Consider the following 57,671-nt stretch of genomic DNA (forward strand, 5'->3'; position numbering starts at 1 on the left):
GCCCGCCGATCTCGCCGCGCCGCACATCACGACGCTCACACATTGCAAGCAGCGTGTCGCGCAACTCGCCGATTCGTTGGCAACGGCCAAGCGCCCGCTGCTGTGGCTGGGCGGCGGCACGCGTCACGCGACGAAGGCGGTTGAGCGTCTGGTGAAGCTGGGCTTCGGCGTCGTGACTAGCGTGCAAGGCCGCGGCGTGCTGCCGGAAGATCATCCGGCGACGCTCGGCGCGTTCAACGTGCACACGGCGGTCGAGAGCTTCTACAAGACGTGCGACGCGCTGGTGGTGGTCGGTTCGCGTCTGCGTGGCAATGAAACGCTGAAGTACAAGCTCGCGTTGCCGCAACCGCTGTATCGCATCGACGCCGACGCGCTCGCCGACAACCGCGGCTATCGCAACGAGATGTTCATTCACGGCGATGCATCTTCGGTACTTGAAGAACTCGCGACGCTGCTCGAAGGCCGCATCAAGGTCGATCCGACGTTCGCACAGGATCTCGCTGCCGCACGCGAAAGCGCCGTCGCCGATGTGGGCAAGGGCCTCGGCCCGTACAAGCGTCTCGTCGACGCATTGCAAGCCGCAGTGGGCCGCGACTACAACTGGGTGCGCGACGTGACGATTTCGAACAGCACGTGGGGCAACCGCATGCTGAAGATTTTCTCGCCGCGTGCAGGTGTTCATGCGCTCGGCGGCGGCATAGGCCAGGGCATGCAGATGGGCATCGGCGCGGCGCTTGCGGGTAGCGCTGCGAAGACCGTTTGCCTCGTCGGCGACGGCGGTTTGATGGTCAACGTCGGCGAACTCGCAACGGCTGTGCAGGAAAATGCCAACGTGATGATCGTGCTGATGAACGACCAATGCTACGGCGTGATCCGCAATATTCAGGACGCGCAATACGGCGGCCGCCGCTGCTACGTCGATCTGCATCAGCCGGATTTCGCGCAGTTCTGCGAGAGCCTCAAGCTCACGCACTACCGCATCAAATCGCTCGATCAGGCCGATGCGATCATTCGCGAAGGCATGGCGAAAACCGGCCCGGTGCTGGTCGAAGTGGACATGCTGTCGGTCGGCTCGTTCGCCACCGCGTTTGCCGGCCCGCCGGTCAAGGAACAGGAGCCCGAACATGCGTGATGCGGGCTACGCGGGGCATCACGCACCCGTCGACGTCGCGATGATCGGCTTCGGCGCGATCGGCCAGGCAGTGTATCGCTCGGTCGCCGCCGATCCGACGGTGCGCGTGTCGCACGTGATCGTGCCGGAGCGTCACATGGCTTCGGTGCGTGAAGTAGTGGGCGACTCGGTGGATGTCGTGGCCTCCGTGTCCGCGTTGAGCAGCCAGCCGCATTTCGCGCTGGAATGCGCGGGACATAGCGCGCTGGTCGATCACGTGGTGCCGTTGCTGAAGGCCGGCACGGACTGCGCGGTCGCATCGATCGGTGCGCTGTCCGACATGTTGCTGCTCGACGCACTGTCCGCAGCGGCCGATGAAGGCGACGCCACGTTGACGCTGCTCTCCGGCGCGATTGGCGGCGTGGATGCGCTGGCCGCGGCCAAGCTCGGCGGTCTCGACGAAGTGCTGTACACCGGCCGCAAGCCGCCCACGGGCTGGCTCGGCACGCCGGCGGAACAGCTCTGCGATCTGCACGCGTTGAACGATGAGAAGGTGATCTTCGAAGGCAGCGCGCGCGAAGCGGCGCGGCTCTATCCGAAGAACGCCAACGTGGCCGCGACGATCGCGCTGGCCGGCCTCGGTCTGGACCACACCACGGTTCGACTGATCGCCGATCCGAACGTGACGCGCAACGTGCATCGCATCGTGGCGCGCGGCGCTTTCGGCGAGATGTCGCTGGAAATGTGCGGCAAGCCGTTGCCGGATAACCCCAAGACGTCCGCGCTGACCGCGTATAGCGCGATGCGTGCGCTACGCAATCGCGCGGCGCGCTGCGTGATTTAAGCCATCAGTTGATTAGCTGAAGCAAACTGGAATGACCGACATGACTCACTTCGATACCAGCCTCGTGCCCACCGGCGATATTTTCATCGGCGGCGAATGGCGGCAAGGGCGTGGCAACCCGTACACAAGCCTGTATCCGGCGGATCAGTCGGTCAACATGGAAATCTCGACGGCCAATGCCGACGACGCACGCGACGCCGTGGAAGCCGCGGATATCGCATGGCGCTGTGCGGACTGGTCGGGTTTGAAGCCGCATCAACGGGCGCTGATTCTGTACCGAATCGCCGATCTGATCATGGCGCGTCACGAAGCGCTCGCGCAATTGCAGCGCCGCGACAACGGCAAGCCGATTGGTGAAACGCGCGTGCTGGTGGCGAGCGCCGCGAACACGTTCCGTTATTTTGCTGCATGCCTCGAAACACTCGACGAAGAAGTCACGCCCTCGCGCGGCGATTATCTGACGATGAGCATTTACGAACCGATCGGTGTGATCGCCGCGATTACGCCGTGGAATTCGCCGATTGCTTCCGACGCACAAAAACTTGCTCCGGCACTCGCGGGTGGCAACGCGGTCGTGTTGAAGCCGGCTGAGGTGACGCCTTTGGTCTCGTTGGCATTGGCGCGCATCTGCGAAGAGGCTGGTGTGCCGAAGGGCGTTCTAAGCGTCGTGCCTGGCAAAGGCTCGGTGATCGGCGACGTGCTGGTGCGTCATCCGCTGGTGAAGAAGGTTTCGTTTACGGGGGGCACCGAAGTGGGCCGCGGCATCGCGCGCATCGCGGCGGACAAGCTGATGCCGGTGTCTCTGGAACTCGGCGGCAAGTCGCCGACCATCGTGTTCGACGACGCTGATATCGATCACGCGGTCAACGGTGTGCTCTACGGTATTTTCAGTTCGTCGGGCGAAGCGTGCATCGCAGGTTCGCGTCTGTTCGTACAGCGCTCGATTTACGACGCGTTCATGAAGCGTCTCGCCGAAGGTGCGCGCAAGTTGCGCGTGGGCGATCCGACGCGTTCCGAAACGCAAATGGGTCCGCTGATTACGGCGGCGCATCGCGAAACCGTCGAGCGTTATGTTGCGCTGGGTCTGGAGGAAGGCGGCCGCCTGCTATGCGGCGGCGAGCGCCCGGTCGGCGATGGCCGCGAAGCAGGCACGTACTTCCAGCCGACGATTCTCGAAGGCCTCACGAACAACGCCCGCATCTGCCAGGAAGAAATCTTCGGCCCGGTGCTGGTGGCCATGCCGTTCGACGACGAAGCCTCGCTGCTCAAAGAAGCGAACGACAGCGTGTTCGGCCTCGCCGCCGGCATCTGGACGCGCGACTACAAGCGCGCGTACCGGATTGCCCGCGCACTCGAAGCCGGCACCATCTGGATCAACACCTACAAGCTGTTCTCTATCTCGACGCCGTTCAGCGGCTGGAAAGAGAGCGGCATGGGACGCGAGAAGGGCCGGCTCGGCATCCGCGAATACATGCAACAGAAGAGCCTCTACTGGGGCTTGAACGACGCGCCGCTGGCGTGGGCTGACGCGCCCCGGGCGAACTAATACGCAAGATACGCAAGAGGCACGTTATGACGATTCTCGGCATTGAACAGATTATTTACGGCGTGACGGATCTGGCCACCTGTCGGCAGTTTTTCGCGGACTGGGGCTTGAAGGAAGTCGCGCACGACGAAACCCAGGCGCGCTTCGAAACGCTGAACGGCTGCACGATCCTCGCTGTGAATGCGAATGATCCCTCGCTGCCGCCCGCGTTCGAAGAAGGCCCGACGCTGCGCGAAGTGACGTGGGGCGTGGCCACGAAAGCCGAACTCGACGCACTGCGCGGCCGCTTTGCCGGTCAGCCGGGTCATTTCGAAACCGAGGACGCCGTCGGCTGCATCGACCCGAACGGCATGGCGATTCGCGTCGAAGTGACTCGCAAGTGCGCGCTCGACATTCACGGCTCGCCGTCGAACGTGTGGGGCCAGACGCTGCGCGTCGATCAGCCTTCGCCGATTTACGAGCGTGCGGAACCGGTCGAAGTGGGCCACGTGGTGTTCTTCACGAACAAACTCGCCGAGCAGGAAAAGTTCTATCAGGACCTGCTCGGCTTCGAAATGTCGGACCGTTATCCGGGCCGTGGCGCTTTCATGCGCTGCGCACCGCACGGCGGCCATCACGACATTTTCCTGCTGGCCTTGCCCAACGGTAAGCGCGGCCTGAATCACGTCGCGTTCACCGTGCGCGACATCCACGAAGTGTTCGGCGGCGGCATGCATATCAGCCGCTGCGGCTGGGATACACAACTCGGGCCGGGGCGTCATCCGGTGTCGTCGGCTTACTTCTGGTACTTCCAGAATCCGGCGGGCGGCCTGATCGAGTACTACGCCGACGAAGACCAGCTCACGCCGGAATGGCAGCCGCGCGATTTCGAACCGGGTCCGACCGTGTTCGCCGAATGGGCGATCGACGGCGGTATCGACGGCAATACACGGCGCCAGAAAAACGCGAAGGCGCCGGAAGGCAAGTTCATGACGGAGCAGAAAAAATGACGGACGCTGCTGCTGCAAAGGCGCAAGCCGCTCACGCCGGACTCGAAGCGCCGCGCACGATCGTCGTGATCGGCGGCGGCCAGGCGGCCGGCTGGGTTGTGAAGACCTTGCGCAAGGAAGGCTTCGACGGCCGCCTCGTGATGATCGCCGACGAAGTGCATCTGCCGTACGAACGTCCGCCGCTTTCGAAAGCGGTGCTGGCAGGCGAAGCGGATATCGACACCGTGCGACTCGTGAAGCCCGACGACTTCGATGCGCTGAACGTCGAAGCATGGCAGCCGGATTGCGCGACGTCGATCGATCGCGAACAGCGCATCGTGCGCACGCAGTCGGGCCGCGAAGTGCAGTATGACCGACTGGTGATCGCCACCGGTGGCGCGGCGCGCAAGCTGCCGGAGTCGCTCGTGAAGACCTCGCACATTGCCTACCTGCGTACGCTCGACGAAGCCGTCGCTCTGGGTGAACGGCTGCGCGCCAGCAAGCGCGTGCTGGTGGTGGGCGGCGGCTGGATCGGTCTCGAAGTCGCGGCGACCGCGCGCAAGCTCGGCGTGGATGCAACGGTAGTGGAAGGCGCCCCGCGTTTGTGCGCGCGTTCGCTGCCGCCGATGGTGTCCGGCTTCCTGCTCGACCTGCATCGTGCGAACGGCGTGGACGTCCGCTTGAACGCGTCGCTCGTGTCACTCGCGGATCATCCGAACGACGCCAATCGCATTCGCGCTACGTTCGCGGACGGCTCGACGCTCGACGCCGATTTCGCGGTGGCCGGCATCGGTCTCACGCCGCACACGGCGTTGGCTGAAGCCGCGGGCGTGAAGGTGGAAGACGGCATCGTGGTCGATCATTTCGGCGCCACCGACGACCCGCGCATCTTCGCGTGCGGCGACGTCGCCAATCATCCGAGCGCGTGGCTCAAGCGCCGCGTGCGGCTCGAATCGTGGGCCAATGCACAGAACCAGGCGATTGCCGCCGCGAAAGCGTTGTTCGGCACCTTCGAACCGTATGCGGACATTCCGTGGTTCTGGTCCGATCAGTACGACGTCAATCTGCAGATTCTCGGCGACATTCCAGGCGATGCACAACTGGCCGTGCGCGGCGATTTGCCCGGCAAACGCGCCACGCTGTTCCATCTGGAAGACGGCGCGATTCGCGGCGTGATCGCCATCAATACGCCGCGCGAACTGAAACTGTCGCGCAAATGGATGAACCAAGGCCGGACCATCGACCTTGCCACCCTGACCGACGCCTCAACAGCACTTGCCTAACCACATCTACGGACGGCACTACGGCATGAGAACCATCGACAACACCATGGGGGACCGCAGCAGCGCCGGTGTCTCAGGCCCTGTGACCCGGGGCTCGATCATCGCGCGTCTGGAGCGATTGCCCAAAAATTCGATGCAGGTGCGCGCGCGCATACTGATCGGTCTCGCGACGTTCTTCGACGGCTTCGACGTGATCGCCATCGCGGCCACGTTGCCGATCCTGATCGCGAAGTGGCATCTGACGCCGTGGGAAATCGGCTTTCTGATCGGCTCCGGTTCGGTCGGCCAGTTGATCGGCGCGTTCGTTTTCCCGTGGTATGCGGAGCGCAAAGGGCGCGTGAAGGCGATCGCGCTAAGTTCGGGGATCATCGGCATCACCAGCATTGCGTGCGGTTTTGCTCCTACGTTCGCGGCTTTTGTCGTATTGCGTGTGATTCAAGGGCTTGGACTGGGTGGCGAATTGCCGGTGGCCGCGACTTACATCAACGAGATCAGCCGTGCGCATGGCCGTGGCCGTTTCGTGCTCTTGTATGAAATCGTTTTCCCGGTCGGCCTGCTTGCGTCGAATGCGTTGGGCGCGTGGATCGTGCCGCGTTTCGGCTGGCAAGCCATGTACTTTATCGGCGGTATGCCGTTGATTCTGTTCTTCGTGCTGCGCAAACTCGTGCCGGAATCGCCGCGCTGGCTTGCTGAACGTGAACAGATGGCTGACGCGGATGCTGCGGTGCATGTGTTCGAACGTGCGGTCAAAGGTCCGCTTCCGCCGGTCACGCACTCGGCTGAATTTGAAGCGATGGCCAATCGTCATCCGAAGCGCCGCATGGGCGACCTGTTTGGTCCCGCGTACCTGAAGCGCACGCTGGCCGTGGCCATGTTGTGGATCACCTGCGGCTTCATTCAATACGGTCTCTCGACCTGGCTGCCGACGATTTACCGCACGATTTATCACGCACCGCTGCAACTCGCGTTGAATCTTGCGGTGGCCGCTTCGGTGCTCGGCGTGGTGGGTTCGCTGACTTGCGCGTTGCTGGTCGACAAGGTGGGGCGTAAGCCGATCATCAACCTCTCGTTCGTGGCGTGTGCGATTTCGCTGCTGCTGGCGGGCGTGTTCCACGATTCGTCGGTGTATGTCGTGGCGACGTGCTGCGCGTTCTCGCTGGGCTTTCTGGCGTGCGGTTTCATCACGGCTTATGTGTACACGCCGGAACTGTATCCGACGAGTATCCGCGCAATGGGCTGCGGCGTCGGCGGCGCGTGGCTGAAGGTCGCGGCGATTTTCGCGCCGGCTATCGTATCGAAGACGATGATCGGCGGGAATTTGCAGGTTGCGTTTTATATTCTCGCGGCTGTGCCGTTTCTTGCGGCGGTGGCGGTGCACTTTCTTGGGATCGAGACCAAGGGGAAGGTGCTGGAGCAGCTGGAGGCCTGAGGTTTTTTTCAGCCGGGTTTTGGTGGGCGGTTGATGTTGTAGTACCGCAATTAGCTGGGAGACGAGGGGCGCACTGGGTGGTGTGCCCCTTCGTTTTTGGGGGTGTGACTTACCGCGTCGCCTGTCGCGTTTCCCGCCGCCGCTTGATCCCGTCAATAACCCAGATACTCATCAACCCCGCACTCACACAGGCGATGATATCCGGCTTATAAATCGCCAGCGCCATCCACACGAGGTTCGCATACCCGCGGAAAAACGCCGGTATCGCGTTGCGCAAGTCGTTCCAGCGCGTCGTCGCCAGCACGCCGCCCGCTGCCGACATCACCGCAAACAACGCCCACGCGAACTGCGTCGCGCGCACTTCGCGCTGCAACAGCAACACGATCAACGCCACGAATCCGGCGAACCACAAAGGCACGCAAGCCCAAAACAACTGCGGCCGACTCGCGATCCATCCGCGCCATTCCGCCTGCGCAAACGAAAAGAAGAACGCGAACAGCACACCGTGCGCATAAGGCATGAGCCACGCATGCGAATCCGTGCCGATCCAGTGGCCCGCAAAACCCAACGCCGTCGCGCTGAATGCGGCCAGTATCGCGAGCTCCTTGATGGGCGGCCAGCCGTGAATCAACGCGGCCCAGATCGTACAGACGCCTAGTGTGGCCATCGCGATCGATGTCGAACGGCCGCTGCCGTCCTCGCACAGTGCAAAGGTGGTCGCGCCAAGCCACACCGGAATCCAGCCATAACGCAGCCAGTCGATCGAGCGCAACGCCCGCAGCCGCTGTTGCTGCGGCTCGGACAGCAGCACGGTCGTGGCGGCGACCGTCATCAAGGCGAGCATCAGCGTCGACAGAAAAATGCCCAACTGAGCGGGCGACCACTGATCGAACCATCTGTTGCTGTTGGGGTTCAGCGACGCGTCGGCGAACAGCAAGCCGCACCACGCGTTCAATGCGAGCGCCGGACCAAACAGACGGCCCGCACCGACGCGGAATTTGAGGCAACGTCCCCAGAAATCGACTTTCTCGGCATCGAGCCGCAGCCGTACGACATTCGGATGGTAGCGGCCAAGAGCAGTCAACAACTGCTCCATCTCGGCACGCACGCCGGCACGAAGCAATGCACGCGCGCCGGCCGTCATTTGCGGCAGCGGACCTTCGAGCAATGCCATCGCGTTGGTGAAGCGCAGACGCAGCGCGTCGTAGTCTTCATCGGCGAACACGCGGTTCAAGGCGAGCGTGGCGATGGCCGCGTTGCGACGCCGCAGATGCGCGGAGTTGTCCCGCCAGCCGAGGACCGCGCTCAGGTTCATGCGCAGCGTAGCGGGCGTGTCCTCGTTCAGACAATGACACAGTGCCTGCCATTCGAGTTCGTCGCGCGTCGCAATGTTGACGACGGCGGCGAACAAGTCCTGCAGCGAACGGCGCGACTCGAGGTCGTCCGCTTGCGCGATGAAGTCGTGCCAGAGCTGGACGGCGGTTTCAAAGGCGTCGGGTTCGCGCGCAGCGGCCTCGACTTCAGAAGTGTCGATCGGCACGCGGGACGTAACCGGGCTGGTTGCAGGCTCCGACGTGGTTGCAATCAAAATCGCGGGTTCAGCGCCAGAGTGGTTCGCTGGCGGCTGCGCGGCTGCTACCTTCGCGACCGCGCCGCTCGCCATCTGCAACGCGGATTCATACGCGTACCGCAGACGCTGAAATGCCTCGGCATCTTCATCCGGACGTTGTTGTTTCAACAGCCGTGCATAAGCGCGACGCACCGCACGCTCGTCGGCAGTCGACTCGATGCCGAGCACATCCCAAGGCCATTGATTGTTGGAGATGGTATTCATGGCCGGTCAGAAGGTCAGTAAGTCACATGCACGTCGAAACGATCCAGCAGCGCGCTCAGTTCGCCGCGCGCCTGCGCGATTTCATCGGTATTCTGGCGCTCGATCAGTGCCTGGAAGCGGGCGATATGCGCCGCCAGATATTGCCGATGGTCGCCGAGCGTTTCTTCATAGACACGGTCGGCGCGCGTCAACAGCGTCCGGTTCTCGAGTTGATCGCGTGGGTGAATCTTCAACGCGCTCAACGCCGCGAGACGCTGGCGGATTTCTTCGGGCGTCATCACGCCGGGGTTTTCTTCGATCACCATCGCGCGCTTTACGCCGCCCGGAAACGCTGTGGCTTCGACTTCCAGCACACCGTTGATGTCGTAGGTGAAACGCACATCCGCGCCGGCTTCGCCCGCTGCCTTGAGCGGCACGTCGAGCGTGAATTCTCCGAGCGCGACGTTATCCGTGGTCAAACGCGCTTCGCCCTGAAACACCTTGATGCTCAACATCTGCTGACGGTCGCGCACCGTGAAAATGCGCTGCATGCGGCTGACCGGAACGATCGTGTTGCGCTCGATGATCGGCAGAAAATGACCGGGCACGAACTGAGCGGGGCCGACCTGCATGGCCGTGTCGATGCCGAGGCTATAGGGCGCGACATCGGTCAACACCATTTCGTCGAGTCCGGCATCGCGTCCGACGAGGCCGGCCTGTACCGCCGCGCCGAGTGCGACCACTTCGTCCGGATTCAGATGTCCGGCGGGCAGGCGGCCGAACATCTTCGAGACCAGCTTGCGGACCATCGGCATGCGCGACGCACCGCCTACCAGGATGATCTCGTCGAGCGCGGCGACGGCGATCTTCGAATCGCGCAATGCGCGTTCCACAGGTTTGCGCAGCCTTTGCAGCAAATGCTCGCAGGTGCGCTCCGCGGCTGCCGCGTCGAGTTCGAGCGCGTGCTGGTTGTCGCCGATCGTGAGTTCGAGGGTGACGCTGTCGACGCCGTTCTGCGTGAGCTGACGTTTCGCGCGCTCAGCCTGCTGATGCAACCGTTGCGCGGCAACCGGCGTGAGCGATTGGAGCTTGAGACCGTTGCGCTGGCAGAACAACTCGACCAATGCGTCGGTGAAGTCTTCACCGCCCAGAAAATTATCGCCGGTGCTGGCGCGCACTTCCATTACGCCTTCGAAGAAGTCGAGCACGGAGATGTCGAAAGTGCCGCCGCCCAGATCGAAGATCAGAAACTTGCGCTCGCTATCGCGTTGATGCACGCCATACGCAAGCGAGGCCGCGGTCGGTTCGTTGACGAGGCGCAGTACATTCAGCCCGGCGAGTTCGCCGGCGATGCGTGTGGCTTTGCGTTGCGCGTCGCTGAAATAGGCGGGTACGGCGATCACGGCGTCGCTCACCGTCGCGCCGAGAAAGGCTTCTGCATCGGCCTTCAACGACTTGAGCACCAGCGAGGACAACTCTTCGGGACGCAGCGTTTGCTCGCCGAGCGACACGGTGCGACTCGTGCCCATGTAGCGTTTGAAATTGGCGGCGGTGCGCTCGGGATGCGTATGCAAGCGGTCGTGAGCGGGTCGGCCGACGAGGATCGAGCCATCGCCGTCGATGGAAACGCACGAGGGCGTGAGCGTTTCGTCTAACGCGTTCGGGATGAGCACGGCGCGGTCGTCGCGCCAGATTGCCGCGAGACTATGCGTGGTTCCAAGATCGATGCCGATGATCGAAGGCATGTACAGTTTCCGATTCGTTTGCGCCCCTCCATGAGGAGATCGCCAAAGGTTTCGCCGATGAACCGCGTGGAGCCGGGTGTAGCTCCGTCCAATGGCGATAACGGCAGACCGCACGCAAACTTGAGCGGCACGGGTCTGGAAGGTGGCGAGAATCGGACTGGACAACGCGCGGCGCAGGGTGGCCGCGTGATCGGTCGAACATAAACAGGCGACGCGCCGCGTGGGGCGCGCGGCACGGCGAGACGAACTGGCAGCGTGCTATGCGAGCTTGCCGCGCGCCATCACAACGCTTTGCGATACACCACGAAGCCTGAGCGGTCCGCGACCTTGTCGTAGAGCTTCATGGCCGTCTGATTCGTTTCGTGCGTCTGCCAGTAAACGCGCTGCGAGCCATCGGCTTTGGCGCGCTCATATACCGCTTCGATCAACGCGCGGCCGACGCCTTTGCCGCGCTCGCTGTCGAGCGTGTACAGGTCTTGCAGATAGCAGATCGGTCCTTTCATCGTCGTGTGACGGTGATACAGGAAATGCACGAGGCCGAGCAACTGGCCGTGGCGTTCGGCGACCATCGCATGCATCGGCTCGTAGCTATCGAAGAAACGTTCCCACGTGATTTGCGTAATCTCTCGCGGCAACGCGGTTTCGCCCGAGCGGCCGTAGAACGCGTTGTAGGCGTCCCAGAGCGGCAGCCATGCGTCGAAGTCGCCGGGGACGACGGGGCGGATCTGAATCGGATCGGACATGCGCGGTTCCTTTTGAGTGAAAACTGCCAATCCGTCAGCATAAGAAATTCGACGCGCCATTGTTAGCTCCACAACACGGGCGAATTTTGGAGCCACCAACCGCGTTCGAGGAGACGTTCAGACCGTCTCGGCTCTGAGCCAGCGTGTGAGCGTGGCGTCGTCGTTTGTCTCCAGCGTCTCCGCGATTCGCCGTCCCACCGCTGCGCCGAATTTGTAGCCGTGTCCGGAGCAAGCCGACACCACCAGCGTGTTGCCGATGCGCTTCGAAAAGAAGCGTTTATCCGCGGTGAATGTGTACGCGCAAGTTTTTACTTCGGATACCGTATATTCTTCGATCCGGCTGAACGGGGGTGAAAACAGCCGCCGCAAACGATCGCCTTCACCGGGCGCCGCGACGCGATTCGCCTCGGGGTCCGGCGAGTGCGCTTTGTTGATGCCGGCGCCAAACTTCAGACCAATGCCGTCGAGCGGCGGCAGCACATAGCCATCGCTCGCGCCGCCGATATCGACGATCGCGGGCGCCTTCGACCACGCCTCTTCCAGATCCACAGGCGGCTCCAGATAGGCGACGGTGTTGCGATACGTCATCAGGTTCTCGGCAAGCGCGGGAAACAGTTGCGCTGTCCATGCACCCGCGGTGACCACGAGCCGGTCGGCGCGCACCATCTCGTCGTTTTCGATGCGCACGGAAGCGGTCTTCGGATCGACCGCGTGCACCTTGGTGTGCATGCGAATGTCGGCGCCGCGCATCTTGAGCCACGCCTTCATATCGCGTGCAATGCGTTCGCTGAAAAGTGCGCCGCCGTCGTGATCGAGGTAAGCGTAACGAAACGTGGCTGGATCGAGAAACGGGTAGCGCGCCGCTGCGTCGGGCGGTTCGAGCCGTTCGTAGTCGAAGCCCATCCGGTCGAGGCCGGCGCGGAACTGTTCGGCGCCATCGCCTGCGAATTGCGAAATGCCGAGCACGCCGCAATTTGCATAATGGGACACGCCGAGATCGTTCCATAGGAGGTCCCAGCTATCGAGCGCCTCTTCGATGTTTCGCGCATAACCATCAGCATCCCCGTATGCGCGACGAATCATGCGATGCCTGTCGCCCGATGCGGCAAGTGGATTTGGAATCGAGCCCTGCTCGATTAGTGTGATGTCATGTCCCTGTTTCGAGAGCGACCACGCCGTGCTCAAACCGGCGATGCCCGCGCCTACGATTGTTACCCGCATGCCAACTCCCCCGAGTCGATGTTCTGGGCCAGAGTCTATCAGCGGGAAAAAAATCAGTGCGCGTTACGTGAATTTTCGCGCGAGTCGGTCGAAGCGAATAGGTGATTCAACAGGCGGTGGTCTCCGCGCGTCGCCGTGTCAGTGTTTGCGATTCGAATGGTCGCGAAGCTGGTTGCGTACTTTTTTTGCGGCGAAGAGCGGTACGTAATCGAACACACGCGCATCTTGCCGATAGCTGGCCAGGCTGTCTGCGTACATCTTCGAGACCGTTTCCGCGGGCGTGTCGGTTTCCTCGGCGATGCTTTTCACTAATTCGTCTACGTTAGGCTCGGGCTGCGACATAGATCTCTCCAAAGATGCAGGCAGGTTGGACGGGTGACACGCGGACAACAGGAGTTTCATTACAGGATGCGATGCGCGCCGATGCCAATTGAATCGGCCTATCGTCTGATTTTTTTTCACAGAGATTTTTGTCTTGCGATGCGGCAAGTGCCCGTGCATCGCGGCCCAGCGAAAAATCAATGCGTGTGCCGGTGATGGATGTCCGGGAAATGCGCATGCGCGTGCGTCATGGGTGCATGGCGGTGCGGATGAGTGTGCGGTTCGTCGCCGTCCCACTCGAAATCATGCTCGTGCTGGTGATGCGCGTCGTGCCGGTGACGATGCGAGTGCTCGAGCGGATCGTGCGTGTGCGGATGTTCATGACGTTCGCGAATGTGCAGCCACACGCCCAGCGTCATCAGCACGGCGGCGACCCAGAAGAGCGGCGGCGGCAGTTCCGGCCATAGCAGCCATGACAGGGTCACGCCGAATAGCGGCGCAACCGAGAAATAAGCGCCGGTTCGCGCGGTGCCGAGATTGCGCAGCGCGACCACGAACAGCACCAGACTCACGCCGTAGCCGGCAAAGCCCGTGAGCATGGCGAGCGCCACGGTCGAGAGCTTCGGCCATGCGGCGCCGAGGGTGAGCGCGAGCGCGACGTTGACCGAACCGGCCACGAGCCCTTTTACGCAGGCGATGAACATCGCGTCGTGCGTCGACACCTTGCGCGTGAGATTGTTGTCCACGGCCCAGCACGCGCAGGCGCCGGCCAGCAGCAGGGTGCCCGGCGGCAATCCCGCCGCGCCCGGGTGCCACGACAGCGCCACGCCGCCCGCGACGATCGCGGCCATGCCGAGGAACACCTGCACGTCGACGTTCTCGCGAAACACGATCCACGCGATCAATGCGGTGAATACGCCTTCCAGATTCAGCAGCAGCGAACCGGTGGCGGCCGGCGTCGTTTGCAAGCCGAGCATCAATAAGGCTGGTCCTGCGACGCCGCCGGCCGCGATCGCGCCGGCCAGCCAAGGGATTTCGCGGAACGGGAAACGGCTGTGGCCGGCCGGCTGCACGCCGCCGCCTTTCAGCCGGCGCGCAAGTATCACCGCGGCAAGGCCGCAGCCGCTGCCGAGGTAGAACAGGCCGGCAAGCAGGAATGGCGACAGCGAGCCGAGCAGTGCTTTGGCGAGCGGTGTCGTCGCGCCGAACAGGGCGGCGGCAAGCAAGGCGGTGAATGGGGCGTTGAAGCGGATCGACATGAGGGAATTCGCGTGGGAGCGGGCTTTGCGGACACGATAACGCTAACCGGATCGCGCCGCCTGTAAGCCTCGCGTAAAGCGTTGCTGAACAGCAGGTCGGCAAGTTGAGCTACGAAAGCGTCCAGTTTAGGCGAATGTGGTCGCTCTGGAAGGCCAGAGCCGCGCAACGGTCGCGCGTGCGAGAGGTGGTGGTCGAGCGCGCTTTGCGGGGTGGCTGCGTTTCCTGCGCGAATCGGCCGTGTCGATTCACAGGCGCCGCGCGCATCCAGACAGCCCTGTCGAACGTAATACGTTTATTGCCGCCATACGTTCGAGGCTTCCGCCATGCGCCGAGTTGTCTATGCCATTGCCACTGCCGCCGCAACTGCCGTTGCGTCGGTGCTGCTGTTATCGCTCGCGGCTTGCTCCAACGATCCGCCTAATCCCAACCCGCGTGCGAGCGAACCGCTCTCCACCGTGCCCGTCGACTTGCCGCGCTATATGGGCCGCTGGTACGTCATCGCGAACATTCCGTATTTCGCCGAGCGCGACATGGTGGCGAGCCGCGCCGAATGGACACTGCGCCAGGACGGCAAGATCGACGATTCGTACTACGGCCGCAAGAAGCGCTTCGACGCCGAGGAAAAGCACTACCAGTTTCTCGACACGCCCGTGCCCGGCAAAGACGGCGGCGAGTGGAGCGTGCAGTTGTTCTGGCCCATTCACGTGACGCAGCTGACGCTTTACGTCGACCCGGACTATCGCTACACGATCCTCGGGTATCCGGGCAAAAACCTCGGCTGGATTTTTTCGCGTGAGCCGGACATGAGCGACGACACGTATCGGGCCTTGCTGGCGCGGCTCGATGCGATGGGCTACGACATCTCGCGTTTCAGGCGTGTGCCGCAGCGGCCCGACCAGTTGGGCAAGCCGGGCTTTGCCTCGCCGGGCGACAAGGACTAGCGGGCGCGCCGCGCGCATCCGATACCACCGTCGCAGCGTATAACCCGCATCGCCATTGAACGAGGAAACCATGCCGCCGCTTGCCACCGCCGTGATTGCCCTGATCGGACTCGTCGCGATTTTCAGCGCGGTCTGGGCGTGGCAGTTAAAGAGCGAAAACGCCGGCATGGTCGATCCCGTCTGGGCGTATTCGCTCGGCCTCGTCGCGGTGCTCTACGCGGTGCTCGGCACCGGCGACCCCGGCTCGCGCGCGTTGACGGCGCTCGGCGGTTTGATCTGGGGCGTGCGGCTCGGCACGCATCTGTGGAAACGCAACGCCGGCAAGCCCGAAGACGCGCGCTATCACCGCTTCCGCGAAGAGTGGGGCGATAAGGCGGCCAGCAAAATGTTCTGGTTTTTCCAGTTGCAAGTCGTGATTTCGATGCTGCTGTCTCTCGCGTTTCTCGTGCCTTCGTACCGCGGCACGGCGCCGGCTATTGGATGGGTGGTGCTGGCCGTCGTGGTGTGGATCGTCTCCGTGGCCGGTGAAGCCGTGGCCGACCGCCAGTTGCAAAGCTTCAAGGCCGACCCGGCCAATCGCGACGAAGTGTGCCGCGTCGGCTTGTGGCGTTACTCGCGGCATCCGAATTACTTCTTCGAATGCGTGCATTGGGTCGCTTATATCGCGTTGTCGATCGGCACGCCGTGGGCCTGGTTTACGCTGCTGCCGCCGGTCCTGATGGCGTTTCTGTTGCTGAAGCTCTCCGGCATTCCGCTGCTCGAAGAAAGCATGGCAAAACGGCGCCCTGGTTACGCCGATTACATGCGTACCACCAGCGCGCTGATTCCATGGCCGCCGCGGCATTGAACAAGCGACCGCCGCGCACGCGCACATTCAAAAGTCCAGAATAACGACAGGGAGTCAGCCTCATGAGCGTATCCACTACCGACCACACCCTACCGCCGTCGCCTGCCGAGCCCAGTGATGGCTGGCTCATTCAAGGCTGCGAACGCGGCTGGCTGCCGGACAGCGTGATCCGCTTCGGCATGCGTCAATTGATGCGTCAGCGTCTGCGCGACGAAGCGGCCGGCAACGGCGAGTTGCGCGCCCAACGGCTCAACCGTCTGCTCGACGATCTGCGCGCGAGCCCCATCGCCATTGAAACGCAAGCCGCCAACACGCAGCATTACGAGGTGCCGGCGTCGTTCTTCCACGCGCATCTCGGGCCGCATCTGAAGTACTCGTGCTGCCTGTATCCGACCGGTGAGGAGACGCTCGCGCAAGCCGAAGCGGCCATGCTCGAACGCTATGCCGAGCGCGCGGAACTCGCCGACGGTCAGCGGATTCTCGACCTCGGCTGCGGCTGGGGTTCGCTTTCGTTGTGGCTGGCGGCGCGCTATCCGAATGCGCGGATCGTCGCGCTATCGAACTCGCATGGGCAGCGCGCGTTTATCGAAGCGCGCGCGGCTCAGGCTGGCTTGCACAACCTCTCCGTGGTGACGGGCAACATCGTCGATTTTGAATTCGATGGCGCGCAGCTTGGCCCTGGCTTCGATCGCGTAGTGTCGATCGAGATGTTCGAGCATATGAAGAACTACGGCCTGCTGCTCGCAAAAATCGCACGCTGGATGCGCGACGACGCGAAGCTGTTCGTGCATATCTTCGCGCATCGCACGCTTGCGTATCACTTCCAGGTGGAGGACGGTAGCGACTGGATGTCGAAGTACTTTTTTACCGGCGGCACGATGCCGTCGGAGGCGCTGCTGCTTAATTTCCAGGACGATCTGCGCGTAGAGCGGCAATGGTGGGTGAGCGGCACGCATTACGAGCGCACGGCGAATCATTGGCTCGCCGCGCTCGACGCGGCGCGTGACCGGGTGATGCCAATGCTCACCGACACCTACGGCGCGCGCGATGCGGCAGTGTGGCTGCAACGGTGGCGCATGTTCTATATGGCCGTGGCCGAGCTGTTCGGCTACGCGCATGGGAACGAATGGGGCGTCGGGCATTATCGGTTCGTCAAGCGCTAGACGGCGGCCTGCCGGTTCCCTGATGCGCGAGCCGCGAAGCGATGTGGACCGGCCAGCCGCTTTTCACGGTGTTTTCACGCTTGTCCCGCTGTGGTGCGGCCGTCTCCCGGCTGCCGCGCGACGATTTATCGCGTCGGCAGGAAACTGAGCAGTCATCCTCGCATCAAATCTTGGACGCATCCCGAGGTATGCCGCAGCAACGACAATGGCGTTCCGCCCGTCGTTTGCCTATGGCCGCAATTGCCCGCCTGGCATCGCCACTGAGTTGATGCGCATGCAACCAACGGCCGGCTCGACGAATGGCTCAAGTCGCCCGCACTGATCTCGCGGAGCGGCTCATGAGCCGGCGCACGTCCAAGGTGCAGCGCCCTCGCTCAACCCGCGTGCACGAAATAATCTGAAACATAGTTTTAAGCGCCCGGCGGAATAAAGCGTCACACTGGGGCGTTTGCCTATACTGCGGCGCATCTGGGTGTGCTACTGCATCGCCGGATTTTCAAACAGCTTTCGCAGCCATGCCGCTGCGGACGGAATAAACATGAACACGCACGCCGACCCTTTGACCGATTCGACCGGCACGTCCGTGCCATCGCGCTACACCCGCACGGCCATGGTCCTGCACTGGCTCATCGCGCTGCTGATGATCGGCAACGTCGTGCTCGGCCTGAGCGCGGATTCGTTGCCGGACGACTGGGTGCGCCCGGTGGTCGACACCCACAAGTCGATCGGCATCACGGTGCTCGGTCTCGCGCTCATGCGCATCTTGTGGCGCGTGTCGCACAAGCCGCCGCCGTTGCCGCGCGAGTTTCCGTCGTGGGAAAAGGTCGCCGCGCACGTCGCGCATTTTCTGCTCTATCTGCTGATGATTGCGCTGCCGCTGTCCGGCTGGCTGCACGATTCCGCATGGAAAGACGCGGCCACGCACCCCATGCACCTGTTCAATCTGTTTCCGTGGCCGCGTATCAGCTATGTGATGAACCTCGATCCGGCGCTCAAGGAGACTTTGCACGACCGCTTCGGCGCCTTGCATACGTGGCTCGGCTACGCGCTCTATGCGCTGCTGGCAATGCATATAGGCGGCGCGTTGAAGCATCAGTGGATCGATCGCAAGTCGGTTCTGAAGCGCATGGTGCCGTGAGCGCCGCTTTCACCAATCAACCGCAACATCGACAAACCCGGCAGTCATTTTGAAGAAAACCCTGGAACAGGCTCTCGCTCTCGCTTCGCCGCGCATCGTGCCGCGTCGAACGACGCCGTTGAGCACGCTGATTCACCTGAGTGTGGTCGTATTGTGGCTGCTGCTGTTCGCGCGCGCCTTCTTTCTGCAGGGCGCGCTGGCGTGGTCGACGGGTATCGCGTACGTGGTGTACGACACGTTGCTGCTGGCGTTCGTCACGTGGAAAACACTGCCGTTGATGCGGCGTGCGCCGCCGCTCGAGCCGGACTTCGAGCGGCGCAGCTTGCCGAGCATGGGCGTGATCGTCGCGTCGCATAACGAAGCGACGGTGCTGCCGGTGACGATCGCCGCGCTGCTGCGGCAAACGCATGGGCCGGCGCAAATCGTCATTGCCGACGACGGTTCCACCGACGCGACGCGCGAACTGCTCACCGAACGCTTCGGCCTCACCCCGGCCGCCGACGGCGTGTTGAGCGCGCCAAGTACGCTGTATCCGAACCTCTTCTGGCTGCGTGTGCCGCACGGCGGCAAGGCCCGCGCGCTGAATGCGGCGATCACCGTGATGACCACGGAAACCGTCATGACCGTCGACGCCGACACCCTGCTCGACGACGACGCCACCTACGCCATGCGCGCCGCTTTCGCGAGCGAGCCGAAGCTGGTTGCCGCGGCCGGCATTCTGGTGCCGGTGTGCGGCAAGTCGGTGTCGGGCCGCGTGTTCGAGTGGTTCCAGACTTACGAGTACATGCGCAACTTCATCGCCCGTTTCGCGTGGATGCGTGCGGACAGTCTGCTGCTGATCTCCGGCGCCTTCGCGTCGTTCAAGCGCGACGCGCTGGTCGACGTGGGCGGCTTCGACCCGCAGTGTCTCGTCGAAGACTACGAGCTGATTCACCGGCTGCGCCGCTATTCCGTCGACCACGACCTCGGCTGGGACGTACGCGTGGTCGGCGAGGCGCATGCCCGCACCGACGCGCCCGACAACCTCGCCAGCTTTCTGCGTCAGCGCCGCCGCTGGTTCGCGGGCTTCCTGCAGACGCAGTACTGGAACCGCGACATGACCGGCAATCCGCGCTACGGCACGCTCGGCATGCTGATGCTGCCGGTCAAGGCGATCGACACCATGCAGCCGATTTACGGCCTCACCGCGTTCGCGCTGCTGCTCGCCTTTGTGTTCGGCGGACATGGCGCGATCGTCATATCGATCTTCAGTGTGATCGGGATCAAAACGGCGATCGACCTCGCGTTCTATCTTTGGAGCATCCATCTATACCGGCGCTGGACCGGCGAGCGCACGGGCTCCAGTCTGTGGATGGCGATGCTCGCGGCGGTCGCCGAGCCGTTCACGTTTCAGCTGGTGCGGCACGTGGGCGCCGCGCTCGGCTGGCTGCATTTCCTGCGCGGCGGCCGCTCGTGGGGCGTGCAGCGCCGCTCGGGACTGGTGGCGCACGACGAGAGCTGACGCGGCGGCGCATCGCCGCAAGCAGGCATGGGCCGGGCAGGCGCCGAAGTAGGTGGTTGCACGGTCCCCAAACCCATACAGCGTTGGGTTCTAGTAGACTGGCGACGATACCGCCCGCAATTTGCAGGGCGCAACCTTCTATCCGCCCGTGCACGGAGACCCACCTATGCATGCTGTTCCCCCGCTAGAACAAGACACCGTCGATGTAACCGTCGATGCGTCGCCTGCCCAGGCCGCATCGCAGAAACCGGCTCACGCGCCGGGCCAGGCCGCCAACGACGCACCGGTGCGCGATCTGCGCCGCGTCGGTATTCACCCTGACTACTGGTATCCGCTGGCGTGGTCGCACGAGGTGAAGCGGGGCAAGACGCATGGTGTGACGTTCGCGGGCGACCCGATCGTGCTGGCGCGCACGGAATCCGGCAAGGTGTTCGCGCTGGAGGACCGCTGCGCGCATCGTCAGGTGCCGTTGCATCAGGGCGTGGTGGATGGCGAATCGATCCGCTGCGGCTATCACGGCTGGACCTACGACTGCTCGGGCAAGTGCATCGACGTGCCGTACCTGGGCCGCGAGCGTCTGCCGAACGGCGTGCGCTCGTATCCGTGCCGCGAGATCGAAGGCCTGATTTTCGTTTTCCCCGGCGACGCCGCGTTGGCCGAACAACGGCCGCTGCCCGACCTCGCGTCGGTCTCGGACCCGAAGTACAAGACGCGCCGCTTCGGCCGCGCGGTGAATTGCCATTACTCGTTCATGCACGAGAACCTGATGGACATGAACCATCAGTTTCTGCATCGCAAGCAGATGGGCCAGATGCGGGCGCGTTCGCTCGGCCGGCGGCGCGGCGAGGGCTGGGTCGAAGTCGATTACACGTTTGCGCGCATGGCCGGCCAGCAGCCGATCGGCGAAGCGATCGTGTTCGGCCAGAGCCGTAAAACCGGCGGCGACAACGACAAAGACGTGATGACGATCCGCACCGAGTATCCGTATCAGACGCTGCAGATCCGCACGTCCGAGAACACGCTGGTGATGAATCTGTGGATCATTTACGTGCCGCTCGATCGCGAGCAGCGCACCAACCGCACGTTCGGGCTGCTGTCGATTCGCAAACCGGGCATTCCCGGCGTGTTGAATCTCGCATGGCCGCTGCTGGTGTGGTTCACCGAGCGCATTTTCAAGGAAGACCGCGAGATCGTCGAAGCCGAACAGCGCGCCCACGATTCGCAAGGCGCGGACTGGAATCACGAGGTGTTCCCGGTCATCAACGATCTGCGCGCGTTGCTGCGCGAGAACGGCGCGCCGGACCAGGTGGTGGGCGCCGGCACGGGCGACACGGCGGTGGTCCGCTTCTGGGATTCGCGCCACGGCAGTCCGTTGGCAAAGAGCTGATCTTTCCCTTTCGAGGGGAATTAATCCATCTCCGGACGGTAGGGAATCCAAGAGGATCGAGCAGCGATAATGGCAGCTAATGCACGGCGGTTTGCGCTATTCGACATGCGCCGGCCGCGGACCCGTGTACCATTTCGCTTTTTCCGATCTTCAAGAATAGCCCGTGACTACGCAACAAATCCCTACCGCTCCCCGTAAATCCCTCACGCTGCTGCAATTGCTGGGCCTCATCGGCGCCGCCGGCCTGATCGCCGCGATCGTGCTGAACCAGTTCGTCTGATCTCCGCGCGAAGCCTCTGCGCGACGCTTCCGTCCCATGCCGGCACGCCCCCAGGGAGATTCCTTGCGGGGCGCGTTGCCGGCTTCATCGATATTCTGATTTGCCATGTACAAGAAGGGCGTAGCCGTAGAAATCCAGTTTTCCTCTGAGCGGCTCAACGACGGCGCGGGCGATCCCTACTGGATCGATCTGACGCAGGCCGAAGCGCAGCGATTGCTGGAGAGCCTGCAGGCGCGTCTTGCACAGACCGATGTGGGCACAGCCGCGCCTTTGGTGGTGAGCCTCGATGAATCACCTGCGTCGCACGCGGCCGATGCTTCGAACGCGGCCGTCGAGCTTGCCGCGTCTGCGGACGACTTCAAGCAGTGGGTTTGCGTGATCTGCGGCTGGGTCTACGACGAAGCCGCAGGTTTGCCGGAAGAGGGCATCGCGCCGGGCACGCGCTGGGCGGACGTGCCGGCCGACTGGCGCTGCCCGCTTTGCGACGTGGGCAAGGAAGATTTCGCGCTGGTCGAGTTCTAGGCCCGACCAACGCTCAACGAACCGCGTGAAGAGTCCGGCGGCTCAACCCGCTCCTTCCGGAAAATCCGCGCCCACGGTGGTGGCTTCCCACGCATCGAAATCGCTGCGCATGAAGTCCAGCTTCTTACGCGCCAGTTCAAGCGCCATTTTGCCGAGCAGCAAGCGCAGCGGCGGTGTATCCGACAGCGCGGCGTCGATAATGGCCTGCGCGGCGCGCACCGGGTCGCCCGCCTGCTTGCCGCTGCGCGCCTCGGTCTGCTTGCGGCGCTCGCCGGCCGTCGCCGCGTAGTCGTCGATTACCGTGGCCGATTGCTTGATAGACGGACCCGCCCAGTTCGTGCGGAACGGTCCTGGTTCGACGATCAGCACGTCGATGCCGAGCGGTTTCACCTCCGTCGCCAGCGATTCGGATAGACCCTCCACCGCGTATTTGGTGGCGTGGTAATAGCCGGTGGCCGCGAAACTCGTGATGCCGCCGATCGACGACACGTTGACGATCAAACCGCTATGCTGCTCGCGCATGATCGGCAGGACCGCCTTCGTGATGTCGATCAGGCCGAACACGTTGGTTTCGAACATGGCGCGGACTTCGTCGTCCTCGCCTTCCTCGATCGCCGCCAGATAGCCATAACCCGCGTTGTTGACGAGCGCGTCGATGCGGCCGAAACGCTGCTTCGCTTGCGTGACTACGTCGTCGATCTGCTTGCGGTTCGTTACGTCGAGCGGCAGAACCAGTGCGCGATCGCCGTGCGCTTCGGCGATATCCTTCACCTTCGACGGATCGCGTGCGGTGACCACCGCGCGCCAGCCGCGCTCCAGCACCAGCTTTGCCAATTCGCGGCCAAAGCCGGTGGAACATCCTGTGATCAGCCAGACGGGATTGTCTCGATTCATCATTTGGGAAACTCCTGTTGATGGTCTACGACATGTGAAATCTCATGCGGCGCGAAGGCGCTGTGCGCCACTCGCGTTCGCAATCGGTGTGCTGCTGTGCTTAGCTTGAAGCGTGCCCGGACTTTTCGGTGGTGGATATCGGCAATGGCTGGCGCGCGTTGATTCGCGAACAAAAGCCGTCACTGCTGCTTGCGTCCGGTGTGGGATTTCAATTGTAGCCGCAGCGCGGCGGCTTCGCTTTGCAGCGCTCCGACGAACTCGCCAGCCAGCGGGTGACCCGGACGATGCTCCGGCTGAATCACACTCACACGAAACGGCAACGACACGGCGAGCGGCCGGATATGCAGATGGCGTCCCACGAAATCGAGGGCTGTCAGCGGATTGACGATCGCGAGGCCGAGCCCTTGCCGAACGAAGCTGCACACCGACACCGCGGTAGGCGTCTCGACGATCTGGCGGCGCGCGATTCCCGCTTGCGCGAAGGTCTCGTCGATCTGAATCCGGTATGGATCGTTCGACGACAGGCTGATGAACGACTGATTGGCGAAATCCTTCAAGGCGATTACGCGCTTGCCGAGCAACGGATGGCCGTCGGGCAGCACGCACACTTCATCCACTTCGAGCAACGGCGTCAGACGCGTGCCCGCCGGCGGCGCGCCGTGTTCAGTGAGGCCGAGGTCGTAGCGCTGCGCGGTCAGCCATTCCTCGAGAAACGGCGACTCCTGCGTCGCGATCGACAGACTCGCGCCCGGTTGCGCATCGTGAAAGCGCTTCGCCGCGCCAGGCAGGATCGAATGTGAAAACGCGGGCAACGCGATGACGGAAAGTTGCCCGCCCTGAAATTCGCGCAAGCTCGCGGCGGTGGAGGCCACACGTTCGAGTCCGACATACGCGCGCTTGATCTCGTCGAACAAGGTGAGCGCGGACAGCGTGGGACGCAGCCGGCCATTCGTGCGCTCGAACAGGGCAAAGCCGATGCTCTGCTCCATGCGCGCCAGTTCGCGGCTGACCGTGGGCTGCGAAGTGAATAGCAGCTCGGCCGCTTTGGTGACGCTGCCCGCGGTCATCAGCGCGCGGAAGACTTCGATATGCCGATGTGTGAGCGCCATGTTTTTTGGTATATCAGAAGTGAATGGGCTTGCGAAGAATTGGTATTTTACTGAATGGCGCGTTTTCAGCATCATGTCGCTCATACCAATGCATCGACATGAAGAGAGACGCAAACCGTGACGCCATTCAATCCGCACCAACTCGTCGAACTCGCTCGCGAACACGGCACACCGCTGTGGGTCTACGACGCCGACGTAATTCGCAGGCGCATTGCCCAATTGAGCAGCTTCGACGTGATCCGCTATGCGCAGAAGGCCTCTTCGAATCTGCATATCCTCAAACTGATGCGCGAGGAAGGGGCGATGGTCGACGCGGTCTCTTTGGGCGAAATCAAACGCAGTCTCGCGGCGGGCTTCACGCCGGACGGCGATCCCGAAGGCGTCGTGTTTACCGCCGATCTGATCGACCACGCGACGCTCGCCACCGTGATCGAGCATCGCATCACGGTCAACGCGGGTTCGCTCGATATGCTCGAACGGATAGGACAGCATGCACCCGAAGGTCATCGTGTGTGGCTGCGGATCAATCCGGGTTTTGGCCACGGGCACAGCAGCAAGACCAACACGGGTGGCGAGCATAGCAAGCACGGCATCTGGCTCGACGATGTGCCGCGAGCGGTCGAGTTGGTCCGGCGTTATCGCCTCAAGCTGGTCGGGTTGCACATGCATATCGGTTCGGGTGTCGACTATGGACATCTGTCGCGCGTCTGCGAGGCTATGGTCGAAGCCGTGAAGGGCCTGGGTCACGATATCGAAGCGATTTCCGCTGGCGGTGGCTTGTCGGTGCCGTATCGCGAAGGCGAGCCCGATATCGACGTCGCGCATTACTTCCGGCTCTGGGACGCGGCGCGCCGGCAGATCGAAACACATGTCGGGCATCGCGTGAGGCTGGAAATCGAACCGGGGCGTTTTCTGGTCGCGCAATCGGGCGTGCTCGTCGCGGAAGTTCACGCGTTGAATCGACGCCCCGCGCAGCGGTTTGCTTTGGTCGATGCCGGATTCAACGACCTCGTACGGCCCTCTTTTTACGGCAGTCATCATGAGATGACGGTGTTGAAGCGCGGCGGCGCGCCGAGCGAAGCGCCGGTCGATTCGTTCGCGGTGGCCGGGCCGCTCTGCGAAGCCGGCGATGTCTTCACACAAGCCGAAGGCGGCGTCATTACGAACCGTTCAATACACACGCCCGAAGTGGGCGACTTCATCGTGTTTCACGATGCAGGTGCGTACGGCGCGTCGATGTCCTCGAACTACAACAGCCGGCCTCTGGCGCCCGAGGTGTTGCTCGATCATGGCGAGCCGCGACTGATCCGCCGGCGCCAAACCATCGACGAATTGCTCGCGCTCGAAGAAACGGTGGCCTGATTTCAGCGCCGCAGCGCCGCAGCAGCGTCGCTTCAACGCGCCCGCACTGTGCGCGTGTACGAAGCGATCATTGTCGCGAGTTCCTGCGCGGCGGGCGTGAGCGGAATGGCGGCGCGCTGCAGCAGGCAAACGTTCTGTTCGACCGCGCGCTCGCGCACCGGAATAGCGGTGAGCGTGCTCGCAAATGGCCCGCGCTTCGCCACGATCGACGCTTCGAGCGAGAGGCAATCCGTCGCGCTCACCAGATGCAGCGTTTCGTACAGGCCTTCCACCGTCGCGACGATTTTCGGCGTCGGCAAGCCGTGGCTTTCGAACAGATGATTCAGGCGGCTGGTTTGCGGATCGTCCGTGAGATTCGGCGAGCGCGTGGCGACCCACGTGCAATCGACCAGTTCGGCGAGCGAGGTCGCGCTGGCTTTCGGATGCCCCTGACGGCAGACGATCACCGGATCGGACGGATACAGCGGCATTACCGAGAGATCGGCCGTATCCGTGTGCTTCGACACCAAGGCAACCGCGAAATCCAGCGTGCCTTCGCGAATCCATGAAATCATCATGCGCGAGGTGCCGGTGCGCAGATGCACGGCGACCCGCTCGAAGCGCGTGCGAAATTCCATCAGCACCGGTGCAAAGGCATCGATCAACGGTTCGGTCGTCATGCCGAAGGTGACCTCGCCGACGTAGTCGCCGCGTAGTTGCTGCACTTCCTGCTCGGCGCGTTCGCATTCGCCGATGATCGCGCCCGCGCGCTGCAACAACCGCTGGCCAAGGGCAGTCAGCGCAATGCCGCGATTCGTGCGGGTGAACAGGGTCGCGCCGAGCATCGATTCGAGATTCTGCAACTGCTGCGTGATGCCGCTCTGCGCGATGCCGAGCGCCCGCGAAGCCGCGCGAATGCTGCCATGCTCGGCCACTGCGGTGAACGCGCGAAGTTGGGAGATCGTCAGCGCCATGAGGAATCGCCAGTGCGGTGATCGGTAAAAGTGATCATGATAGTCCGAATGGGACTTCTTTGAGGCACGGACGCGGCATAGGATAGCTCCGTCGTTATCCGCCCACCCACATTCCGTCCTCCCATGAAAATTCCGCTGACGATCTTGAGCACCGCGTTGAGCACCGCGTTGAGCGCCGCGCTGGCTTTCAGCAGTGGCGCGTTCGCCGTTGAGCCCACTACGCTGCGCCTCGGTATCGACCCGAGCTATCCGCCGATGGACGCCAAGGCGCCCGACGGCAGCTTCAAAGGTTTCGACGTCGATCTCGGCAACGAAATCTGCAAGCGCATCCACGCGCGCTGCCAGTGGGTCGAACTCGAATTCTCGGGAATGATTCCGGCGCTGCAGGCGCGCAAGATCGACGCGATCCTTTCGTCGATGGCGATCACGGAGAAACGCGAGCAGCAGATTCTGTTTTCGTCGAAACTCTTCCAGTTCAAATCGCGGCTGATCGCGCGGCAAGGTTCGGCGCTCGCGGGCGGCACGAATGCATTGGCCGGCAAGCAGATCGGCGTGCAGTCGGGCACGCAGTTCGAGGGCTATGCGCTGAAGAACTGGGCGCCGCTCGGCGCGCATGTGGTGGCGTACAAGAGTCAGGACGAAGTGTTCGCCGACTTGCAGAACGGGCGTCTGGACGGCGCATTGCTCGGCTCGGTGGAAGCGGACATCGGTTTCCTGCGCACGCCGGCTGGGAAGGGTTTTGCGTTCGTCGGCGAACCGCTTTCGATGGGCGATCGCGGCGTGGGCATCGGCTTGCGCAAGGATGAGACCGCGGTGCAGGCCTCCATTAACGCGGCCATCGCCTCGATGCTCAAGGACGGCACGTACGCGCAGATCGCGAAGAAGTACTTCGACTTCGATCCGTACGGCAATTGATTTTCCGACTTCTCTCTACAGACACCCGCTCATGAACAGGCAATCGATTCCGCTTCTCTCGCCGGCTATCGGCACGCACCGCGAACTGGTGTCGTTTCATTTCGGCCCGGCGAATAGCGGGCAGAAGATTTATATCCAGTCGTCGCTGCATGCCGATGAAACCCCGGCGATGTTGACGACCGTTTTGCTTAAGCGTCGTTTGCTCGAACTGGAAAAGCAAGGCGCGCTGAACGCGGAAATCGTGCTGGTGCCGGTGGCGAATCCGGTCGGGCTCGGGCAATACGTGCTCGGCCAGTTTCTCGGCCGTTTCGATCTGGGCAGCGGGAAGAATTTCAATCGTCACTTCCTGCAGTTCTCGAAGCTGGTCGCGCGCGCGAAAGAAACGTTGGGTTCAGATGCAACCGAAAACGTGCGGCTGGTGCGGCAATTGATTGCCGAGGAACTGGCCGATCAGAAACCGTTGACCGAGTTCGAATCGCTACAATTGGCGTTGCTGAAGCTCTCGTTCGATGCGGACGTGATTATCGATCTGCACTGTTCGCTCGAAGCGGCCATGCATCTCTACACCAGCGAGGCCGCTTGGCCGGAGTTCGAACCGTTGTCGCGCTATCTCGGCGCGCAGGCGTCGCTGCTTGCCACCAATTCGGGCGGCGAATCGTTCGATGAAACGCATAGCCTGTTGTGGTGGAAATTGCAGCAGGAATTGCCCGCCGACAAGCCGGTGCCGAACGGTGCGATTGCGGTGACCGTGGAATGCCGTGGACAACGCGACGTGTCCTATGAAGTGGCTCAGGAAGATGCGGACGCGCTTATCGATTATCTTGTGTGGCGCAAGGCGATCAGGCTCGATGCCAGGCCGTTGCCGGAGCTACTGTCGCCTGCGACGCCGCTCGCCGGCAGCGAACAATTTTATGCACCTGTAAGCGGGATTCTGATTCATCGCGCGAAGATCGGCGATACGATTCGCGTTGGACAAGCGCTGTTCGATATCGTCGATCCGCTCACCGACGAGACGACTACGATCGCCAGCAAAACCGAAGGCGTGTTTTATATGCGGCGCGCGATTCGCTTCGTAACGGCCGGCGCGCCGCTCGGACGTGTGACGGGCACGCGGCCTTTCAGAACCGGGGTTTTGCTGGGGGCTTGACGTTTCTTATGCAGGCCGCGCCTTACTGCTTTCTTCCCACCAGATACGTCACACCGTTCGGACCATAGCGCTCCGAATGCGGCTTGTTCGCCGGCAAATGGAAGACGTCGCCGACGCGATACGCGCGTTCTTCGTCGTCCACGCGGATGCTCAGTTCGCCGTCCAGAATCAGAGCCCTGGCTTCGAATGGATGTTCGTGAACGTCCATCTCGACGTTCGCCTCGCGCGTGACAACCACGGCGTCGGGGAAGCCTTCTTTCGCCAGGCTTTCGGTGAATGCGTTACGGTCCATGATGTTTCCATCGGTAGGAGGTGGGGAAGAATGACTGTAACGCTATCCGCTATTTCGTGCAGGACGTCCCACGCGGCCACGTAGCTGCGCTGGGCTTCGATCGAGCATGCCTTGCATTGACCGAAGCCCATTCACCTTCAGGCGCCCTTAATTCACCACCAACACCGGCGCCACCGCCGCCGGATCGCTAATGCTGGGCCGCCCATTCTCGACGTGACCCGCAAGACGGCGCGAGAAGCTTGCATCGTCATTGCTCGTCACCGTCAAGTCGTACCAGTGATGGCTCGATGACAGCACCCACGCTTCTTCGATATGCGCGCCGGCCGGCACCAGCACCGGACGCGGGCGCGCACCGTACGCGTTGTCCGTCACGAGCAGACGCGCAATGCCGCTGCCCTTGTTACTGAACTTCAGGAACACGTTGCCGTTCGCGGCGTCGTATTGCACCTTCACTTCCGGCTCGGACGTTTTGTTCTTGCCGTGGCCGGCGGCGATCTGCGCGTTCTGCGCTGTCGCCTGCTGCGTGTTGCCGGCGAACTTGCGCACGAAACCGTTCGGCCCGAATACTTCGAAGCTGTACACGCCGTTGGTCACCGTGAGATCGAAAGTCTCGTTGATCGACTTGCCCGCTTCGACGGTGTAACGCCACGGACCATCCGTGCGATTCGTCGCGTACATGTAGAAATGCGCGCCCTGGTCGCCGGTGTTGCCGATCGCGATCTCGAACGTATTTTTCTTCTCGTTGGCCTGGCCGTTCACATGCAACTCATACGGCAGCGCACGCGCGAAACGAATGCCGCTTTCCTGCGGATCGATGGCGCCCGGCGTCGCGGGGACGGTCGGCTTCGGCTGCGTCGCGCACTGGTTGTCGGCGATGCTCTTGTAGTTGCTCGTGTCCGGCAGCGGCGGCACTTTCGAGTCCGGCGTGCGGAAGTCGAAGGCCGTGGTCAGGTCGCCGCACACCGCGCGGCGCCATGCCGTGATGTTCGGCTCGTACACGCCAAAGCGCGCTTCGATGAAGCGAATCACCGACGTGTGATCGAACACCTGCGAGCATACAAAGCCGCCCTTGCTCCACGGCGACACGATCGTCATCGGCACGCGCGGTCCGAGGCCGTACGGCAGGCCGTCGGCGGTGTAGCTGCCGCCGCGCGCCGGATTCACCACGTTGTGAATTTCGCCTTCGGTGCTGACCGTCGACTTGCCTTGCGCGCCGGTCGTCGCCGGTTGCGGCGGCACGAGGTGATCGAAGAAGCCGTCGTTCTCGTCGTACATGATGAACAGCACAGTTTTGCTCCACACCTCAGGATTCGACGTCAACGCGTCGAGAATCTGCGAGGTGTACTCCGCGCCGTATGCGGGCGTATAGCTCGGGTGCTCCGAGTACGCCGCCGGCGGGCACAGCCACGACACTTGCGGCAGCTTGTTGGCCAGCACGTCGGCCTTCAGGTCGTCGATGGTGCGCACCGTTTGCGCGCGCTCATACAGCGGCGAACCCGGCTGCGCATTGATGAAGTTCGTGAAGTTCTGCAGGATGTTGGTGCCGTAGTTGCCGTTCAACGGATCGGCGCCGGTCAGCCCCTGCTGGTACACCTGCCATGAAATGCCCGCGGCTTGCAGACGCTCCGGGTACGTGGTCCACGAGAGCAACTGATAATTCGGCGGGCCGTCGCCGTCGACGAAATCGTTGTTGTCCAGCAGCGGACCGCCAAGCGTGCCGCTCGGGTCGACCATGCCGGTCATCAGATACGAACGGTTCGGGTGCGTCGGTCCCGGCAGCGAGCAGAAGTACGCGTCGCAGATGGTGAACGCATCGGCCAGCGCGTAGTGGAACGGAATGTCGCTGCGCAGGTGATAGCCCATCGTCATGTCGGTCTTGTTCGCGGGCCACTGGTCGTAGCGGCCGCCGTCGATCGCGGCATGAGTCTTGTACCAGGAGTGATCCAGATCGCCGACGCATTGCGCGCTGGTGGTCGCCGTATTCAGATGGAACGGCAGGACCGGCTGGGTCGGATCTTCCTTCGACGGTTGATACCACACCGGCTTGCCGTTCGGCAGCGGAATCGGGAAGCGGTCGTTGTAGCCACGCACACCGCGCATGTGGCCGAAGTAGTGGTCGAACGAGCGGTTCTCCTGCATGAACACGACGATGTGCTCGACATCGCGAATCGTGCCGGTGCGTGAAAACGCGGGAACGGCGAGCGCATTGCGAATCGACTCGGGCAGCGCGGTCAGCGCGGCAGCAGCGCCGGCGGATGAAGCCACGGTCTGCAGGAAACGGCGACGGCTATTTGATGTCATCGAATATCACCTTCTGCGGGGGGAAAGAATAGCGCGCCACGCGCGCCGGTGGAATTGGCTTAGTTGCTGCTGGCGCTGTCGCCGGGTGCGTAATGCATGACAGGCGCGACTTGCTGGCTGTCCGCGGCGAGACTGGCCTGCATGTTTTGCGTGATCGGATCGGAGGCCGCTGCGGGGTCTGCTGCGAGCGGCGAAGATGCGTTGAGCATTGGCATCGCTGGAGAGCTAGCCGTATTGGGTGCGGCGTCGTTGTTCGCAACGGCCGGCGTTGAAGAGGCCGCCGACGGCGCTGAATCATCCGCACCGCAACCGCTCAAGGCTAAAGTTGCAAGTGCAACCAAAGCGGCACTCGCGAGGCGTTTGTTTCTTCTCATGTCTGCATCCAGTTTCGTGAAAGCGGGTGCAGTCTCCAACCCTTTCAAGAAATAATTGTGAAACGTTTGCGAGTGGTAAAACTTGCGTCGATAAGTCGGTTTTTCGAAAGGAAGCGGAAAGTGATAAGTAGGAGAATGGTCACCGCGGCGCCTTATGCCTGACACTCAGGCGCACTGAAAAGATGAATGGCTTTGCCTAACCGGTGAGTTCATGACACACATCGAACGACCTTTCGACATCACGCGTCTCGAAGACGAATGGCTGGAAGCGGACGGCTTTGGCGGATTCGCGTCAGGCACCGTGGGCACGCTGCGCACGCGCCGCTATCACGCGCTGCTGCTCACCGCGACGCGCGCGCCGGGCGGGCGCGTGGTGCTGGTCAACGGCGTGGAGGCGTGGCTCGAAGCGAACGGCGCGCGTTATCCGTTGAGCATGCAGCGATACATGCCGGACGTTGTCTATCCGGACCTGACCACGAGTCTTGTCTCGTTCGATACGAAGCCGTGGCCAACATGGCGCGTTCAGATCGGTGCTAGTGCCGTGTTGACTGCTGACGTGTTCGTCAGCAAAGCCACTCGCGAAACGGTTTTGCGTTGGCGCCCGGAGGAGGGTGCGGGAGCCGATTCCGAAACGAACGCGCTCACGTTGAAAGTCAGGCCGCTGCTGTCGGGCCGCGATTACCACGCGCTGCACCATGAGAACGCCGCGTTCAACTTCAACGCGCAGACCAGCGACGACCAGGCCAGCGTAAAGTGGCAACCGTACGGCGACCTGCCGGTGATCCACGCCGCCACCAACGGCGTCTACACGCACGCGCCCGACTGGTATCGCAACTTCTGCTACGTCCGCGAGCGGGAACGCGGCCTCGACTTCAGCGAGGATCTCGCGACGCCCGGCGTGTTCAGCTTCAATCTCGTCGATGGTGAAGCGGTGATGATTCTCAGCGCGTCGGACGCTAAGAGCGGGACGCAACCGGCGACCGCAAAAGCGGCCGCAATCCGCGCAACGGAACTTGCGCGCGTTGAACAAGCACGCCGCGACGCGCTCGGCTCGCGGTTGCAGCGCTCCGCCGACGCCTACGTAGTCACACGCAACGAAGGCCGCACGATCCTCGCGGGCTTTCCGTGGTTCACCGACTGGGGCCGCGACACCTTCATCGCGATGCGCGGTTTGCTGATCGCCTCGGGCCGCCTCGACGACGCCGAAGCGATCCTGCTCGAATGGTCGGGTACGTTGTCGGAAGGCATGTTGCCGAATCGCTTTCCCGACTATGGCGATACACCGGAATACAACTCCGTCGACGCATCGTTGTGGTTCATCGTCGCCGTGCACGATTATCTGGCCACGTGTCATGCGAGCGCTGCAACGCAGCAGCGCCTGCAACAGGCGTGCGAAGCCATCCTCAGGGGCTACACGAACGGCACGCGCTTCAACATCCGGGCGTCGGCCGACGATGGTCTGCTGAGCGCCGGCATACCCGGCGTGCAACTCACGTGGATGGATGCGAAAGTCGGCGACTGGGTGGTCACGCCGCGCATCGGCAAGCCGGTCGAGGTGCAGGCACTTTGGATCAACGCATTGCGCATTGCAGCAACGTGGGATCCGCAATGGCAACCGGCCGCCGAGCGAGCGTTGCAAGCGTTTCATGAACGCTTCGTCGATCCGTCCACGCAAGCGCTGTTCGACAACGTGGACGTCGACCACGTTAAAGGCGCGGTAGATCGCGCGATCCGGCCCAATCAGATCTTCGCCGTAGGCGGCTTGCCGTTTCCACTGCTTGAAGGCGCGGCGGCGCGCGCGGTGCTCGATCAGGTCGAAGCGCAATTGCTCACGCCGCTGGGACTGAGGACGCTTGCGCCGTCCGATCCCGCCTACCGCGGACATTACGGCGGGTCTCCACTCGAGCGCGATGGCGCCTATCATCAAGGAACGGTGTGGCCGTGGCTGCTCGGCCCGTTCGTCGAAGCGTGGCTGCGAGTCAACGGCGGCGCGGCGGATGCCCGCATGCAGGCGAAAACGCGTTTTCTCGATCCGCTCTACGCGCATCTCGACCACGCCGGTCTCGACCATCTTTCTGAAATCGCCGACGGCGATGCGCCGCACGCACCCGCCGGCACGCCGTTTCAGGCGTGGTCGCTCGGTGAGTTGCTGCGCATTGAACACCTGCTTGCGGGGTTGGCGACCGCCGGTGCCTAAACCGCGCTACGATGTGTGTCCCACCGCCAAGCCGAATGCAAGGATGTAGTCATGCCACCGCTGCGCGCTGCCAATCTGCTCGCCACCATTGAAGGTTCACGGCTGCATTCGGCCGATTGTGCGCATTGGCAGCGCTGGGGACCGTATCTCAGCGAGCGGCAATGGGGCACGGTGCGCGAGGATTACAGCCCGGACGGCACGGCTTGGGACTATTTTCCGCACGACCATGCGCGCAGCCGTGCGTATCGTTGGGGTGAGGACGGCATTGCCGGTTTCGGCGACGACAAGCTCAACTGGTGCGTCTCGCTCGCGCTGTGGAATCGCAAAGATGCAATCCTGAAGGAGCGCCTGTTCGGCGTCACGAATGCGCAGGGCAATCATGGCGAGGACGTGAAGGAACTGTACTTCTACGTCGACGGCACGCCGACGCATTCGTACATGCGCATGCTCTACAAGTATCCGCACGCCGCCTATCCATACGACGACCTCGTTCAGGAAAACGCGCGCCGTGGCGGCGACATGCCGGAGTACGAAATTCTCGACACGGGCGTGTTCGACGATTTGCGCTATTTCGACGTGCAGGTGGAATACGCCAAACACGCGCCGGACGACATCCTCATGCGCGTGACCATCGAGAATCGCGCGGATCAGGCGGCCTCGCTCGACGTGCTGCCGCAAATCTGGGCGCGCAATTCGTGGTCGTGGAAGGAGACTAAGGACAAGCCCTCGCTCGCCTCCGGCACGGACCATAACGGCGGGGCGCAGGTGGTCGGGCATCAGCATGGGCATGAGCCGATTGTCGTGACGGCCTGGTCGAAAGACGCGCCGCAGGTGACGTGGCTCTTCTGCGAGAACGACACCAACGTCAAGCGCCTCTTCAACATGGACGGCGCGGGTCCGTTCAAAGACGGCTTCAACGATTACCTCGTGCATGGCGATGAACAGGCGATCCGCCGCGACACCGGCACCAAGGCCGGCGCGCATGCCGCGATCGAGCTCGAACCGTACGGACGCGCCGTGGTGTACATGCGCTGGCGTCCGCAGTCGAGTCCCGACGACGTGCAACTCGATGCCGATGCGATCTTCGCACGCCGCATCGCCGAGGCCGACGAATTCTATGGCGCGCTGCAACACGAGATCACCGACCCCGACGCGCGCCTCGTGCAGCGTCAGGCGCTCGCCGGCATGCTGTGGTCGAAGCAGTACTACCAGTACGACGTGCAGCGCTGGCTCGAAGGCGATCCGCTTCAGCCGACGCCGCCCGCCAGCCGCAAACAAGGCCGCAATAAGGACTGGCGGCACCTATGCAACGCGGACATCGTGTCAATGCCCGATAAGTGGGAATACCCGTGGTACGCGTCGTGGGATCTGGCGTTTCACGCGGCGGCCTTCGCGCTGATCGACCCGGCGTTCGCGAAACGGCAACTGCTGTTGCTGGTGAAAGACCGCTATCAGCATCCGAACGGTCAGATTCCCGCCTATGAATGGGCGCTCGGCGACGCCAATCCGCCCGTGCATGCGTGGGCCGCGTGGCGCGTGTATGAAATCGACCGCGCGCTCACCGGCAAGGCGGATCGCGATTTTCTGGAACTGGTCTTCCATAAGCTACTGCTGAATTTCTCGTGGTGGGTGAACCGCAAGGACGCCGACGGCCACAATATTTTTCAGGGCGGCTTTCTCGGGCTGGATAACGTCGGGATCTTCGACCGCTCATCGCCGTTGCCAACCGGCGGTCACATTGATCAGTCCGACGGTACGGCATGGATGGCCGCGTATGCGCTCGACCTGATGCGTATCGCGCTGGAACTCGCGTACGCCAATCATGTGTTCGTCGACATCGGCGTGAAGTTCTTCGAGCACTTCCTGTATATCGCCGAGGCCGTGAGTTGCGACGACGGCTGCGAAACGGGGCTCTGGGACAGCGAGGACGAGTTCTTCTACGACAAGCTGCACCTGCCGGACGGCAGCAGCATTCCCATGCGGCTGCGCTCGATCGTGGGTCTGATTCCGCTATTCGCGGTGCACGTGCTCGAAGAGCGTTTGCACGGCGGCTTGCCGGGTTTGCGCGAACGCCTGATCTGGTTCCTCGAACATCGCCCCGATCTGGCGAGGTTGGTCTCGCGCTGGAACGAGCCGGGCAAGGGCAATGCACTGCTGCTCTCGCTATTGCGCGGACATCGCATGAAAGCGTTGTTGCGCCGCGCGCTCGACGAAAGTGAATTCCTGTCCGATCATGGCGTGCGGGCGCTGTCGCAATACCATCGCGATCATCCGTTCGTGTTCAACCACAACGGTGACAGTTTCACCGTGAAGTATTTGCCGGCCGAATCCGATACGCGTGTGTTCGGCGGCAATTCGAACTGGCGCGGACCGGTATGGATGCCGGTGAACTATCTGCTGATCGAATCGCTATACGAATTTCACCGCTATTACGGCGAGGATTTCAAAGTCGAGTATCCGACCGGTTCGGGCGAGAAGTTCTCGCTGAGCCAGATTGCCGACGAACTGGCGCGCCGCTGCACCACGCTGTTTCTCAAGAACAAGGACGGCGAGCGTCCGGTCATGGGCGCTTATCCGCAATTGCAGGCCGACCCGTTTTCACGCGACCTGATTCTGTTCCACGAGTATTTCCATGGCGATAACGGGCGCGGCGTGGGCGCTTCGCATCAGACCGGCTGGACCGGGTTGGTTGCGCTGCTGTTGCAGCCGCGCGTGATGAGCGCCTCGGGCAACGTGCCGCTGGCGGGCGAAACGGATCAGGCGCCGATTCCGACGTCACCTTCGGCGCAAGCCACGGCGCCTGCATGCCCGGCTGAGACGGCGCCGACTGCCGAATCGGCGCATGCATCGGCGAAGTAACGCGTAGCGGCGGCGCGAATGAGTGAGGTCAGGTTACACAAGCCATACAACGTCGCAAGCTGACCAGGTTGTGTGGCCGTTTTTGAACTGTGTGGGTTCAAGCGTGGTCTTTCATGTACCACCACGTCCGTTCCATTGGTTTCCAAAAGTGAATCCCATGTCGACTACACCGAATACCCCAGCAGCCGATCGTCCCGCCGCCAGTCAACCGCCGAGCTGCAAAGTCAGCGCGAGCCCGCAGGAAGCGCCGGCCTCGCCGCCCGGCAAACGGCCCGCGCCGCCGTGCACGCTGGTGATCTTCGGCGCCGGCGGCGACCTGACCAAGCGGCTGCTGATGCCGGCGCTGTACAACCTTGCGGTGGATGGCCTGCTCGACGATGGCATGAAAATCATCGGCGTAAATCATGGCGAGCGCGAGACGAGCGCGTGGCGCGAAGATCTGCACAAGTCGCTCGAACAGTTCGCCGCCGACAAGGCCAGCACCTTCCACGCCGGCAAGCTCGACGACAAGGCGTGGGACTGGGTCGCGCAACGCCTCGAATACATGGGCGGTGAATTCGAAACCGACGATATCTTCACGAAGCTCAAGCAAAAGCTCGAACAAACGCCGGGCGGCAACGTGATCTTCTATCTCGCGGTCAGCTCACGCTTCTTCAAACCGATCGTCGAACATCTCGGCAAGGCAGGTCTGCTTAAAGAGGGCAACGGCGCCGGCTTCCGCCGGATCGTGATCGAGAAGCCGTTCGGCACCGATCTCGCTTCGGCCAAAGATCTGAACGCGCACATCCTGTCGTATGCAAAAGAAGAGCAGGTGTATCGCATCGATCATTTTCTCGGCAAGGACACTGTGCAGAGCATTCTCGCGGTGCGCTTCGCCAACGCGCTGTTTGAACCGATGTGGCGGCGCGAATATATCGACAGCGTGCAGATCACGGCGGCGGAAACCATCGGCGTGGAAGGTCGCGGCAAGTTCTACGAACAGACCGGCGCGTTCCGCGACATGCTGCCGAACCACCTGTTCCAACTGCTCGGCATGGTTGCCATGGAACCGCCCAATTCGTTCGATGCCGAAGCCGTGCGCGACAAGAAGGCCGAAATCTTCGACGCGATCAAGCCGCTGACGCCGGACGACGTCGTGTTCGGTCAATACGAAAAGGGCCCGGCCGGCATCGGCTACCTTGATGAGCCGGACGTCGCACCGAACAGCACGACGGAAACCTACGCGGCGGCGCGCGTGTTCGTCGAGAACTGGCGCTGGGCCGGCGTGCCGTTCTATCTGCGTACTGGCAAACGGTTGGCCGCGCGTCGCACGGAAATCTCGGTGCAGTTGAAGCCGGTGCCGTTCCGCCTGTTTCGCGACACACCCGTCGACGCACTCACGCCGAACGTGCTGACCTTGCGTATCGATCCGGCGCACGGCACGAGCTTCGACTTCAACGTGAAAACGCCGGGGCCGGTCATGCAGATCGGCGCGGTGCAGTCGTCGTTCGACTATGGCGACTTCTTCGCGGAACGCGCCAACGTCGGTTATGAAACTTTGCTCTACGATTGCATGCTCGGCGACGAGACGCTGTTTCAGCGCGCCGACAGCATCGAAACGAGCTGGTGCGCAGTCGACGACGTGCTGCATCCGAAAGGCGGCGGCGCGGTGCCGGTGCGTGGCTATGCGGCCGGCAGCGAAGGCCCCGCGGAAGCCGACGCGCTATTGGCGCGCGACGGTCACGCGTGGCGGCCGTTGAAGCGGGATGCTGTGCAGAAGAAGTAATTCAACGACGAGTCGCACCAACACAATCGGGGGACACCGTGGTGACACGCAAGACGACACATAAGACGGCAACGAAGACGCCGGGCAAGACGGCAAGCAAATCGCCAGCGAAGGCGTCGCGCAAGCTGTCCAGTAAGCCGTCAAGTAAGCCGTCAAGTAAGCCGGAATTGACAGGCAGCACCGAGCGGATTCTGGCGATCGACGTCGGCGGCACAGGTTTGAAAGCCGCGATCATCGACGCGGACGGCAACATGAAAACCGAGCGCCTGCGGGTGGCGACGCCGCATCCGTGCACGCCCGATCAGCTCGTCGACGCGCTGGCGAAGCTGGTTGCGCCGCTCGTCGAACAGGAGCCGCCTACGCTGATGTCGATCGGCTTTCCGGGCGTGGTGCGCAACAACCGCATTCTGACCGCGCCGCACTTCGGCGTGGAAGGCTGGCATGACATTCCGCTCGCCGATTCGCTGGCGCAGCGCCTGGGCGGCCTGCCGGTGCGCATGATCAACGACGCCGAGATGCAGGGCTTCGCCGCGATCGAAGGCCAGGGCCTCGAATTCGTGCTGACGCTCGGCACCGGCGCGGGCACGGCGATGTTCCGCGACGGCGAGTTGATGCCACATCTGGAACTGGCGCATCACCCGGTCAGCAAGAAGGGCGTGGCGTACGACGAATACATCGGCGACGCGGCGCGTGAGAAAGCCGGGAATAAACGGTGGAACCGGCGCGTTGAGAAGGTGATCGGGATTCTGAGTACGCTCGTGAACTACGACAAGCTGTGGATCGGCGGTGGCAACGCGACGCGCCTTTCGTTCGATCTGCCGGCGAACGTGGCCACCGTCTCGAACGACGCAGGTATCGAAGGCGGCGCGCGTCTATGGCATCCGAGATCCGTGCGCGAGACGCGGCAACTGCCGGAAGCGAATGAGCGGACGGGCCGCTTCAAGTGATGTCGGACCGCCGCTGAACCCTGGCCGGAGTCAGAAACGATGATTGGCAGCAATCGCTTCGGCGTCGCGCGACGCCTGTTACCGGTCGGCGTATCCGCCGCGCTGGCGCTTGCCGCGGTGCATGTCCGGGCGGCCGAAGTGTTCGTGGTGTCGTCGCCGGGATTAGCCGACGGCGGCACGCTGGATTCGAGCCACGCGGCGAGCGCGAACAATTGCGGTGGCGGCAATGTATCGCCGGCCCTGCAATGGCGCAACGCGCCCGCCGGCACGAAGAGTTATGCGGTGACCCTTTTCGATCCCGACGGCGCGAAGGGTTTGGGAATCGTGCACTGGGTGCTATATGGCGTCGCGCCCTCGACGACCTCGCTCGGCGCCGGCGCCAGCCAGCCGCCCGGTAGCGTCGCCGGCACGAATCGGACCGGCGGCACCGGATATTACGGGCCCTGCCCGCCGGTTGGCGACAACCCACATCACTACGTCGCGCAAGTCTATGCGCTCGATCTGCCGCCGGATGCACTGCCGCCCGGTTTGACACGGGACGCGTTGTTCGCCGCAATCAAAGATCACGTGATTGCCGCGACGAGCACGGTGCTGCGTTACGGGCGATGAACGCAGCGGCCTTCGCCGCCGGTTTGAACCAGTTCATCGCGCCGCGTCACCCCAGCGATATTCCACGCTCGCTTCGTCGAGCTGCGTCTTGATCTGCTCATCGAGCACGAGTTCGGACGCCGCGAGCGTGTCGCTCAATTGCTCGACGCGGCTCGCGCCGATAATCGCCGACGTGACGAGCGGGTTTGCCAGAACCCACGCGAGCGAAACTCGCGTCAACGATTCGCCGGTCGGCGCAACGATCGTTTTCAATTGCTCGATCGTCTCGAATTCGCGTTTGTGCCAGTACCGTTGCTGATACATCGCGCCGGCCTTGCCGACGGTTTCGGTGAATCGGCCAGACGTGGGCGCGGCATCCAGCTGATGCTTGCCCGTCAGCAGGCCGCCCGCGAGCGGGTTGTACGGCATCACGGCCAATTGCTCTTCGGCGGCGAGCGGCAGCAGCTCGCGTTCGATCTGGCGGAACAGCAGGTTATAGCGAGGCTGCACGGAGACGAAGCGCGCCACGCGCAGCACATCGGCGCGTCCTAACGCGCGCGCCAGCCGATACGCGAGAAAGTTCGACACGCCGATATAGCGCGCCTTGCCGGAGCGAACGATCTCGTCGAGCGCCTCGAGCGTTTCGTCGAGCGGCGTATTCGCGTCGTCGGAGTGGAGCTGGTAGAGGTCCACGTAATCCGTGCCGAGGCGTTGCAACGAGGCGTCGATCGCATCCAGCAGATGTTTGCGCGACGCGCCTTGATCCCACGCCGACGGCCCCATCTTGCCGACCGCTTTCGTCGCCAGAATGAAGCGGTCGCGCTTGCCCTTCAGCCAACGCCCGACGATCTCTTCCGTGCGGCCGGCAAGGTTTTCCGTGCCGCCGAGCGGATACACGTTGGCCGTGTCGATGAAGTTCACGCCGGCATCTGCCGCCGTGTCGAGAATGCGATGGGAGACATCTTCTTCAGTCTGCAGGCCGAAGGTCATCGTGCCGAGACATAGGCGCGACACGCTCAGGCCGGTACGGCCGAATTTGCGGTATTGCATGGTCAACTCCGGGGATGAACGGAACAGTTCGATAGGCAGTGTTGCAAAAAGGATAAACCGAGTGGGGATTGAGCGCCGGCCGCGGGCGCGGACGTTTGTTATTTTTTTGAAAGATTTCGGGAGGGCTTTTTTACTTTCGAAGCTGAAAGTCTTTTCTTTCAAAGCTCGTAATTTTACAAAACTGTAATTAACTGACGTGAGAGCGACCTGAATAATTACAAAATGCCTACATCCGTAAAAAACAGAAACAATTCTGTTACTAGGGGTAAGCGATGCCGCGATTGATGCAGTTTTATGCGTGTGGAATGATAGCGATTCTCATTTAACCACTAGCCAGCCATCCCGTCGTCGGTGCCTTGCGCACGAGACCGGCAGCCAGCCAATTGCGACTTTGCCGTCGATTCCATCTCAGACATGCGAATCCGGCAAACGCATCTCCGACGGGAATTCCCATGTTCAACCACACGCCGCTTGCGACTGCGTTAGCGTTAGCTTTTGCCGTTCCCTTTGCGACTCCGGCGGTCGCGCAGACTGCTCCGCAAACCACTTCGCAGCCGCCGGCCGCGAATGCAAATGCGACGACAACGACGACCACCGCAGCCGACACCGGCAGCTTGCCCACCATCGGCGTGGCGGCACAAGCGGAACAGCAGGACTTTCAGGCGGAGCGTGCGACGGTCGGTGCAAAGACGCCCACGGCGCTGCGCGACATTCCGCAGACCGTCACCGTCATCAACAAGGCCGTGCTGCAATCGCAAGGCGCCACTTCGTTCCAGGACGCGTTGCGCAATGCGCCGGGCGTAACGATCGGCGCGGCCGAAGGCGGCCAGATCGGCAACAACATCAACCTGCGCGGCTTCACGGCACAGAACGACATCTACCTGGACGGCTTCCGCGATCGCAACCAGTACTATCGCGACACCTTCGACCTCGAAGAACTCGAAGTGCTGTACGGCCCGTCGTCGATGCTGTTCGGCCGCGGCTCCACGGGCGGCGTGATCAACCAGGTCAGCAAGAAAGCGAACCTGCACGACTCGGCGGAAGTCACGGGCATGATCGGCACGGACGCCAAATATCGCAGCACCGTCGACGTGAATCACAAGCTGACGGATACCTCGGCGATTCGCCTGAACGCATTCGGCCAAAGTCTCGGTTCGACGCGCGACGCGATGAAGAACAAGGACTACGGTATCGCGCCGGAAGTGCGCTTCGGGATCGGCACGCCGACCGAAGTGACGATCTCCGCGCTGATCCAGCACAACTACGACATGCCGGACTACGGCGTGCAGGCGTTGAACGGCCGCCCGTCGCCGGTGCCGAAGAACACGTTCTACGGCTTGACCACCGACCGCACGATCCAGGACATCCAGACCGTCACGGCCGGGATCAAACATAAGTTCTCGGACAACCTGATCCTGACGAACCAGACGCAGTTCTCGCACTCGATGACCGACGCGCGTGAAACCGCGCCGCAAGCGGTGTTGACGGGGCCGCTCGCCACCAGCACTGCGTTGAGCAACGGCAATTTCACGACGCTGTCGCCGTCGCAACTGTTCATCAAGTTGCAAAGCCACGACCGTGTGATCGAGAACCACTCGCTCTACAACGACACGATGCTGCAATACAAGTTCGTCACCGGCCCGATCAAGCACGACCTGATCGCCGGTGTCGACCTCGGCCACGACAGCTATTCGAACCAGGCGTACACCCGCGGCAACTTGCCGGTCGTGACGATGGTGAACCCGGCGTATCTGTCCAATCCTGCCGGTGTGACCACCACGGTCGGCAACTACGCCGATTCCGGCTCGAACGAAATCGGTGCGTACGTGAACGACACCGTGTCGATCGGCCAGCAGTGGAAGGTGATCGGCGGTTTGCGTTGGGATCGCTTCCAGGCGCAGATTCACAACACGATCAGCGCGCCGAGCTATGCGACGCAAACCAACTTCTTCACCAGCGTGCGCGCCGGCGTCATTTACCAGCCGACCGACTGGCAGTCGTACTACGTGTCGTACGGCACGTCGTTCAACCCGTCGCTCGAAGCGCTGACGGTCACCAACCTCACGCAGAACCTCGCGCCTGAGTCGACCAAGTCGTACGAAGTCGGCGGCAAATGGGATCTGCTCGGCGGCAATCTCTCGGTGACGTCGTCGTTCTTCCGCGAAGAAAAGACCAACGCGCGCACGCAAGTCTCGCCGACCGAATACGAACTCGACGGCGACGTTCGCGTCGACGGTTTCCAGGCCGGCGTGACGGGCCACATCACCGACAAGTGGCAAGTGTTCGGCGGCTACACCTACATGGACGCCATCATCCTGAAGGCGCGCGACGGTACGCAAGGGCACGTGCCGGCCAACACGCCGCGCAACACGCTGACGTTCTGGACCACCTACGCGATCACGCCGCACTGGGAAATCGGCGGCGGTCCGACGTATATGTCGCCGCGCTATGCATCGAACACGAACTACGTGCAGGTGCCGGGCTACACGCGCTGGGATGCGACCGCTGCGTACCACGCGAAGAAATACGACGTGCGCCTGAACCTGCTGAACATGACCAACAAGTACTACTACGACGCGCTGATCCCGTCGGACGGCGGCCGCTCCGTGCCGGGTATCGGACGCACTTTGCTGGCGACGTTCGACTACCGCTTTTGATACGCGTTGAACGGATGCGTTAGGCTTGCCGTTTTCGAAGACGGCAAGCCGACGCAAAAAGGAAACACCATGTTGTTGCACATACCGAACGTACTGAACGCCGAGCAGTTGCGGCTCGTGCGCGAGCGGCTCGACCAGGCCGGCGACGCCTGGGTCGACGGCCGCGCGACCGCCGGCTATCAGGGCGCGCCGGTCAAGCGTAATCAGCAGATCGCCGAGCACACGCCGGTTGCGCGTGAACTCGGCGACGTGATTCTCGCGTCGATCGAACGCAACCCGCTGTTCATCAGCGCGGTGTTGCCGAACCAGGTGTATCCGCCGCTCTTCAATCGGTACGAAGGCGGCATGCAGTTCGGCAGTCACGTCGATGGAGCGGTGCGTGTACTGCCCAACGGCGTGAAGCTGCGCACGGACGTCTCGGTGACGCTGTTCATTTCCGACCCGGCCGACTACGACGGCGGCGAACTCGTGATCGAAGACACGTACGGCGTGCAGCAGGTCAAACTGCCGGCCGGCGACATGATCGTCTATCCCGCGACGAGTTTGCATCAGGTGACGCCGGTCACGCGCGGCGCGCGGATCGCGAGTTTCTTCTGGGTGCAAAGCCTCGTGCGCAGCGATACGCAGCGCGCGATGCTGTTCGACATGGACACGGCGATTCAACGGCTGAACGCCAGTAACGCCGACGATACTGCGCGCCGCAGCCTCGTCGGCATCTATCACAATCTTTTGCGAACCTGGAGTGAAACGTGAGCGTACCCGAGGCAATGGATATTCAAGCGCCCGCGGGCATCGACCGGACGACGCGCGAGCCGCAGCGGCTCGACAACGACGAATTGAAAGCGCGGCAACAGCGTTCGCGCCGCGCCACCTTCGTCAAATGGCTGCGCAAGGTGCATGGCTGGGTCGGCTTGTGGGGCGCGGCGCTGGGTTTGCTGTTCGGCACCACGGGGTTCCTGCTGAACCATCGCGGCGGACCGCTCAAAGTGTCGACCGGCGAGCCGCAAGTGGCGATGCTGCAGGTTCCGTTGCCGCAACCCGCGCCGGAAACGCCGCGTGAGTTGGGCAAGTGGCTCAAGCACGAACTGAAACTGGCGGGTAACCCGGGGCGCGTGCAGAAAGAGCCGGCGCATCCGGTGGCATGGGGCGAGCGTAGCGTCGTCCAGCCGGAGCACTGGCAGCTCAACTTCGCGTCGCCGCAAGAGAACACGTCCGCCGAGTACTGGGTGGGCAACGGCTATGTGACGGTCAAGCGCAGCGAGAACACATTTCTCGCCATGCTGACGAACCTGCACAAGGGCGTGGGCCTGAGCGTCGGCTGGGTGCTGCTGATCGATACGCTCGCAGGCAGCATCATTTTGCTGTCGCTCACCGGCGTTCTGCTCTGGACGGAGTTGAACAAACGCAAGACCATCGGCGCGGTGTTGGTGCTGGGCTCGATCGCCGCCGCGGTGTGTTTGGGCCTGCTGTAAAGACATTGCAAGCCGGCAGTGATCGGAGAAACCCGGTCGCACGCCGAAGGCGTGGCGATCGGGAAAATTGCCTCTCCGCACGCATTGCGTCATGGTATGTTTTACCTGCATCTCGGTTTCATTTCGCGGCGTCCCTCCGACGCGGCCCAATCCTCCGCATAACGCTCAGTCCCACGCCGCGAAAAGCCCGCTGCTTGGGGTTTCGGCGCGTCGTCTCACCTTCCTCCGGCACACCGCTACGTGCGAGAATCGCGCTACATTAATTGCGGGTGATCGTTAGCCATCCGTCGTATCAGGCACCGCTTTTGCAATAGCGGTCCGCACGAATATGACCCGCCGCGTCGAGGAGATCGCGTTGAAACAGCCGGACCGCTTCATGTCGGATGCATCGCCCGCCGGCTCGGCCGCCCCGTCCTTCCTTGCCGGCGGCGGCGAACTGGGCGCACTGATCCGCGCCTACGACTGGACGCAAACAGCGCTCGGCGCGCCCGACACCTGGCCACAAGGCCTGAAGATCGCGATCCGCATCATGCTCACGTCGCGTCAGCCGCTCTGGATCGGCTGGGGCGACGAGCTGCTCTATTTTTACAACGACCCGTATAAATCGATCATCGGCGGCAAGCATCCGGTCGCGCTTGGTCAACCGACCCGCGTCGTGTGGCGAGAAATCTGGACTGACATCGAACCGCTTCTGGATACAGCGCTCGCGGGCGCCGAGGGCATCTTCGTCGAACAGAAGCTGCTCATCATGGAGCGCAACGGCTTTCCGGAGGAGACGTATTACACCTTCTCGTACAGCCCCATTCCCGGCGACGACGGCGAACCGGGCGGGATCATCTGCGCCAACAGCGACGACACGGCGCAGGTGGTCGGCGAACGGCAACTGGCGCTGTTGAAGGAACTGGCGGCGGTGAGTCCGAACGGCCGCGACTGGCGCGAGGCGTGCGAACTCAGCGCGCGCGCGTTGCAGTCGAATCCGCAAGACCTGCCCTTCGCCATGCTGTACGCAGCCGAACCCGGCAGCGACACGGTCACGCTGGTCGGCGCGTGCGGCATCGAGCCGGGCCATCCGGCGGCGCCGCAGACGATGCGCGTCGGCGAATCGCTCTGGCCGATCGCCGACGTCCTCGAGATCCAGGCGCCGCAGATGGTGCGCGACTTGACGCAGCGGTTCGGCACCGCACTGCCGAGCGGGCCGTGGCATCTCGCGCCGGAGCAGGCGGTCACCCTGCCGGTGTCGGCCGGCAGCGAGTCGACGCAAACAGTGCTGCTGATCGCCGGCCTGAATCCTTGCCGCCTTGTCGACGATGCCTACCGCAGCTTCCTGAACCTTGCCGCCGGCCAGATCGGCGCGGCGATCGGCTACGCGCAGGCGTATGAAGAGGAGCGGCGGCGCGCGGAAGCGCTGGCCGAAATCGATCGGGCGAAGACCACCTTCTTCTCCAACATCAGCCACGAATTCCGTACGCCGTTGACGCTGATGCTCGGCCCGCTCGAAGAACTGCTCGCCAGGCCGAAGCCTCCCGCGAGTGGCGACAACGCGCAGACGCGCAGCGATATCGACGACCGCGCGCTGATCGAGATCACGCATCGCAACGGTTTGCGCCTGCTGAAACTCGTCAACGCGTTGCTGGATTTCTCGCGGATCGAGGCGGGGCGCATCGAGATCCACACGCAGCCCACCGACATTGCGTCCTTCACGGCCGAACTCGCGTCGCTGTTCCAGTCCGCGATCGAGGCGGCCGGCCTGCGCCTCGACGTGGAGATTCCGGCTACGCCCGTGGTGGTGCAGCTCGACCGCGAGATGTGGGAAAAGGTCGTGATGAACCTGCTGTCGAACGCGTACAAGTTCACGTTCTTCGGCACGATCCGGGTCGCGGTTCGCGCGGTCACAGGCGGTGGCGTCGAGGTCAGCGTGACGGACAGCGGTATCGGCGTCGCGGAAGAAGAAGTGCCGCGTCTGTTCGAGCGCTTTCATCGCGTGGCGGGCGCACCGGGCCGCTCGGTCGAAGGCAGCGGCATCGGGCTCGCGATGGTGCAGGAGCTGGTGAAGCTGCACGGCGGCACCGTGCGGGTCGACAGTGTGCTCGGCGAAGGCGCGTGCTTTACCGTTTCGCTGCCGCGCGGCGCCGTGCTGTCCCAGCGCGAGGACACAGGCGTGCATGCCACCATGAGCAAGCACGCACGCAGCTATGTCGATGCCGCGTTGCGCTGGAGTCCGGAGAACGAGATCGTGGACAGCGCGCCGATCGAAACGGCGCCGGCCGGCGAGACGTCGCCCGAGGCTGCGCCGGCCGCCGCGCGGCTGCTGGTCGTCGACGACAATGCGGACTTGCGTGAGTACATGAGCCGCATACTGCGGGCGGCGGGCCACGACGTGCGGCTCGCGAGCGACGGCCAGGCGGCGCTCGAAGCCGCGCGCGCGGAACCGCCCGATCTGGTGCTTTCCGACGTGATGATGCCGCGCCTCGACGGCTTCGGCCTGTTGCGCGCGCTGCGAACCGATCCGGATTTGCGCGACACGCCGGTGCTGATGCTGTCGGCCCGCGCGGGAGAAGAAGCGCGCGTCGACGGTATCGAGCATGGCGCCGACGACTATCTGACCAAGCCTTTCTCCGCGCGCGAACTGCTGGCCCGCGTGTCGGGCAACCTGCAACTCGCGCGCTTGCGTCGCGAGACCGAGATGAAGCTGCGCGAGGAATCGCGCACGCTGGAGATTCTCAATCGCGTCGGCTCGACGGTGGCGGCCGAACTCGATCTGAACCGCGCGGTTCAGATCGTGACCGACGCGGCTACCGAACTGACCGGCGCCGCGTTCGGCTCGTTTTTCTACAACGTGCTCGACCAGAAGGGCGGCAGCTACATGCTGTACACGCTGTCCGGCGTGCCGAAGGAAGCGTTCGAGCGGTTTCCCATGCCGCGCAACACGGCGGTGTTCGCGCCCACCTTCCAGGGCGAAGGCATCGTGCGCGTCGACGACATCACGCAGGATCCGCGCTATGGCCACAACGCGCCGCATCGCGGCATGCCGGAAGGTCATCTGAAGGTGCGCAGCTATCTGGCCGCGCCGGTGCAGTCGCGCAGCGGCGAAGTGGTCGGCGGCCTGTTCTTCGGCCACCCGGAGCCCGGCGTGTTCACCGAACGCGCCGAGCGGATCGTGGCCGGCATCGCGGCGCAGGCGGCGATTGCCATCGACAACGCACGCCTGTATCAGGCGGCGCAAAGCGAAATCGCCGAGCGCACCAAGGCGCAAAGCGCGTTGCGCGATCTGAACGAAACGCTGGAGCGCCGCGTGATCGAAACGGTGGCCGACCGCGATCGTTTGTGGGAGTTGAGCGAGGATCTGCTGGTGGTGGCCGATATCGAAGGTCGCTTGCAGCGTGTGAGTCCGTCGTGGAGCACGGCGCTCGGTCACAACGTGCATTGGCTGATGTCGCGTTCCTATGTCGATCTGGTTCATCCCGACGATGTAGAGACGGTCCGCACGCACCTGGCCGAACTGCGCAGAACGGGCGTGCCGGTGCGATACGAAAACCGCTTCAGGCGGATCGACGGCACGTGGCGCTGGGTCGCGTGGACGCTCGCCCTCGATCCCGACACGGCGCGCATTCACGGCGTGGGCCGCGACGTCACCGCTGATAAGGAAACCACCGAAGCGCTGCGGCACGCCGAAGAAGCGCTGCGCATGGCGCAGAAGATGGAAGCGATCGGCAAGCTCACGGGCGGCGTCGCGCACGACTTCAACAATCTGCTCCAAGTGATCGGCGGCAATCTGCAACTGCTGGCGAAAGACGTCGCCGGTTCGGAGAAGCCCGAGCAGCGCGTGCGCAATGCACTCGCGGGCGTCGCGCGCGGCGCGAACCTCGCGTCGCAACTGCTCGCGTTCGGGCGGCGTCAGCCGCTCGCGCCGAAGGTCGTCAACCTCGGCCGCTTCGTGCGCGGTCTCGACGACATGCTGAGACGCGCGCTCGGCGACGGCGTCGAAATCGAAACGATCGTGTCGGGCGGCTTGTGGAATACGCTGGTCGATCCGTTCCAGGTCGAGAACGCACTGCTGAATCTGGCGATCAACGCGCGCGACGCCATGAACGGCCACGGCAAGCTCACGATCGAAGCCGGTAATGCCGCGCTCGATGACGCCTACGCCAAACGCAACGCGGAGGTCACACCGGGCCAGTACGTGATGCTGGCGGTCACCGACACGGGCGCCGGCATGTCGCCGGAAGTGCGCGAGCGCGTGTTCGAACCGTTCTTCACGACCAAACCCGAAGGCCAGGGCACGGGCCTCGGCTTGAGCATGGTGTATGGCTTCGTCAAGCAATCCGGCGGCCATGTGAAGATCTACAGCGAAGAAGGTCACGGCACGACAATCCGCATCTATCTGCCGCGGGTGCGCCAGGAAGAAGACCTCGAAACGAATATCGAAGCCGGTCCCGCCAAGGGCGGCACGGAAACGATTCTCGCGGTCGAAGACGACGAAGAAGTGCGCACGACCGTGGTCGAAATGCTCTCTGACCTCGGCTACCGCGTGCTGAAAGCGAAAGACGCGCAAAGCGCACTGGCGATCGTCGAAAGCGGCGTGCCGATCGACATGCTGTTTACCGATGTGGTGATGCCCGGCCCGTTGCGCAGCACCGAACTCGCCCGCAAGGCGCGCGAGCGGTTGCCGGCGATCGCGGTGCTGTTTACGTCGGGCTACACGGATAACGCGATCGTGCATTCGGGGCGGCTCGATGAAGGCATCGAATTGCTCAGCAAGCCGTACACGCACGAAGCGTTGGCGCGCAAAGTGCGCTACGTGCTGCAGGCGCAGAATCCGCAGGCGGCCGAAATCGCCGAGGCCGAGCAGCATCTTCTCGAGATCGATCCACCCATGATGCCGGATGGCGCGGATAGTTTCGTCACTCAGACGCGGCCGCGGATTCTGCTGGTGGAAGACGACGAACTGATTCGTGTGAGCACCGCCGAATTGCTGCGCACGTTTGACTTCGACATTCTGGAAGCCGAAGGCGAGCATGACGCCAAGCAGATTCTCAGCGAACACGCGATCAGCGTGATGCTGACCGACGTGGGGCTGGCGGGCAAGTCGGGCATCGATCTGGCGCTCGAAGTATGTCGCGAGCGGCCTGATCTGCGCGTGATCTTTCTGACTGGCTACGACCTCGTGCTGACGCCGGCGCAGCGCGCGGTCTTGCCGCACGCGATGCTGCTGCGCAAGCCGTACGATCCGCTCGATCTCATCGATGCGCTGAAAACGCCACTGCGCTAAACCGCGCTGAGCGCGGCCGGCGTTCGTTGCCGGCGCGCCAGCGGGAAAGTGCGCGCTCGCGCTAGAATTCCCGGAGACCGCCACAACTGCTGGTTCCACCGGAATTCGCCGATGACCACCCCTGTCAACGACGTCGACGCCGCACTCCTCACGCGGCGCTCGATTCGCGCCTTTCTGCCCACGCCGGTACCGCGCGCCGATATCGAAGCCATTCTCGAAGCCGCCAGCCGCGCGCCGTCGGGCACCAATACGCAGCCGTGGAAAGTCTGCGTGGTGACGGGCGAGTCGCTGGCGCGTCTCTCGCAGGCCTTGCTCGACGCTTACGACCACCCGCAACGCGACGCGCTGTACCAGGAAGAGTATCCGTACTATCCGCATCGATGGGTGTCGCCGTACATCGACCGGCGCCGCAAAATCGGCTGGGATCTGTATGGTTTGCTCGGCATCGAAAAAGGCGACAAGGCGCGCATGCATGAGCAGCATGCGCAGAACTATCGCTTTTTCGGCGCACCGGTGGGCTTGTTCTTCACCATCGACCGGGTGATGGAGCGCGGCAGCTGGCTCGACTACGGCATGTTCCTGCAGGCGATCATGACGGCTGCGCGCGGGCGGGGTCTCGATACGTGTCCGCAAGCCGCGTTCACGCCGTTTCATCGGGTGATTGCTGAGCAGCTCGGCTTGCCGCCTGAAGAGCAACTGGTGTGCGGCATGTCACTCGGTTTCGCCGACGAAAACGCTTTGGTCAACACGTTACGCACCGAGCGCGAACCGGTCGAACGGTTCACGCGATTTCTCGATTGACGGCGCCTGGTCGCGATCGAGGCAAATCCCCACTTTCCATCGGATCTATATGAAAACATCGCGTCGCCACTTTTTGCTGCTGGGCGTGAGCGCTGGCTCCGCACTCATACTTACGCGTGCTGCCTTCGCCGACACGGCAAATACACTCAGCGAATCCGATCCGAAGGCGCAGGCCGTCGGCTATAAAGAGGACGCGTCCAAGGTCGATAAAGCGAAGTTTCCGGGCTACGCCGCCGGACAAAGCTGTGCCAACTGCTCGCTGTTTCAGGGCAAAGCCAACGACGTATACGGCGGATGCACGCTGTTCGGCGACAAGCAAGTCGCGGCGCGCGGCTGGTGCAGTTCGTACTCGAATATGTGAACCGCAAGAGGCGGCGCGTGATCCGGTTCGTCGCGCGCCGCATTTACAGCAGTCAATTCAACGCGCTCAGCACCAGTTTGTGCGAACGGCCGATCCATACGGCTGCGTCGCGATGGTCGCGTAACGCATCGCCTGTGTTGGGGTGCAGGAAGACATCCAGCGCGCCGTGATTCAGCGTGAGCCAGCCCACCACGTCGGCGAACTGCGCCTGTGTGAACGCAAGCTGATACGACCACATGGGATGCGGTCCGACCGGACGCTCGTGAAAGCGGCCCAGTTGCAGCGCGTCGCCCCAGTGTGCGTCGATCTGCTCGCGGAAAGTCCATGCGGCGTCGCGGCTGCCCGCATCGAAATACACGTGGGCGTGCCAGCTTGTGATGGCGGAGGTGTCGCGAAAGGTCATATCAAGTCCGTTGCGTATCTGTCTTTATCCGACATTCATTCTGCTTCAATTTCCGCCGACGCGCGCGGCGCGCGCCTCATGTGAAACTGTCTCTCATCTTCGCCGACGATCTCGAAGCCGAAGCGCTCGTACAGGCGCTGCGCGGGATTGCCTTTGAGCACCTTGAGGGTGACCGGCAATGCGTCGGCCTGCGCGGCGCGCAACACCGTGTGCAGCGCGCGTTCGCCGATGCCGCGCCCTTGCAGCGCCGGCGCGATCTGCAATTGCACGACGACCCACTCGGCGCCGGTGCGATGCGCTTTGAGCAAACCGGCGGGCGCGCCGTCGATGCAAATCACGCGGGCTGTGTCATAACGATGCAGCAGACGCGCGCGATGCTCGGTATCGTCCGACGGTTCCCGACGCGCGCCAGGTGCTCCGTCATGGTCGCCTTGCGCAGCTCGAGTAGAAAGGCCTCGTCCGTGTCCAATGCCGGGCGCAGGGTGAAGACAGGTTCTTGAACGGACATGTTGGTAACGTTTCCGGCGTGACGGCGGCCAGTAAGAATGGTCGTGAATTGTCGCGCCAGCAGCGCTTTTTTACCACGCGGTTATGTTTGTGCCTCTCCAGTTTGCTTGTCGCCGGTCGCGCGGATGCCGTCGGCATAGGGTCCGTGCTGCAACTGACTCATGCGTTGCCGCGCGCGTTGCTTCAGGCGCGGTCGGCGTTTGCGGCGTGCTGGCGGCCTGGTGCCGGCTATTCGTGTTGTGCTCGCCGCTATTCGCACGACACGTTTTGCGTTCATTGGCATGCGCTTTGCTTTTGCCTCACTCGCGATTTGCTGGCGCGTGCGGGTTCGAACGTCGAACCGCCGAGGAACGACGCCAACCTGGCATAACAACGAAAATGCTGAATACGAAACCACTCACGGTCACGCACGGGGTCGACGGCGACGCGATCACGCTCGTCTTTTATCCCGACACCGGTTGCCTGCGCTTTGCCGATGCGCGCGGCATGTGCCACGAGCTTCGGCCGCCGCATTCCTGGTTCGCGCTGTCGTCCGCGTCGCGAGGCGTGCGGCGCGGCACGCAAGCCATGACGGAAGGGTTGAATGCGCTGCTGCACGAGTTCCGCGCGAAGCATGGGCGCTGGTCCAGCGCCCATGCTTCGGCTGCTCGACAGTGGTCCAGCGCACAGTGAGCCTGGCCGTGGCGCGATAGCGTGCATTGATCAGTCGAAAGAACTCGACGCGTGTTTCGCATCTGTATTCAGTTTTTTTCGGTGTCGTTCGTTCAACACGGCGAGCGGTTTAACGAACTTTGCGAGGTGGGGCCATGGAGATTATCGAGTTTGAACCAAGCGTCTCGGCAGACGGACGCACGGTGATTTTCCAGCTTTCGACGCGGGGCCGGGACCTCGAGTGCGCCGTCACGCGTGAGGCCCTGGAACAGCACTTCTGGTTGCAACGCGGCGCCGGCGAGGAACGTGTACTGAAGACCTTCGCTGACGGCCGCAAACGCATCACCGCTGTAGCGGAGAGAAAACTGCTGGCGCGTCCGGGCGAAAAAGTGCTGCTGACGATCAGCGATTTCGCCGCGCGCGGTTGACGAGATCACGCTGCGCGTCTTGCAAGCTCACATGCTCAAAGATCAGCGAGCGACGGTGACGGTGCCGTCGCTCGCGTCGTTGCCATTCCGATCCGCGCATTTCTCCGCTATGCGGCCGAGGTCGTCGACGACGAACTGGCCTGCTCGATAACCGCATGTTTTTGCCGTGGCGGCGTGCGCTGCGCGCCGCTCACCTCTGACGAAACCGGCCTGTTACACCGATTCGCCAAACTAGCCTGCCAAATCCCTTCGCTTCGCCCAATTGCATTCACACGTGCCGCAATACACTGTTTTCCATGGAGCGACAAATCACCGAGCCCCATCGACGCGGTCTTCCCCCGCGTTGTTTTGAACCGTACCGTTGATGGCAGTTTGCCGCGCTTGTTGTCGAACGCGGCAGGGCAGTAAAGCAGTAGGTAGTAGAAGCAATGCAAACGGCGCGCGATCCATGTAATTTGCGCGTGAATCAGCAGGGGGTTGCAGTCAGGCGATGTTGAAGGCGAGGGACCCGACTGTAATTGCAGTGAGCAGTTCTGAGACGAATGGTTTTGCAACGGCAGTATCGGCAGCACCGTTTTATTTGTCGTGGTAGTTCACGCAGCACGGTTTTATTTGCAGTCGCAGTTCAAGCAACACAGCTTCAGCAGGTGTAGTTCAAGTAACAACAGCTTTGCGAGTTTGCGGTGGGTATAGGTCGGCGAGCATCCACGCGCGAGTACGACTGTTCCATCCTGTCACACCCTGTTCCCTCGCGGGAACAGGGTTTTTTTTCGTCGTGCCACGCCGCGCGACTTGTAATTGGCAAGTTCGAACCGATATCCCAACGTTGCGCTGTGGCGCTACGCTTTTGGCGGAATTGAACCACCGGCTGGTTGCGTAGTGTGAGATGCTGCGTACAAACCGGACTTGAACTCGTTTAAGTCTGTCTTAATAGTTGCTTGCCATGATGGCTGCACAGACTCACATCAGAGCCTGTCAAGCCGCCGGCGTATCGGCGGCGTTTGCCACCGGAGCAAAAGAATTCGGTGGCGAAGCCGAGAGTTAGAGAAGGAGGTTGAACCGATATGTCCAGTAAATCGCGAGTCCGCAAGCACAACCAGTCGGCCATGTCCCCGTTGTTGCGCGCGCTGACTTATAGCCGCACCGCTCATGAGCCGGTTACGTCGGCGATGCTCCTGCAGTGCTATACCGCCCTCGACGCATTCCGGCACGGCCACGGCTCGCGGAATCTGCATATGACGTTGAGCCGGCATTTGCTGGTGTCGCAGGAACTTGCGCGCCTTGGCCTCGGCGAAGAAGTTCTGTCCGACATCGAAAGCGCACATGCTGCGATGGTGCAGCTCGATCTGCGTGAACACGACGAAGGCGCGTGGGCATTGCAAGACGGCGAATACGCCCGCTTGTGCACGGCGTTGGCGATTCTCGACGGACAACTGTCCGTGGCATCGCTGAGCGAGATCGCGAGCGCGGAAGCGCGAATGATCGAAGGATTGATGAGGTCCGCGCAGGTGCAAGCGATTGCGGAAGCTACGGTCTGAGCCGACCGCACGCGTTGCTTCGTTCTCGTACACGCAAATGAAACGCCCCATGCGGGGCGTTTTTTTATTCTGTCACGTCGACGAAGCAAGGGAACGGCGCCAATCGTTGTGCGCCGTTGAAATGCTTAATGCGGCGCTATAGTGACGCCCAATAAAAAATCTCCCCACGACCCGCGGATATTACGAGTCTCCGTAAAACGCCCAATAGACCGCCGCGCCAATGCCGGATCAGGTTTGCCGGAGCCATTCATGCTTGTTAGACTGCCTCTCGCCAGCCCACCGCACACGCGTTTTTGCCTTCATACGCCTCCAGGGCGTTCACATCCGCGGCGCGATCAAAATCGGAGACGCCATGTCTTATATGCTGCTCATCGTCGAACCCCCGAATCAACGCATTGAACGCGGTGAAGCCGCGGGCCGCGAAGTCTACGATCAGATGGTCCGCTTCTCCGCCGATCTCAAAGAGCGCGGCAAACTGGTCGCGGTCGAATCGCTCACGTCCTTGAACGACGCCGTGCGCGTACAGGTGCGCGACGGTCAGCCGAAATTGCTCGACGGCCCGTTCGCCGAAGCCAAGGAAATGGTCGGCGGGTTCTTCCTCCTCAATGTCGAGACGCGTGAAGAAGCCGTGGCGATTGCCGAAGCCTGCCCGGCCGCGACGTGGTGCACGGTCGAAGTCCGCAAGCTCGGGCCTTGTTTCCTCTAGTCGATTCGCGCATGGACAGCATGTGGCCTCGGGGTTTTCCCTGGCGGATCGGCAAGTGTGTCGATCCGGCCGCGCGTTGCTCGTCGTGTGAGTAAGAAGCCAGCCACGGGCGCGGCTCTCCCTCTCACAACGATAAGGAGTCACGGCGATGCGATTCATGATCCTCGTAAAAGCGACCGCTGCCAGCGAAGCCGGCGAGATGCCGGCAGCGTCCCTGATGGCCGCGATGGGCGCGTATCACGAAGAACTGGCCAAAGCCGGCGTGCTGCTCGACGCCACCGGCCTGCAACCGAGTTCGAAAGGCTGGCGCATTCGCTACAGCGGCGGCCAGCGCTCGGTGGTCGACGGCCCGTTTCCGGAAACCAAAGAACTGATTGCCGGCTACACGCTGATCCAGGTGCGCTCGCGTGAAGAAGCCATGGAATGGGCGCGGCGCTTTCCGTCACCCTTCGGCGAACAGGCGGACGGCGAAATCGAAGTGCGTCAATTGTTCGAATTCGACGACTTCGAAGCCGGCCCGGAGTTGGACCGGTTCCGCGAACTGGAAGCCGGCAAGCGCTGAAGCGCAAACGCAAAGCGCACGCCGCTCCGGCTTTATCGAAGGGATTCATCATGCTCAAGACCATATTGATCGCCGTGGTCGCGGCCGTGGGCCTGTTGCTGGCCTACGCGGCGACCCGGCCCGACAGCTTTCGCATCGAACGCAGCGTACGCATTCAGGCGCCGCCCGAGCGGATTTACTCGCTGATCGACAATCTCCATCAATTCAACTTGTGGAATCCGTTCTTGCGCAAAGACCCTGCGACCCAAGGCACGTATAGCGGCACGCCGAGCGGCAAGGGTGCACGTTATGCGTGGCAAAGCGAAAAGGTCGGCGTGGGGCAAATGGAGATCGTCGATACGGCCGCGCCCTCGAACGTGACGCTCAACCTCGATTTTCTGAAGCCGTTCGAAGCGCACAACATGGCCGAATTCACGTTGAAGCCTGAAGCGGGCGCGACGCAAGTGACCTGGGCGATGCACGGACCGGCGCCGTACATGTCGAAGCTGATTCAGGTGTTCATCAGCATGGACAAAATGGTCGGCAAGGATTTCGAGGACGGCCTGAACAATCTGAAAACGCTCGCCGAGGCGAGCTGAACACGGCGCACAGGGCCGCGGAAGCCCGAGCCGTAAAACGACCATTGGACTCCACCATGCATAAGCAGATCTACGTCAATCTCGCAGTCGATAATCTCGAACGATCAAAAGCCTTCTTCACTGCGATCGGTTTGAGCTTCGAACCGCAATTCACGAACGAACAGGCGGCCTGTCTGATCCTCGGCGAGAACATCTACGCGATGCTGCTGGTCAAGGACCTGTTCAAGTCGTTCACCCGCAAGTCGCTGTGCGATCCGAAGGAAAGCACGGAAGCACTGGTGGGCCTGTCGTGCGAAAGCCGGGCGGAGGTGGATGCGCTGGTCGCCAAAGCGCTCGCCGCCGGCGGCACCGTGCCGCGCGCGCCGCAGGACTACGGCTTCATGTATGGGCACGGCTTCGAGGATATCGACGGCCACATCTGGGAGCTCATCTACATGGACCCGAACGGCAAGGCGGCGGGCTGAAGCTGTGACCACGGCAGCCACCCACCGTGCCATCGAGGCAGTCTGGCGGATCGAGTCCGCCAAGGTCATCGCCCACGTCGCGCGAATCGTGCGCGACGTCGGGCTCGCCGAGGAACTGGCGCAAGACGCGCTGGTGTCCGCGCTCGAACATTGGCCCGACGCGGGCGTGCCCGACAACCCGGGAGCATGGCTGATGGCGACCGCAAAGAACCGTGCGCTCGACCGCTTGCGGCAGGAAGCACTGCATGCCCGCAAGCGCCAGGAGCTGGGTCACGATCTCGACGCGATGGAGGCGCATCTCGTGCCCGATTTCGTCGATGCCCTCGATGCCGCCCGCGCCGACGACATCGGCGACGACCTGCTGCGGCTGGTGTTCACCGCGTGCCACCCGGTGTTGTCGACCGATGCGCGCGTCGCGCTCACGCTGCGCCTGCTCGGCGGCCTCACCACGGACGAGA

General features: G+C 62.7%; 50 protein-coding genes and 1 pseudogene (2 of these 51 cut by a window edge). 36 read left to right on the plus strand and 15 right to left on the minus strand.

What is annotated here, in order from left to right:
- The 6 genes in view from PQR54_RS13935 to PQR54_RS13960 are tightly spaced (at most 40 nt apart) and all read left to right on the plus strand, a layout consistent with a single transcriptional unit that may run on beyond the window.
- Positions 1-1,132: the 3' portion of a thiamine pyrophosphate-binding protein gene (locus PQR54_RS13935; protein ID WP_408246517.1), read on the plus strand. It extends 527 nt beyond the left edge of the window; only the last 1,132 of its 1,659 coding nucleotides appear in the window; its start codon lies beyond the left edge, outside the window; it ends in the stop codon at positions 1,130-1,132.
- Entirely contained in the window at positions 1,125-1,955 is an 831-nt protein-coding gene (locus PQR54_RS13940; RefSeq protein WP_408246519.1) for an aspartate dehydrogenase, read from the plus strand. The genes PQR54_RS13935 and PQR54_RS13940 overlap by 8 nt, the downstream gene beginning before the upstream one ends.
- A gap of 40 nt (positions 1,956-1,995) precedes the next feature.
- On the plus strand, positions 1,996-3,501 hold the full coding sequence (locus tag PQR54_RS13945; RefSeq protein WP_408247158.1) for an aldehyde dehydrogenase: 1,506 nt from the start codon (positions 1,996-1,998) through the stop codon (positions 3,499-3,501).
- 26 nt (positions 3,502-3,527) lie between these two features.
- Positions 3,528-4,490, plus strand: coding sequence for a VOC family protein (locus PQR54_RS13950; RefSeq protein ID WP_408246521.1), 963 nt, complete (start codon positions 3,528-3,530; stop codon positions 4,488-4,490).
- On the plus strand, positions 4,487-5,752 hold the full coding sequence (locus PQR54_RS13955; RefSeq protein WP_408246523.1) for an NAD(P)/FAD-dependent oxidoreductase: 1,266 nt from the start codon (positions 4,487-4,489) through the stop codon (positions 5,750-5,752). The genes PQR54_RS13950 and PQR54_RS13955 overlap by 4 nt, the downstream gene beginning before the upstream one ends.
- A 25-nt stretch (positions 5,753-5,777) precedes the next feature.
- Positions 5,778-7,181: an MFS transporter gene (locus PQR54_RS13960; protein WP_408246525.1), complete on the plus strand. Its 1,404-nt coding sequence runs from the start codon at positions 5,778-5,780 to the stop codon at positions 7,179-7,181.
- Between the two features lie 109 nt (positions 7,182-7,290).
- Here the strand turns inward: PQR54_RS13960 and PQR54_RS13965 are convergent, their stop codons facing one another.
- From PQR54_RS13965 to PQR54_RS13990, 6 genes are all read right to left on the minus strand, one after another.
- A complete protein-coding gene (locus PQR54_RS13965) occupies positions 7,291-9,015 on the minus strand; it encodes a J domain-containing protein (RefSeq protein ID WP_408246527.1) in 1,725 nt (574 codons plus the stop codon).
- Between the two features lie 14 nt (positions 9,016-9,029).
- Positions 9,030-10,739, minus strand: coding sequence for an Hsp70 family protein (locus PQR54_RS13970; protein ID WP_408246529.1), 1,710 nt, complete (start codon positions 10,737-10,739; stop codon positions 9,030-9,032).
- Positions 10,740-11,020: 281 nt separating this feature from the next.
- Positions 11,021-11,482: a GNAT family N-acetyltransferase gene (locus tag PQR54_RS13975; RefSeq protein WP_408246531.1), complete on the minus strand. Its 462-nt coding sequence runs from the start codon at positions 11,480-11,482 to the stop codon at positions 11,021-11,023.
- A gap of 117 nt (positions 11,483-11,599) precedes the next feature.
- The gene (locus PQR54_RS13980; protein WP_408246533.1) at positions 11,600-12,703 is read right to left on the minus strand and encodes an NAD(P)/FAD-dependent oxidoreductase; all 1,104 of its coding nucleotides are present in this window, start codon (positions 12,701-12,703) and stop codon (positions 11,600-11,602) included.
- A 138-nt stretch (positions 12,704-12,841) separates the two neighbouring features.
- Positions 12,842-13,045, minus strand: a complete 204-nt coding sequence (locus PQR54_RS13985) for a DUF3562 domain-containing protein (RefSeq protein WP_408246535.1) — start codon at positions 13,043-13,045, stop codon at positions 12,842-12,844.
- Positions 13,046-13,221: 176 nt separating this feature from the next.
- Positions 13,222-14,283, minus strand: a complete 1,062-nt coding sequence (locus PQR54_RS13990; protein WP_408246537.1) for a DMT family transporter — start codon at positions 14,281-14,283, stop codon at positions 13,222-13,224.
- Between the two features lie 324 nt (positions 14,284-14,607).
- On the opposite strand from PQR54_RS13990, the gene PQR54_RS13995 reads away from it, so the two are divergent.
- From PQR54_RS13995 to PQR54_RS14025, 7 genes are all read left to right on the plus strand, one after another.
- Entirely contained in the window at positions 14,608-15,225 is a 618-nt protein-coding gene (locus tag PQR54_RS13995) for a lipocalin family protein (protein ID WP_408246539.1), read from the plus strand.
- A gap of 70 nt (positions 15,226-15,295) precedes the next feature.
- Positions 15,296-16,072, plus strand: coding sequence for a DUF1295 domain-containing protein (locus tag PQR54_RS14000; RefSeq protein WP_408246541.1), 777 nt, complete (start codon positions 15,296-15,298; stop codon positions 16,070-16,072).
- Positions 16,073-16,134: 62 nt separating this feature from the next.
- Positions 16,135-17,235, plus strand: a complete 1,101-nt coding sequence (locus tag PQR54_RS14005; protein ID WP_408246542.1) for an SAM-dependent methyltransferase — start codon at positions 16,135-16,137, stop codon at positions 17,233-17,235.
- A 538-nt stretch (positions 17,236-17,773) separates the two neighbouring features.
- Positions 17,774-18,373 (plus strand): cytochrome b, encoded by a 600-nt coding sequence (locus tag PQR54_RS14010; protein ID WP_408246544.1) that lies wholly within the window; start codon positions 17,774-17,776, stop codon positions 18,371-18,373.
- 49 nt (positions 18,374-18,422) lie between these two features.
- Positions 18,423-19,874, plus strand: a complete 1,452-nt coding sequence (locus tag PQR54_RS14015; protein WP_408246546.1) for a glycosyltransferase family 2 protein — start codon at positions 18,423-18,425, stop codon at positions 19,872-19,874.
- 166 nt (positions 19,875-20,040) lie between these two features.
- Positions 20,041-21,261 (plus strand): Rieske 2Fe-2S domain-containing protein, encoded by a 1,221-nt coding sequence (locus PQR54_RS14020; protein ID WP_408246548.1) that lies wholly within the window; start codon positions 20,041-20,043, stop codon positions 21,259-21,261.
- Between the two features lie 385 nt (positions 21,262-21,646).
- Complete coding sequence (locus tag PQR54_RS14025; protein WP_408246550.1) at positions 21,647-22,063, plus strand: rubredoxin; 417 nt, start codon at positions 21,647-21,649, stop codon at positions 22,061-22,063.
- Positions 22,064-22,105: 42 nt separating this feature from the next.
- Here the strand turns inward: PQR54_RS14025 and PQR54_RS14030 are convergent, their stop codons facing one another.
- Positions 22,106-22,960, minus strand: coding sequence for an oxidoreductase (locus PQR54_RS14030; protein ID WP_408246552.1), 855 nt, complete (start codon positions 22,958-22,960; stop codon positions 22,106-22,108).
- A gap of 176 nt (positions 22,961-23,136) precedes the next feature.
- Positions 23,137-24,066: a LysR family transcriptional regulator gene (locus tag PQR54_RS14035; RefSeq protein ID WP_408246554.1), complete on the minus strand. Its 930-nt coding sequence runs from the start codon at positions 24,064-24,066 to the stop codon at positions 23,137-23,139.
- Positions 24,067-24,183: 117 nt separating this feature from the next.
- On the opposite strand from PQR54_RS14035, the gene lysA reads away from it, so the two are divergent.
- Positions 24,184-25,428, plus strand: coding sequence for a diaminopimelate decarboxylase (gene lysA / locus PQR54_RS14040; RefSeq protein WP_408246556.1), 1,245 nt, complete (start codon positions 24,184-24,186; stop codon positions 25,426-25,428).
- A 32-nt stretch (positions 25,429-25,460) separates the two neighbouring features.
- On the opposite strand, the gene PQR54_RS14045 is transcribed toward lysA, so the two are convergent.
- Positions 25,461-26,381: a LysR substrate-binding domain-containing protein gene (locus PQR54_RS14045; RefSeq protein ID WP_408246558.1), complete on the minus strand. Its 921-nt coding sequence runs from the start codon at positions 26,379-26,381 to the stop codon at positions 25,461-25,463.
- A 123-nt stretch (positions 26,382-26,504) separates the two neighbouring features.
- Here PQR54_RS14045 and PQR54_RS14050 point away from each other — a divergent pair, with 123 nt between their 5' ends.
- Both PQR54_RS14050 and PQR54_RS14055 read left to right on the plus strand, forming a co-directional pair.
- Positions 26,505-27,296: a transporter substrate-binding domain-containing protein gene (locus PQR54_RS14050; RefSeq protein WP_408246560.1), complete on the plus strand. Its 792-nt coding sequence runs from the start codon at positions 26,505-26,507 to the stop codon at positions 27,294-27,296.
- A gap of 31 nt (positions 27,297-27,327) precedes the next feature.
- Complete coding sequence (locus PQR54_RS14055) at positions 27,328-28,443, plus strand: succinylglutamate desuccinylase/aspartoacylase family protein (RefSeq protein WP_408246562.1); 1,116 nt, start codon at positions 27,328-27,330, stop codon at positions 28,441-28,443.
- A gap of 22 nt (positions 28,444-28,465) precedes the next feature.
- On the opposite strand, the gene PQR54_RS14060 is transcribed toward PQR54_RS14055, so the two are convergent.
- The 3 genes from PQR54_RS14060 to PQR54_RS14070 form a co-directional block, all read right to left on the minus strand.
- Positions 28,466-28,735, minus strand: coding sequence for a cupin domain-containing protein (locus PQR54_RS14060; protein WP_408246564.1), 270 nt, complete (start codon positions 28,733-28,735; stop codon positions 28,466-28,468).
- A 147-nt stretch (positions 28,736-28,882) separates the two neighbouring features.
- Positions 28,883-31,036 carry a phosphocholine-specific phospholipase C gene (locus PQR54_RS14065; protein ID WP_408246566.1) on the minus strand — a complete coding sequence of 718 codons (2,154 nt, stop codon included), beginning with the start codon at positions 31,034-31,036 and terminating at the stop codon, positions 28,883-28,885.
- Positions 31,037-31,095: 59 nt separating this feature from the next.
- Positions 31,096-31,245 (minus strand): hypothetical protein, encoded by a 150-nt coding sequence (locus tag PQR54_RS14070; protein WP_408246568.1) that lies wholly within the window; start codon positions 31,243-31,245, stop codon positions 31,096-31,098.
- Between PQR54_RS14070 and PQR54_RS14075 the strand changes: the two genes are divergently transcribed.
- From PQR54_RS14075 to PQR54_RS14100, 6 genes are all read left to right on the plus strand, one after another.
- Complete coding sequence (locus PQR54_RS14075; RefSeq protein WP_408246570.1) at positions 31,238-31,465, plus strand: hypothetical protein; 228 nt, start codon at positions 31,238-31,240, stop codon at positions 31,463-31,465. The genes PQR54_RS14070 and PQR54_RS14075 overlap by 8 nt on opposite strands.
- A 156-nt stretch (positions 31,466-31,621) precedes the next feature.
- Positions 31,622-33,607, plus strand: coding sequence for an amylo-alpha-1,6-glucosidase (locus PQR54_RS14080; protein ID WP_408246572.1), 1,986 nt, complete (start codon positions 31,622-31,624; stop codon positions 33,605-33,607).
- A 51-nt stretch (positions 33,608-33,658) separates the two neighbouring features.
- Positions 33,659-36,466, plus strand: a complete 2,808-nt coding sequence (locus PQR54_RS14085; protein ID WP_408246574.1) for an MGH1-like glycoside hydrolase domain-containing protein — start codon at positions 33,659-33,661, stop codon at positions 36,464-36,466.
- 157 nt (positions 36,467-36,623) lie between these two features.
- Positions 36,624-38,231, plus strand: coding sequence for a glucose-6-phosphate dehydrogenase (gene zwf / locus PQR54_RS14090; RefSeq protein WP_408246576.1), 1,608 nt, complete (start codon positions 36,624-36,626; stop codon positions 38,229-38,231).
- A 167-nt stretch (positions 38,232-38,398) separates the two neighbouring features.
- Complete coding sequence (locus PQR54_RS14095) at positions 38,399-39,178, plus strand: ROK family protein (RefSeq protein ID WP_408246578.1); 780 nt, start codon at positions 38,399-38,401, stop codon at positions 39,176-39,178.
- A gap of 39 nt (positions 39,179-39,217) precedes the next feature.
- A complete protein-coding gene (locus PQR54_RS14100; RefSeq protein ID WP_408246580.1) occupies positions 39,218-39,787 on the plus strand; it encodes a YbhB/YbcL family Raf kinase inhibitor-like protein in 570 nt (189 codons plus the stop codon).
- Between the two features lie 33 nt (positions 39,788-39,820).
- Here the strand turns inward: PQR54_RS14100 and PQR54_RS14105 are convergent, their stop codons facing one another.
- Entirely contained in the window at positions 39,821-40,816 is a 996-nt protein-coding gene (locus tag PQR54_RS14105; protein ID WP_408246582.1) for an aldo/keto reductase, read from the minus strand.
- Between the two features lie 452 nt (positions 40,817-41,268).
- Between PQR54_RS14105 and PQR54_RS14110 the strand changes: the two genes are divergently transcribed.
- From PQR54_RS14110 to PQR54_RS14135, 6 genes are all read left to right on the plus strand, one after another.
- Positions 41,269-43,473, plus strand: a complete 2,205-nt coding sequence (locus PQR54_RS14110; protein ID WP_408246584.1) for a TonB-dependent receptor — start codon at positions 41,269-41,271, stop codon at positions 43,471-43,473.
- Positions 43,474-43,542: 69 nt separating this feature from the next.
- Positions 43,543-44,226 (plus strand): Fe2+-dependent dioxygenase, encoded by a 684-nt coding sequence (locus tag PQR54_RS14115; protein WP_106279046.1) that lies wholly within the window; start codon positions 43,543-43,545, stop codon positions 44,224-44,226.
- Between the two features lie 14 nt (positions 44,227-44,240).
- Complete coding sequence (locus PQR54_RS14120; RefSeq protein ID WP_408247160.1) at positions 44,241-44,945, plus strand: PepSY-associated TM helix domain-containing protein; 705 nt, start codon at positions 44,241-44,243, stop codon at positions 44,943-44,945.
- 328 nt (positions 44,946-45,273) lie between these two features.
- Positions 45,274-50,214 carry a response regulator gene (locus tag PQR54_RS14125; protein WP_408246586.1) on the plus strand — a complete coding sequence of 1,647 codons (4,941 nt, stop codon included), beginning with the start codon at positions 45,274-45,276 and terminating at the stop codon, positions 50,212-50,214.
- Positions 50,215-50,325: 111 nt separating this feature from the next.
- On the plus strand, positions 50,326-51,015 hold the full coding sequence (locus PQR54_RS14130; protein WP_408246588.1) for a nitroreductase: 690 nt from the start codon (positions 50,326-50,328) through the stop codon (positions 51,013-51,015).
- A gap of 49 nt (positions 51,016-51,064) precedes the next feature.
- A complete protein-coding gene (locus PQR54_RS14135; RefSeq protein WP_408246590.1) occupies positions 51,065-51,376 on the plus strand; it encodes a high-potential iron-sulfur protein in 312 nt (103 codons plus the stop codon).
- A 52-nt stretch (positions 51,377-51,428) separates the two neighbouring features.
- Here the strand turns inward: PQR54_RS14135 and PQR54_RS14140 are convergent, their stop codons facing one another.
- Together PQR54_RS14140 and PQR54_RS14145 are read right to left on the minus strand one after the other, a co-directional pair.
- Complete coding sequence (locus PQR54_RS14140) at positions 51,429-51,779, minus strand: DOPA 4,5-dioxygenase family protein (protein WP_408246592.1); 351 nt, start codon at positions 51,777-51,779, stop codon at positions 51,429-51,431.
- A 35-nt stretch (positions 51,780-51,814) separates the two neighbouring features.
- Positions 51,815-52,287, minus strand: a pseudogene (locus PQR54_RS14145) (GNAT family N-acetyltransferase).
- 377 nt (positions 52,288-52,664) lie between these two features.
- Here PQR54_RS14145 and PQR54_RS14150 point away from each other — a divergent pair.
- From PQR54_RS14150 to PQR54_RS14185, 8 genes are all read left to right on the plus strand, one after another.
- On the plus strand, positions 52,665-52,958 hold the full coding sequence (locus tag PQR54_RS14150) for a hypothetical protein (protein ID WP_408246594.1): 294 nt from the start codon (positions 52,665-52,667) through the stop codon (positions 52,956-52,958).
- 134 nt (positions 52,959-53,092) lie between these two features.
- Positions 53,093-53,365 carry a DUF1488 family protein gene (locus tag PQR54_RS14155; protein ID WP_012428894.1) on the plus strand — a complete coding sequence of 91 codons (273 nt, stop codon included), beginning with the start codon at positions 53,093-53,095 and terminating at the stop codon, positions 53,363-53,365.
- A 1,064-nt stretch (positions 53,366-54,429) separates the two neighbouring features.
- The gene (locus PQR54_RS14160) at positions 54,430-54,903 is read left to right on the plus strand and encodes a hypothetical protein (protein ID WP_408246596.1); all 474 of its coding nucleotides are present in this window, start codon (positions 54,430-54,432) and stop codon (positions 54,901-54,903) included.
- 352 nt (positions 54,904-55,255) lie between these two features.
- Positions 55,256-55,609 carry a YciI family protein gene (locus PQR54_RS14165; protein ID WP_408246598.1) on the plus strand — a complete coding sequence of 118 codons (354 nt, stop codon included), beginning with the start codon at positions 55,256-55,258 and terminating at the stop codon, positions 55,607-55,609.
- 148 nt (positions 55,610-55,757) lie between these two features.
- On the plus strand, positions 55,758-56,171 hold the full coding sequence (locus tag PQR54_RS14170; protein WP_408246600.1) for a YciI family protein: 414 nt from the start codon (positions 55,758-55,760) through the stop codon (positions 56,169-56,171).
- Between the two features lie 50 nt (positions 56,172-56,221).
- Entirely contained in the window at positions 56,222-56,749 is a 528-nt protein-coding gene (locus tag PQR54_RS14175) for an SRPBCC family protein (protein ID WP_408246602.1), read from the plus strand.
- Between the two features lie 56 nt (positions 56,750-56,805).
- Complete coding sequence (locus PQR54_RS14180; RefSeq protein ID WP_408246604.1) at positions 56,806-57,213, plus strand: VOC family protein; 408 nt, start codon at positions 56,806-56,808, stop codon at positions 57,211-57,213.
- 4 nt (positions 57,214-57,217) lie between these two features.
- Positions 57,218-57,671: the 5' end (the start) of an RNA polymerase sigma factor gene (locus tag PQR54_RS14185; protein WP_408246606.1), read on the plus strand. 821 nt of this gene lie beyond the right edge of the window; 454 of the gene's 1,275 nt are visible here — the first part of the coding sequence; its start codon is at positions 57,218-57,220; the stop codon falls past the right edge of the window.

The organism is Paraburkholderia phytofirmans (genome assembly GCF_046028095.1).
GTDB lineage: Bacteria > Pseudomonadota > Gammaproteobacteria > Burkholderiales > Burkholderiaceae > Paraburkholderia > Paraburkholderia phytofirmans_A.

Coding starts and splice junctions, on each gene's coding strand:
- PQR54_RS14065 (WP_408246566.1), bottom strand. CDS start 31,036: ATGACATCAAATAGCCGTCGCCGTTTCCTGCAGACCGTGGCTTCATCC.
- PQR54_RS13975 (WP_408246531.1), bottom strand. CDS start 11,482: ATGTCCGATCCGATTCAGATCCGCCCCGTCGTCCCCGGCGACTTCGAC.
- PQR54_RS14070 (WP_408246568.1), bottom strand. CDS start 31,245: ATGCTCAACGCATCTTCGCCGCTCGCAGCAGACCCCGCAGCGGCCTCC.
- PQR54_RS14020 (WP_408246548.1), top strand. CDS start 20,041: ATGCATGCTGTTCCCCCGCTAGAACAAGACACCGTCGATGTAACCGTC.
- PQR54_RS14120 (WP_408247160.1), top strand. CDS start 44,241: ATGGATATTCAAGCGCCCGCGGGCATCGACCGGACGACGCGCGAGCCG.
- PQR54_RS14170 (WP_408246600.1), top strand. CDS start 55,758: ATGCGATTCATGATCCTCGTAAAAGCGACCGCTGCCAGCGAAGCCGGC.
- PQR54_RS13945 (WP_408247158.1), top strand. CDS start 1,996: ATGACTCACTTCGATACCAGCCTCGTGCCCACCGGCGATATTTTCATC.
- PQR54_RS14025 (WP_408246550.1), top strand. CDS start 21,647: ATGTACAAGAAGGGCGTAGCCGTAGAAATCCAGTTTTCCTCTGAGCGG.
- PQR54_RS14140 (WP_408246592.1), bottom strand. CDS start 51,779: ATGACCTTTCGCGACACCTCCGCCATCACAAGCTGGCACGCCCACGTG.
- PQR54_RS14160 (WP_408246596.1), top strand. CDS start 54,430: ATGTCCAGTAAATCGCGAGTCCGCAAGCACAACCAGTCGGCCATGTCC.
- PQR54_RS13970 (WP_408246529.1), bottom strand. CDS start 10,739: ATGCCTTCGATCATCGGCATCGATCTTGGAACCACGCATAGTCTCGCG.
- PQR54_RS14165 (WP_408246598.1), top strand. CDS start 55,256: ATGTCTTATATGCTGCTCATCGTCGAACCCCCGAATCAACGCATTGAA.
- PQR54_RS14135 (WP_408246590.1), top strand. CDS start 51,065: ATGAAAACATCGCGTCGCCACTTTTTGCTGCTGGGCGTGAGCGCTGGC.
- PQR54_RS13950 (WP_408246521.1), top strand. CDS start 3,528: ATGACGATTCTCGGCATTGAACAGATTATTTACGGCGTGACGGATCTG.
- PQR54_RS14080 (WP_408246572.1), top strand. CDS start 31,622: ATGACACACATCGAACGACCTTTCGACATCACGCGTCTCGAAGACGAA.
- PQR54_RS14045 (WP_408246558.1), bottom strand. CDS start 26,381: ATGGCGCTGACGATCTCCCAACTTCGCGCGTTCACCGCAGTGGCCGAG.
- PQR54_RS14030 (WP_408246552.1), bottom strand. CDS start 22,960: ATGATGAATCGAGACAATCCCGTCTGGCTGATCACAGGATGTTCCACC.
- PQR54_RS13960 (WP_408246525.1), top strand. CDS start 5,778: ATGAGAACCATCGACAACACCATGGGGGACCGCAGCAGCGCCGGTGTC.
- PQR54_RS14175 (WP_408246602.1), top strand. CDS start 56,222: ATGCTCAAGACCATATTGATCGCCGTGGTCGCGGCCGTGGGCCTGTTG.
- PQR54_RS13955 (WP_408246523.1), top strand. CDS start 4,487: ATGACGGACGCTGCTGCTGCAAAGGCGCAAGCCGCTCACGCCGGACTC.
- PQR54_RS13940 (WP_408246519.1), top strand. CDS start 1,125: ATGCGTGATGCGGGCTACGCGGGGCATCACGCACCCGTCGACGTCGCG.
- PQR54_RS14180 (WP_408246604.1), top strand. CDS start 56,806: ATGCATAAGCAGATCTACGTCAATCTCGCAGTCGATAATCTCGAACGA.
- PQR54_RS13965 (WP_408246527.1), bottom strand. CDS start 9,015: ATGAATACCATCTCCAACAATCAATGGCCTTGGGATGTGCTCGGCATC.
- PQR54_RS13980 (WP_408246533.1), bottom strand. CDS start 12,703: ATGCGGGTAACAATCGTAGGCGCGGGCATCGCCGGTTTGAGCACGGCG.
- PQR54_RS14035 (WP_408246554.1), bottom strand. CDS start 24,066: ATGGCGCTCACACATCGGCATATCGAAGTCTTCCGCGCGCTGATGACC.
- PQR54_RS14150 (WP_408246594.1), top strand. CDS start 52,665: ATGCTGAATACGAAACCACTCACGGTCACGCACGGGGTCGACGGCGAC.
- PQR54_RS14050 (WP_408246560.1), top strand. CDS start 26,505: ATGAAAATTCCGCTGACGATCTTGAGCACCGCGTTGAGCACCGCGTTG.
- PQR54_RS14055 (WP_408246562.1), top strand. CDS start 27,328: ATGAACAGGCAATCGATTCCGCTTCTCTCGCCGGCTATCGGCACGCAC.
- PQR54_RS14125 (WP_408246586.1), top strand. CDS start 45,274: ATGACCCGCCGCGTCGAGGAGATCGCGTTGAAACAGCCGGACCGCTTC.
- PQR54_RS14005 (WP_408246542.1), top strand. CDS start 16,135: ATGAGCGTATCCACTACCGACCACACCCTACCGCCGTCGCCTGCCGAG.
- PQR54_RS14010 (WP_408246544.1), top strand. CDS start 17,774: ATGAACACGCACGCCGACCCTTTGACCGATTCGACCGGCACGTCCGTG.
- PQR54_RS13985 (WP_408246535.1), bottom strand. CDS start 13,045: ATGTCGCAGCCCGAGCCTAACGTAGACGAATTAGTGAAAAGCATCGCC.
- PQR54_RS13995 (WP_408246539.1), top strand. CDS start 14,608: ATGCGCCGAGTTGTCTATGCCATTGCCACTGCCGCCGCAACTGCCGTT.
- PQR54_RS14130 (WP_408246588.1), top strand. CDS start 50,326: ATGACCACCCCTGTCAACGACGTCGACGCCGCACTCCTCACGCGGCGC.
- PQR54_RS14155 (WP_012428894.1), top strand. CDS start 53,093: ATGGAGATTATCGAGTTTGAACCAAGCGTCTCGGCAGACGGACGCACG.
- zwf (WP_408246576.1), top strand. CDS start 36,624: ATGTCGACTACACCGAATACCCCAGCAGCCGATCGTCCCGCCGCCAGT.
- PQR54_RS14110 (WP_408246584.1), top strand. CDS start 41,269: ATGTTCAACCACACGCCGCTTGCGACTGCGTTAGCGTTAGCTTTTGCC.
- PQR54_RS14060 (WP_408246564.1), bottom strand. CDS start 28,735: ATGGACCGTAACGCATTCACCGAAAGCCTGGCGAAAGAAGGCTTCCCC.
- PQR54_RS14000 (WP_408246541.1), top strand. CDS start 15,296: ATGCCGCCGCTTGCCACCGCCGTGATTGCCCTGATCGGACTCGTCGCG.
- PQR54_RS13990 (WP_408246537.1), bottom strand. CDS start 14,283: ATGTCGATCCGCTTCAACGCCCCATTCACCGCCTTGCTTGCCGCCGCC.
- PQR54_RS14085 (WP_408246574.1), top strand. CDS start 33,659: ATGCCACCGCTGCGCGCTGCCAATCTGCTCGCCACCATTGAAGGTTCA.
- PQR54_RS14115 (WP_106279046.1), top strand. CDS start 43,543: ATGTTGTTGCACATACCGAACGTACTGAACGCCGAGCAGTTGCGGCTC.
- PQR54_RS14105 (WP_408246582.1), bottom strand. CDS start 40,816: ATGCAATACCGCAAATTCGGCCGTACCGGCCTGAGCGTGTCGCGCCTA.
- PQR54_RS14100 (WP_408246580.1), top strand. CDS start 39,218: ATGATTGGCAGCAATCGCTTCGGCGTCGCGCGACGCCTGTTACCGGTC.